This is a genomic window from Kribbella sp. NPDC049227, from assembly GCF_043197265.1.
Taxonomy (GTDB): domain Bacteria; phylum Actinomycetota; class Actinomycetes; order Propionibacteriales; family Kribbellaceae; genus Kribbella.
The window spans coordinates 57,414-112,057 of record NZ_JBICST010000005.1 but is presented as its reverse complement, the minus strand read 5'-3'; the positions used below and the strand labels follow the sequence as shown (position 1 = coordinate 112,057).

Annotated in this window: 60 protein-coding genes (2 of these 60 cut by a window edge); 27 read left to right on the top strand and 33 right to left on the bottom strand. The window is 69.0% G+C overall.

Annotation, left to right across the window (positions count from 1 at the left end; genetic code table 11):
• Positions 1-1,052 carry the 5' portion of an extracellular solute-binding protein gene (locus ACGFH6_RS22685; RefSeq protein WP_393387019.1) on the bottom strand. It extends 352 nt beyond the left edge of the window, so only the first 1,052 of its 1,404 coding nucleotides appear in the window; its start codon is at positions 1,050-1,052; the stop codon falls past the left edge of the window.
• A 274-nt stretch (positions 1,053-1,326) separates the two neighbouring features.
• Here ACGFH6_RS22685 and ACGFH6_RS22680 point away from each other — a divergent pair, with 274 nt between their 5' ends.
• Entirely contained in the window at positions 1,327-2,088 is a 762-nt protein-coding gene (locus tag ACGFH6_RS22680; RefSeq protein WP_393387016.1) for an IclR family transcriptional regulator, read from the top strand.
• A 24-nt stretch (positions 2,089-2,112) separates the two neighbouring features.
• Here ACGFH6_RS22680 and ACGFH6_RS22675 read toward each other — a convergent pair whose 3' ends face one another.
• On the bottom strand, positions 2,113-3,018 hold the full coding sequence (locus ACGFH6_RS22675; RefSeq protein WP_393387013.1) for an aldo/keto reductase: 906 nt from the start codon (positions 3,016-3,018) through the stop codon (positions 2,113-2,115).
• Complete coding sequence (locus tag ACGFH6_RS22670; protein ID WP_393387010.1) at positions 3,015-3,515, bottom strand: hypothetical protein; 501 nt, start codon at positions 3,513-3,515, stop codon at positions 3,015-3,017. Before ACGFH6_RS22670 ends, ACGFH6_RS22675 begins: the two co-directional genes overlap by 4 nt.
• A gap of 73 nt (positions 3,516-3,588) precedes the next feature.
• Here ACGFH6_RS22670 and ACGFH6_RS22665 point away from each other — a divergent pair, with 73 nt between their 5' ends.
• Positions 3,589-4,083 (top strand): hypothetical protein, encoded by a 495-nt coding sequence (locus ACGFH6_RS22665; RefSeq protein ID WP_393387009.1) that lies wholly within the window; start codon positions 3,589-3,591, stop codon positions 4,081-4,083.
• 95 nt (positions 4,084-4,178) lie between these two features.
• On the opposite strand, the gene ACGFH6_RS22660 is transcribed toward ACGFH6_RS22665, so the two are convergent.
• Positions 4,179-4,853 carry a hypothetical protein gene (locus ACGFH6_RS22660; protein WP_393387007.1) on the bottom strand — a complete coding sequence of 225 codons (675 nt, stop codon included), beginning with the start codon at positions 4,851-4,853 and terminating at the stop codon, positions 4,179-4,181.
• Between the two features lie 131 nt (positions 4,854-4,984).
• Complete coding sequence (locus tag ACGFH6_RS22655) at positions 4,985-7,672, bottom strand: LuxR C-terminal-related transcriptional regulator (RefSeq protein WP_393387005.1); 2,688 nt, start codon at positions 7,670-7,672, stop codon at positions 4,985-4,987.
• 189 nt (positions 7,673-7,861) lie between these two features.
• Here ACGFH6_RS22655 and ACGFH6_RS22650 point away from each other — a divergent pair, with 189 nt between their 5' ends.
• The 3 genes from ACGFH6_RS22650 to ACGFH6_RS22640 all read left to right on the top strand — a co-directional run bounded on the left by ACGFH6_RS22650 (position 7,862) and on the right by ACGFH6_RS22640 (position 10,920).
• Positions 7,862-8,335 carry a DUF4383 domain-containing protein gene (locus ACGFH6_RS22650; RefSeq protein ID WP_393387003.1) on the top strand — a complete coding sequence of 158 codons (474 nt, stop codon included), beginning with the start codon at positions 7,862-7,864 and terminating at the stop codon, positions 8,333-8,335.
• 288 nt (positions 8,336-8,623) lie between these two features.
• Positions 8,624-9,427: an NPP1 family protein gene (locus ACGFH6_RS22645; protein ID WP_393387002.1), complete on the top strand. Its 804-nt coding sequence runs from the start codon at positions 8,624-8,626 to the stop codon at positions 9,425-9,427.
• 137 nt (positions 9,428-9,564) lie between these two features.
• Positions 9,565-10,920, top strand: coding sequence for an MFS transporter (locus ACGFH6_RS22640; RefSeq protein ID WP_393387000.1), 1,356 nt, complete (start codon positions 9,565-9,567; stop codon positions 10,918-10,920).
• On the opposite strand, the gene ACGFH6_RS22635 is transcribed toward ACGFH6_RS22640, so the two are convergent.
• Positions 10,892-11,749 carry an AraC family transcriptional regulator gene (locus ACGFH6_RS22635; RefSeq protein ID WP_393386999.1) on the bottom strand — a complete coding sequence of 286 codons (858 nt, stop codon included), beginning with the start codon at positions 11,747-11,749 and terminating at the stop codon, positions 10,892-10,894. The genes ACGFH6_RS22640 and ACGFH6_RS22635 overlap by 29 nt on opposite strands.
• Positions 11,750-11,892: 143 nt before the next feature.
• Here ACGFH6_RS22635 and ACGFH6_RS22630 point away from each other — a divergent pair, with 143 nt between their 5' ends.
• Positions 11,893-12,702, top strand: a complete 810-nt coding sequence (locus ACGFH6_RS22630; protein ID WP_393386996.1) for a phytanoyl-CoA dioxygenase family protein — start codon at positions 11,893-11,895, stop codon at positions 12,700-12,702.
• Between the two features lie 25 nt (positions 12,703-12,727).
• Here ACGFH6_RS22630 and ACGFH6_RS22625 read toward each other — a convergent pair whose 3' ends face one another.
• Both ACGFH6_RS22625 and ACGFH6_RS22620 read right to left on the bottom strand, forming a co-directional pair.
• The gene (locus ACGFH6_RS22625) at positions 12,728-13,177 is read right to left on the bottom strand and encodes a hypothetical protein (RefSeq protein ID WP_393386993.1); all 450 of its coding nucleotides are present in this window, start codon (positions 13,175-13,177) and stop codon (positions 12,728-12,730) included.
• A gap of 59 nt (positions 13,178-13,236) precedes the next feature.
• On the bottom strand, positions 13,237-13,548 hold the full coding sequence (locus ACGFH6_RS22620) for an STAS domain-containing protein (RefSeq protein WP_393386991.1): 312 nt from the start codon (positions 13,546-13,548) through the stop codon (positions 13,237-13,239).
• Between the two features lie 148 nt (positions 13,549-13,696).
• Between ACGFH6_RS22620 and ACGFH6_RS22615 the strand changes: the two genes are divergently transcribed.
• The 5 genes from ACGFH6_RS22615 (at position 13,697) to ACGFH6_RS22595 (ending at position 17,603) form a co-directional block, all read left to right on the top strand.
• A complete protein-coding gene (locus tag ACGFH6_RS22615) occupies positions 13,697-14,392 on the top strand; it encodes a response regulator (protein ID WP_393388742.1) in 696 nt (231 codons plus the stop codon).
• Positions 14,389-15,753, top strand: a complete 1,365-nt coding sequence (locus ACGFH6_RS22610) for an ATP-binding protein (RefSeq protein WP_393386988.1) — start codon at positions 14,389-14,391, stop codon at positions 15,751-15,753. Before ACGFH6_RS22615 ends, ACGFH6_RS22610 begins: the two co-directional genes overlap by 4 nt.
• Positions 15,750-16,331: a GerMN domain-containing protein gene (locus ACGFH6_RS22605; RefSeq protein WP_393386985.1), complete on the top strand. Its 582-nt coding sequence runs from the start codon at positions 15,750-15,752 to the stop codon at positions 16,329-16,331. Before ACGFH6_RS22610 ends, ACGFH6_RS22605 begins: the two co-directional genes overlap by 4 nt.
• A gap of 130 nt (positions 16,332-16,461) precedes the next feature.
• Positions 16,462-16,908 (top strand): hypothetical protein, encoded by a 447-nt coding sequence (locus ACGFH6_RS22600; RefSeq protein WP_393386983.1) that lies wholly within the window; start codon positions 16,462-16,464, stop codon positions 16,906-16,908.
• 188 nt (positions 16,909-17,096) lie between these two features.
• A complete protein-coding gene (locus tag ACGFH6_RS22595) occupies positions 17,097-17,603 on the top strand; it encodes a glycoside hydrolase family 16 protein (protein WP_393386980.1) in 507 nt (168 codons plus the stop codon).
• Here the strand turns inward: ACGFH6_RS22595 and ACGFH6_RS22590 are convergent, their stop codons facing one another.
• Genes ACGFH6_RS22590 through ACGFH6_RS22575 form a run of 4 tightly spaced genes read right to left on the bottom strand, consistent with a single transcriptional unit; the run spans position 17,604 to position 21,097 of the window.
• On the bottom strand, positions 17,604-18,902 hold the full coding sequence (locus ACGFH6_RS22590) for a sensor histidine kinase (protein WP_393386977.1): 1,299 nt from the start codon (positions 18,900-18,902) through the stop codon (positions 17,604-17,606).
• Between the two features lie 2 nt (positions 18,903-18,904).
• Entirely contained in the window at positions 18,905-19,588 is a 684-nt protein-coding gene (locus ACGFH6_RS22585; protein ID WP_393386974.1) for a response regulator transcription factor, read from the bottom strand.
• Between the two features lie 18 nt (positions 19,589-19,606).
• On the bottom strand, positions 19,607-20,227 hold the full coding sequence (locus ACGFH6_RS22580) for a hypothetical protein (protein WP_393386971.1): 621 nt from the start codon (positions 20,225-20,227) through the stop codon (positions 19,607-19,609).
• 48 nt (positions 20,228-20,275) lie between these two features.
• The gene (locus ACGFH6_RS22575) at positions 20,276-21,097 is read right to left on the bottom strand and encodes a tryptophan 2,3-dioxygenase (RefSeq protein ID WP_393386970.1); all 822 of its coding nucleotides are present in this window, start codon (positions 21,095-21,097) and stop codon (positions 20,276-20,278) included.
• 82 nt (positions 21,098-21,179) lie between these two features.
• On the opposite strand from ACGFH6_RS22575, the gene ACGFH6_RS22570 reads away from it, so the two are divergent.
• Both ACGFH6_RS22570 and ACGFH6_RS22565 read left to right on the top strand, forming a co-directional pair.
• Positions 21,180-21,641, top strand: a complete 462-nt coding sequence (locus tag ACGFH6_RS22570) for a hypothetical protein (RefSeq protein ID WP_393386968.1) — start codon at positions 21,180-21,182, stop codon at positions 21,639-21,641.
• Between the two features lie 11 nt (positions 21,642-21,652).
• On the top strand, positions 21,653-22,366 hold the full coding sequence (locus ACGFH6_RS22565; protein WP_393386965.1) for a hypothetical protein: 714 nt from the start codon (positions 21,653-21,655) through the stop codon (positions 22,364-22,366).
• A 13-nt stretch (positions 22,367-22,379) separates the two neighbouring features.
• On the opposite strand, the gene ACGFH6_RS22560 is transcribed toward ACGFH6_RS22565, so the two are convergent.
• Complete coding sequence (locus tag ACGFH6_RS22560) at positions 22,380-23,192, bottom strand: alpha/beta fold hydrolase (RefSeq protein WP_393386962.1); 813 nt, start codon at positions 23,190-23,192, stop codon at positions 22,380-22,382.
• A 78-nt stretch (positions 23,193-23,270) separates the two neighbouring features.
• On the opposite strand from ACGFH6_RS22560, the gene ACGFH6_RS22555 reads away from it, so the two are divergent.
• Positions 23,271-23,768 (top strand): DUF2505 domain-containing protein, encoded by a 498-nt coding sequence (locus tag ACGFH6_RS22555; RefSeq protein WP_393386960.1) that lies wholly within the window; start codon positions 23,271-23,273, stop codon positions 23,766-23,768.
• 163 nt (positions 23,769-23,931) lie between these two features.
• Positions 23,932-24,141, top strand: a complete 210-nt coding sequence (locus ACGFH6_RS22550) for a hypothetical protein (protein WP_393386957.1) — start codon at positions 23,932-23,934, stop codon at positions 24,139-24,141.
• Positions 24,142-24,148: 7 nt separating this feature from the next.
• On the opposite strand, the gene ACGFH6_RS22545 is transcribed toward ACGFH6_RS22550, so the two are convergent.
• A complete protein-coding gene (locus ACGFH6_RS22545; protein WP_393386954.1) occupies positions 24,149-25,015 on the bottom strand; it encodes an esterase/lipase family protein in 867 nt (288 codons plus the stop codon).
• A 140-nt stretch (positions 25,016-25,155) separates the two neighbouring features.
• Between ACGFH6_RS22545 and ACGFH6_RS22540 the strand changes: the two genes are divergently transcribed.
• A complete protein-coding gene (locus ACGFH6_RS22540) occupies positions 25,156-25,800 on the top strand; it encodes a TetR/AcrR family transcriptional regulator (protein WP_393386952.1) in 645 nt (214 codons plus the stop codon).
• A 138-nt stretch (positions 25,801-25,938) separates the two neighbouring features.
• Here the strand turns inward: ACGFH6_RS22540 and pruA are convergent, their stop codons facing one another.
• Positions 25,939-27,567, bottom strand: coding sequence for an L-glutamate gamma-semialdehyde dehydrogenase (pruA, locus tag ACGFH6_RS22535; protein ID WP_393386949.1), 1,629 nt, complete (start codon positions 27,565-27,567; stop codon positions 25,939-25,941).
• A gap of 137 nt (positions 27,568-27,704) precedes the next feature.
• Positions 27,705-28,238: a TetR/AcrR family transcriptional regulator gene (locus tag ACGFH6_RS22530; RefSeq protein ID WP_393386947.1), complete on the bottom strand. Its 534-nt coding sequence runs from the start codon at positions 28,236-28,238 to the stop codon at positions 27,705-27,707.
• 57 nt (positions 28,239-28,295) lie between these two features.
• On the opposite strand from ACGFH6_RS22530, the gene ACGFH6_RS22525 reads away from it, so the two are divergent.
• Positions 28,296-28,685: a nuclear transport factor 2 family protein gene (locus tag ACGFH6_RS22525; RefSeq protein ID WP_393386944.1), complete on the top strand. Its 390-nt coding sequence runs from the start codon at positions 28,296-28,298 to the stop codon at positions 28,683-28,685.
• A gap of 10 nt (positions 28,686-28,695) precedes the next feature.
• A complete protein-coding gene (locus tag ACGFH6_RS22520) occupies positions 28,696-29,565 on the top strand; it encodes an alpha/beta fold hydrolase (protein WP_393386943.1) in 870 nt (289 codons plus the stop codon).
• Here ACGFH6_RS22520 and ACGFH6_RS22515 read toward each other — a convergent pair.
• The 4 genes from ACGFH6_RS22515 to ACGFH6_RS22500 are packed head-to-tail and all read right to left on the bottom strand — an operon-like array spanning position 29,562 to position 32,998.
• Positions 29,562-30,065, bottom strand: coding sequence for a VOC family protein (locus tag ACGFH6_RS22515; RefSeq protein ID WP_393386940.1), 504 nt, complete (start codon positions 30,063-30,065; stop codon positions 29,562-29,564). The two genes, ACGFH6_RS22520 and ACGFH6_RS22515, sit on opposite strands and share 4 nt — an antisense overlap.
• The gene (locus tag ACGFH6_RS22510) at positions 30,062-30,988 is read right to left on the bottom strand and encodes a Ku protein (RefSeq protein ID WP_393388739.1); all 927 of its coding nucleotides are present in this window, start codon (positions 30,986-30,988) and stop codon (positions 30,062-30,064) included. The genes ACGFH6_RS22515 and ACGFH6_RS22510 overlap by 4 nt, the downstream gene beginning before the upstream one ends.
• 16 nt (positions 30,989-31,004) lie before the next feature.
• Positions 31,005-31,535, bottom strand: coding sequence for a DUF6912 family protein (locus ACGFH6_RS22505; RefSeq protein WP_393386939.1), 531 nt, complete (start codon positions 31,533-31,535; stop codon positions 31,005-31,007).
• Positions 31,532-32,998, bottom strand: coding sequence for a wax ester/triacylglycerol synthase family O-acyltransferase (locus tag ACGFH6_RS22500; protein ID WP_393386938.1), 1,467 nt, complete (start codon positions 32,996-32,998; stop codon positions 31,532-31,534). Before ACGFH6_RS22500 ends, ACGFH6_RS22505 begins: the two co-directional genes overlap by 4 nt.
• A gap of 184 nt (positions 32,999-33,182) precedes the next feature.
• Here ACGFH6_RS22500 and ACGFH6_RS22495 point away from each other — a divergent pair, with 184 nt between their 5' ends.
• Both ACGFH6_RS22495 and ACGFH6_RS22490 read left to right on the top strand, forming a co-directional pair.
• The gene (locus ACGFH6_RS22495) at positions 33,183-33,671 is read left to right on the top strand and encodes a cupredoxin domain-containing protein (RefSeq protein WP_393386935.1); all 489 of its coding nucleotides are present in this window, start codon (positions 33,183-33,185) and stop codon (positions 33,669-33,671) included.
• The gene (locus ACGFH6_RS22490) at positions 33,668-35,023 is read left to right on the top strand and encodes a hypothetical protein (protein ID WP_393386933.1); all 1,356 of its coding nucleotides are present in this window, start codon (positions 33,668-33,670) and stop codon (positions 35,021-35,023) included. Before ACGFH6_RS22495 ends, ACGFH6_RS22490 begins: the two co-directional genes overlap by 4 nt.
• On the opposite strand, the gene ACGFH6_RS22485 is transcribed toward ACGFH6_RS22490, so the two are convergent.
• The 5 genes from ACGFH6_RS22485 to ACGFH6_RS22465 all read right to left on the bottom strand — a co-directional run bounded on the left by ACGFH6_RS22485 (position 34,984) and on the right by ACGFH6_RS22465 (position 39,798).
• Entirely contained in the window at positions 34,984-36,219 is a 1,236-nt protein-coding gene (locus ACGFH6_RS22485; protein WP_393386930.1) for a glycosyltransferase 87 family protein, read from the bottom strand. The genes ACGFH6_RS22490 and ACGFH6_RS22485 overlap by 40 nt on opposite strands.
• Positions 36,216-36,887 carry an HAD family hydrolase gene (locus ACGFH6_RS22480; RefSeq protein WP_393386927.1) on the bottom strand — a complete coding sequence of 224 codons (672 nt, stop codon included), beginning with the start codon at positions 36,885-36,887 and terminating at the stop codon, positions 36,216-36,218. The genes ACGFH6_RS22485 and ACGFH6_RS22480 overlap by 4 nt, the downstream gene beginning before the upstream one ends.
• Before the next feature lie 78 nt (positions 36,888-36,965).
• A complete protein-coding gene (locus ACGFH6_RS22475) occupies positions 36,966-37,754 on the bottom strand; it encodes a DUF4097 family beta strand repeat-containing protein (protein WP_393386924.1) in 789 nt (262 codons plus the stop codon).
• An 86-nt stretch (positions 37,755-37,840) separates the two neighbouring features.
• The gene (locus ACGFH6_RS22470) at positions 37,841-39,139 is read right to left on the bottom strand and encodes a CpaE family protein (RefSeq protein WP_393386921.1); all 1,299 of its coding nucleotides are present in this window, start codon (positions 39,137-39,139) and stop codon (positions 37,841-37,843) included.
• Positions 39,139-39,798, bottom strand: coding sequence for an SAF domain-containing protein (locus ACGFH6_RS22465; RefSeq protein ID WP_393386918.1), 660 nt, complete (start codon positions 39,796-39,798; stop codon positions 39,139-39,141). Before ACGFH6_RS22465 ends, ACGFH6_RS22470 begins: the two co-directional genes overlap by 1 nt.
• Positions 39,799-39,980: 182 nt before the next feature.
• Here ACGFH6_RS22465 and ACGFH6_RS22460 point away from each other — a divergent pair, with 182 nt between their 5' ends.
• Complete coding sequence (locus ACGFH6_RS22460) at positions 39,981-40,226, top strand: helix-turn-helix domain-containing protein (RefSeq protein WP_131352629.1); 246 nt, start codon at positions 39,981-39,983, stop codon at positions 40,224-40,226.
• Positions 40,227-40,239: 13 nt separating this feature from the next.
• Here ACGFH6_RS22460 and ACGFH6_RS22455 read toward each other — a convergent pair whose 3' ends face one another.
• Entirely contained in the window at positions 40,240-40,785 is a 546-nt protein-coding gene (locus ACGFH6_RS22455) for a hypothetical protein (protein ID WP_393386914.1), read from the bottom strand.
• A gap of 101 nt (positions 40,786-40,886) precedes the next feature.
• Between ACGFH6_RS22455 and ACGFH6_RS22450 the strand changes: the two genes are divergently transcribed.
• The 6 genes from ACGFH6_RS22450 (at position 40,887) to ACGFH6_RS22425 (ending at position 46,019) form a co-directional block, all read left to right on the top strand.
• Entirely contained in the window at positions 40,887-41,567 is a 681-nt protein-coding gene (locus ACGFH6_RS22450; protein ID WP_393386911.1) for a LysM peptidoglycan-binding domain-containing protein, read from the top strand.
• A 1-nt stretch (position 41,568) separates the two neighbouring features.
• Positions 41,569-42,021, top strand: coding sequence for an Rv3235 family protein (locus ACGFH6_RS22445; protein WP_393386909.1), 453 nt, complete (start codon positions 41,569-41,571; stop codon positions 42,019-42,021).
• Between the two features lie 228 nt (positions 42,022-42,249).
• Complete coding sequence (locus ACGFH6_RS22440) at positions 42,250-43,143, top strand: VanW family protein (RefSeq protein ID WP_393386906.1); 894 nt, start codon at positions 42,250-42,252, stop codon at positions 43,141-43,143.
• A 51-nt stretch (positions 43,144-43,194) separates the two neighbouring features.
• Positions 43,195-44,214: a hypothetical protein gene (locus tag ACGFH6_RS22435; protein ID WP_393386904.1), complete on the top strand. Its 1,020-nt coding sequence runs from the start codon at positions 43,195-43,197 to the stop codon at positions 44,212-44,214.
• A 31-nt stretch (positions 44,215-44,245) separates the two neighbouring features.
• Positions 44,246-44,956: a helix-turn-helix domain-containing protein gene (locus ACGFH6_RS22430; protein ID WP_393386901.1), complete on the top strand. Its 711-nt coding sequence runs from the start codon at positions 44,246-44,248 to the stop codon at positions 44,954-44,956.
• 28 nt (positions 44,957-44,984) lie between these two features.
• Positions 44,985-46,019 carry an aminoglycoside phosphotransferase gene (locus tag ACGFH6_RS22425; protein WP_393386899.1) on the top strand — a complete coding sequence of 345 codons (1,035 nt, stop codon included), beginning with the start codon at positions 44,985-44,987 and terminating at the stop codon, positions 46,017-46,019.
• Here the strand turns inward: ACGFH6_RS22425 and ACGFH6_RS22420 are convergent.
• The 7 genes from ACGFH6_RS22420 to ACGFH6_RS22390 form a co-directional block, all read right to left on the bottom strand.
• Entirely contained in the window at positions 46,000-47,931 is a 1,932-nt protein-coding gene (locus ACGFH6_RS22420) for a hypothetical protein (protein WP_393386897.1), read from the bottom strand. The genes ACGFH6_RS22425 and ACGFH6_RS22420 overlap by 20 nt on opposite strands.
• Complete coding sequence (locus ACGFH6_RS22415; protein WP_393386895.1) at positions 47,928-48,986, bottom strand: glycosidase; 1,059 nt, start codon at positions 48,984-48,986, stop codon at positions 47,928-47,930. Before ACGFH6_RS22415 ends, ACGFH6_RS22420 begins: the two co-directional genes overlap by 4 nt.
• A gap of 17 nt (positions 48,987-49,003) precedes the next feature.
• Positions 49,004-49,819: a carbohydrate ABC transporter permease gene (locus ACGFH6_RS22410; RefSeq protein WP_393386892.1), complete on the bottom strand. Its 816-nt coding sequence runs from the start codon at positions 49,817-49,819 to the stop codon at positions 49,004-49,006.
• Complete coding sequence (locus ACGFH6_RS22405; RefSeq protein ID WP_393386889.1) at positions 49,819-50,712, bottom strand: carbohydrate ABC transporter permease; 894 nt, start codon at positions 50,710-50,712, stop codon at positions 49,819-49,821. The genes ACGFH6_RS22410 and ACGFH6_RS22405 overlap by 1 nt, the downstream gene beginning before the upstream one ends.
• Positions 50,709-51,998 carry an extracellular solute-binding protein gene (locus tag ACGFH6_RS22400; protein WP_393386886.1) on the bottom strand — a complete coding sequence of 430 codons (1,290 nt, stop codon included), beginning with the start codon at positions 51,996-51,998 and terminating at the stop codon, positions 50,709-50,711. The genes ACGFH6_RS22405 and ACGFH6_RS22400 overlap by 4 nt, the downstream gene beginning before the upstream one ends.
• A 13-nt stretch (positions 51,999-52,011) precedes the next feature.
• Positions 52,012-53,058: a LacI family DNA-binding transcriptional regulator gene (locus tag ACGFH6_RS22395; protein WP_393386883.1), complete on the bottom strand. Its 1,047-nt coding sequence runs from the start codon at positions 53,056-53,058 to the stop codon at positions 52,012-52,014.
• A 94-nt stretch (positions 53,059-53,152) separates the two neighbouring features.
• Positions 53,153-54,644: the final stretch of an ATP-binding protein gene (locus ACGFH6_RS22390; RefSeq protein ID WP_393386880.1), read on the bottom strand. 1,568 nt of this gene lie beyond the right edge of the window; the window shows 1,492 of its 3,060 coding nt (coding positions 1,569-3,060); the start codon falls outside the window, past its right edge; its stop codon occupies positions 53,153-53,155.

Genomic DNA, 54,644 nt, shown 5'->3' with positions numbered 1-54,644 from the left:
AACTGTGCCTTGGCCATGACGTCCGAGGCCGCCTTGCCGCACAGCGCCTTCATCGCCAGGAAGGCGGCCTGCGGATCCTTCGCGGTCTTCGGGATGACCCAGGTCCGGGCGTAGTTCTTCGTCATGGCGAACAGCGGCGTCTTGGGCCAGGGCATCACGTCCCAGTCGACGTCCTTGCTGATCTGCGCGCTGATGTCCATGGCCTGCCACGTCATCGCGAGCTTTCCCGCGTTGAACAGCGGCAGGTACTCGACGTCGATGGTGGGGGCGTAACCCTCGCGGATGTAGGAGATCTGCTTGTCGATCGCGTCCAGCGTCTCCGGCTTGCCGTAACCACACTCGGTCTGGTTGTTGTAGAGCGCGGTGTCACCAGCACCGTACGCCGTGGGCTGGATCGTGTTGACCGCGTACTGCAGACCGTAGGTGTCGGTCCGGCTGCCGCTCTTCTTCGTCAGCTTCTTGACGGCCGCGTCGAACTCGTCCCAGCTCCACGCATCGGCCCACGAGGTCGGCGCCGTGAGCCCGGCATCGGCGAACAGCTTCTTGTTGTAGTACAGGGCATTCGCGCTCATGCCGGGCGTGATCGAGAACTGATACCCCTCGACCGCGACCTTGGTGGTGAACGTCGGGCTGTACTTGGTCAGATCGAACCCTGTACTGGCGTCCTGCATCATCTTGTCCAGCTGCAGGATCTTGCCGTTGGTCGCCAGGTCGTATACCCGGTCGTCGTCGATGCGCTGCAGATCGGCCGCCGTACCGGAGGCGAACTGCAGCATGACGCTCGCCCAGTCGTCGCCGGGCGCGGGCTTCCAGACGATCTTGATCTTGTGCTCGTCGAGGCTCTCCTTCTGAGCAGCCGCGATCATGTCCTTGAACATCTTCTGGGTCGTGGGATCGCCGACGGAACTGAAGGTCACCTCTGTCCAGCCTGACGGCGTACCGGACGATCCTGAGCCGCACGCGGTCAGCGAGGTCCCGGCGACGCCGGCGGCAGCCAGACCCAGGCCCCCTTGGAGCAATCGGCGGCGGGTGAGCAACGAGCCGGAAGTCATGAGTGTCTCCCTCGGCAAGGCGGGTTCGCCCGGCACAGGCCCCCGAAGTCTGCGCGACGACAGCTCTCTACACCGATGTACTACGCGGCGCCTGAGAGCTGTGGGCTATTGATCTGGGTGGTCCAAGTGTTCGCTCACTGACGCAGAGCTGTCAACACTATGCGGAAGAGCAGTTCCAATATGCGGAAGCTATCGATCGTGCTCCGACTCGCCCGACGCACCATTTATGCTGGCTCCAGCGAATCCCGGCGTGGGGGTTGAGACAGAGAGCGGGATGGTGGAGAACAGGACGTCGGGGAGTGTCCAATCCGTCGAACGGGCGTTCCACCTGCTCGAGCTGCTGGCCGACAGCGGCGACTCGTCGCTGACCGAGCTCTCGGCCGCGATCGACGTCCCGGCTCCGACCACGCATCGATTCCTCAAGACGCTGGTCTCACTCGGCTACGCACGCCAGTTGCCGAACCGGCACTACGGGCTGGGGCTCAAGCTGACGAGACTGGCGGGCAGGGTCGAGTCGCAGTTCGGCCCGATCGTGTCACCGCACCTGGACACGCTCGCCCGGGAGATCGGCGAGTCGGCGAATCTGGCGGTCCTGGAAGGCGACCTGGTCGTCTACATCGCCCAGTCCCCCTCGCGGCATGCGATGCGGATGTTCACCGAGGTCGGGCACCGCGCGCACGCCCATTCGACGGGGGTCGGGAAGGCGATCCTCGCCGGCCTGTCCGACGAGCAGGTGGAGCGCATCGTCAGCAGGGTCGGCATGCCGGCCGAGACCGCGCACACCATCACCGACCTGGCCAAGCTCCGCACCGAACTCAACCGGATCCGCCGCGCGGGTTATGCGACCGACAAGGGCGAACAGGAGATCGGCGTCGTCTGCTACGCAGTCGCGATCCCCGATGTCCCGATCTCGATGGCTATCTCGGTCTCCGGCCCGACCTTCCGAATGACGCAGGAGCTCGGCAAGACGGCCGTCCCGCTGCTGATCAGCGAGGCCCAAGCGATCGCGAAGGAACTGCTCGGCCTGCTGGGGTGACCCTGTGTGCGTAGCATCACGGCGTCAGGCGATCTTGTCGAGTTCTTCGAGGTCGGTGTCGGTGAGTTGAACTGATCCTGCTCGGAGGTTCTCCTCGAGGTGGGCGACGGATTTGCTGCCGGGGATCAGCAGGATCGCCGGGGATATCGCCAGAAGCCAAGCGAGTGCGACCTGCGAGCGGGTGGCGCCGTACCGGGCGGTGAGCTTGTCGAGGGCAACTTCCGCGTCGTCGCTGAGGCCCATGCCTGGCGGAAGCTGGGACTTGTCGATGCCCGGATTCAGCATTCCGGCAGCCAGCGGGAAGTACGGCACGAACGCGATACCTTCGTTCTCGCAGTGGCGCAGTACGTCCAGCGCGCTGCGGTCAAGAAGATGGAAGCGGTTCTGTACGGCGGCCACCGGGGCGATCGCACGAGCCGCCTCGAGTTGCTCGACGGTGACACCACTCAGACCGAGGTTGCGGATCAGGCCGCGTTCCCGCAGCTGGGCGAGTGCGCCGAACGATTCCTCGAACGGCGTCTCGTCGGGGAAGAGCATGCCGTCGCCACCGACGCGCAGGTACACGAGGTCCAGCCACGGTCGGCCCAACGTGACCAGATTCCGCTCGACCTGATCACGCAGTTGCTCAGGGCCCGCTTCGGCGTTGAACGACTTGTACTCGTCGCGGGCGACACCGACCTTGGTGGCGATCACCAAGCCGTCGGGGTACGGGTGCAGCGCCTCACGGATCAACTCGTTGGCGATATCGGGGCCGTAGGCAACACTGGTGTCGATGTGATCGACGCCCAGATCCACGGCCCTGCGCAGTACGGCCAGCGCGGCGTTCTTGTCGGTGGGTGGGCCCCAGATCATCGGTCCGGGCAGTTGCATGGCGCCGTACCCGAGCCGGTTGACGCTGAGACCCTCGGCCGGCATGTTGCTGTGACTCACGGACGATCTCCTGGTGTTGCGCGCGACGCGGTTTCCGTCGCGTTGGCGGACATGATGCGTTTCTGCACGGAGGCGGTCGTCACGCCCTTGTTCTCATGCCGGTCGAGCTTGCCGCGGACCACCAGGTCGTGGACGCCCTGGCGCGTGATCCCGAGCATCGCACCCGCTACGGCGTACGACACGGACTCCGCGGTCGGATGCCCGACCCTGCGGACCATGACCTGACCCAACGGGGTCTGCCACCAGCCCGGTGGCGGCGTGAACCCCTGGTCACCGGGATACAGCGTGCTGACCAGACGGATCGCGGTGAACCTGGCAGCAACCTCGTCCTCGCCCAGCAGCCGCGACGCCCACGCCGCGGCCATCTCGACCACCCGATCGTGAAGCCCGGGCTGATCGGACTCCAGCAGGATCTCCAGCGGATCGAGCAGCCGGATCTCCACCAGAGCGATCAGCTGTTCGACGAGCTCGCGCTCGGACGGCAACTCCTCGACCATGACCACCCTTCCACTACTTGACACTCATCATCAAGTACTAGACAGGCTCCGTCAAGTACCCCAGGATGTTCGCATGGAGATCCTGACTCCGCCCCACGTCGACGACCGGGCCGAGGTCGCCACGCTCGGCATCACGGTGGTCACGCCGTTCCGCGGGATGTTGAAGGTGCGGGATCAGCTTCTGAACGAGCTGATCGGGTGGTTGGACCAGGCGAACGTCGAACCTCGCGGGCACTTCTTCCTGCGGCTGCTCACGATCGACATGAACGGACCGATGGAACTCGAGGTCGGCGTGACCGACACCGTTCATCCGGGCGACGACCGGGTGCGACCCGGCGTACTGCCCGCCGGTAGGTACGCGTCCCTCATCTATCGCAACCATGCGCTGCGGGCGAACCGCGCTCTGCTGGAGTGGGCCGAAGCCGAGGGACTCGTTCTCGACAAGGACGAAGTACCGGCCGGTGATCAGTTCGGCTGCCGGTACGAGGCGTACCACACGGACCCCCGGCACCAGCCACGCAAGACCCTCTGGGATGTCGAAATGGCCATCCGCCTCCGAGCCGATTGACGGTCATCAGCGCGGCAGGCACTCGCAGGCTCGAACCATCGCGGAACCCGGCCGGCGCTGCGGCGCCGGCCGGGTGTCAGAGGCGAGGTGCTGGGTCATTTCACATCCGCCGTCGCGAGGACCGCGGCCGGCTGAGTGGTGACGGTTCGGGCCGTGCGCCACAGCGAGTAGCCGAGGCCGATCATCGCGATGCCGTTCGGGAAGGCCAGCAGCCGGTAGAACGCGTCCGGCAGCAGGACGAGCACGATGGTGACGACGCCACCGACGGCGAGCAGCGCGGCCGCCCAGCGGGCCAGAACACGGGCCTGGTAGAGCGCGATGCCGAAGACGAGGCCGCCGGCCAGGTAGCCGAAGTTCTGGACCTGTTGGACGATCTGCAGCAGACCGATGTCACCGGTGGCGGAGTGGCCCTTGGACACGGCGATGACGTCGTTCACGTAACCGGGGTTGGTGTCGGCGATCGAGGGCAGGACGAACGCCGCGGCGGCGACGGTGGTCAGGATGCCGAGGTAGCCGGTGCCGAGCACGAGGTAGCCGACGAGTCCGGCGACTCCGTTCTTGCGGACCTGGCTCAGGTACATGCCGGTGATGCCGACCAGCGCCAGTACGGCCATCAGCAACTTCAGCGAGTTCCGCACCATCACTTCGGTCGTGCCGATGGAGGTGGCGTCCAGGTGTGGGTGGTTGATCTGGACGCCGATGAAGATCAGTCCTGCGACGACCGCGGCGGCGCCTGCGGCCCGGGTGAGGGTGGTTGGCGTGATGGTCATGTCCGGCTCCTGTTCCGGTGGTCCGTGGCGGGTGCCGCGGTATGTCCGGAACGTATTTCGGGAGGTGGCGACCGGGCGTCACAACATGTGGTGACTGACGATGTGACATGTCCTCGCGGGACACGTGAGTGCTACAGCAGGCCGAGCTCGCGGCCGCGGCGGACGGCGGCCGAGCGGTTGTTGACGTCCAGCTTGGTGAAGATGCGCTTGGTGTGGGTACGCAGCGTGTTCAGCGAGACGAAGAGCCGGCGGGCCATCTCGGGGCCGGTCAACTCACTGTCGAGGAGGCGCAGGACCTCGAGCTCGCGTTCGCTGAGCGGGTCGGCCAGTGATCCACGGGCAGGTACGTCGGCAGCACCGGTGCCGAGGAGTCGGCGAGCATGCCGGCGCAGTACGTCGTACTCGCCGCCCTCCTGCACGGACGCGGCCTCGTGGAGCAGGGCGAGCATCGGGGCGCCCTCGTCGAGGAACAAGCGCACGTAGCCGTCCGGCTCCGGCGCCCCGGCCAGTGCCGCATCCAGCTCGGCCAGAGCCTCCGGTCGTTGCCCGCGCGCCTGATGGGTGAGGGCTCGCAGCATGCCGATCTCCAACAGACTGCCTGCGCGCGTCCGCTCGGCGTCGGCGTACAGCCGGTCCAGCAGCGCAAGTACGTCGCCCAGTCGCGCGGTGTCACTGGCGAGCAGGAGCCGCACGAGCGTCAGGTGTTCGTACTCGCGCTGGAACGACACGTCATCGGCCACGGTGACGTGGTGGTCGTCCGCCCACTCACGAGCCGCAGCGAGGTCTCCGGCTGCGATGTCCACGCGGGCTCGCATGGCGGCGAGGGGGCTGAGGTCCGGGTAGAAGCCGAGCCGGTACAGCGTTGCCGCGTGGTCGAGCAGCTCCCTGGCGGTGGCGTGGTCGCCGTTCGAGACGCACACCTGGGCGGTGACGACGTACCAGCGGTGCCGGTTCTCTGTGATCGAGCCGCGCTCGCCGAGCACCCTCGCCGTCTCCAGATGGGCCTCTGCACTGACCAGATCACCCAGCTCACGGTCCAGCTCGGCCAGTCCGACGTGCAGGTCGGCGACAGCCCGCGGGTACGGCTCGCCGCCCTCGGTCGCGGTCGCCAGGGCCTGCTCGTACAGCCGCCGCGCCCGATGGGGACGGCCTGCAGTGATCCACATGTCGCAGAGCACCACCGTGGTGTCCAGCTCGTCGATCAGGTTGCCCGCAGCGTGCAGGCTGCGGACCGCGTCCGAGAACGTAGCCAAGGCCTCCTCGACGTCACCGGCCGCCCACGCAGCCAGGCCGAGGTATCCGGACGCGGCTCCCCGCACGAAGTGGTCCTCGGCGCCCGCCAGTTCGAGCGCTCGCCGGGCGCACTGCACAGTGGCCGGTACGTCGTGCCGCGCTTGAGCCAGCGCGGCCCGGTAGACCCACACGGTGGCCGGTGCGGTCCGCAGGTCCTCGTTGTCAGCCCACATTGCCGCAAGCGCCTGGTCTTGTGCGCCGGCCGCCAGCGCCGCGTCGGCATCATCGAGCCGGTGCTCCATCCCGTCCAGGTCACCAGCCGTCATCAGCGACCAAGCGGACACGATGCTCAGGACCGGGCTCCGCCGTACGACGGACTCTGGCAGCGACCGCATCCATCGCAGCATCAGGCTGTCCTGCCGTGCGCGGCGCAGGTCCGGCAACGCCTCCTCCATCAGGTAGGCGGCGCGGTCGTAGTCACCAGCGGCGAGTGCGTGGTGTACCGCGTCCGCGAGCAGGTCGTGCGCGGCGTACCAGGCGCTCGCAGCCTGATGCAGGGCCGGCAGCTGCTCCGGGTGCTCGGCCATCAGGCGAGCGCGCAGGACATCGCAGAAGAGGTGGTGGTACCGGTACCAGGAGCGCTCGGCATCCAGCGGGACCACGAACACGTTGCCGCGGTCCAGCTCCTCCAGCACCTGTCCACCGCCCGTCCCACCGGTGACCGCATCACACAGTTCACCGGTCAGTCGGTCGAGGACCGCGGTGCGGAGCAGGAAGTCCCGGACCACCGCGTCCTGGCGAGCGAGGACCTCGTCCACCAGGTAGTCGATGACGAAGCGATGGCTGCCCGTGAAGGCCCCGATGAACCCGGCAACGTCCCCGCGGTCCGACATACCGCGCAGCGAGAGCGCAGCCAGCTGAAGGCCGGCGATCCAGCCCTCGGTCCGTTCCTCCAGCGCCTGTACGTCGGCCTCGGTGAGCTGCAGGCCCATCATCTCGTTCAGGAACTCCCTGGCCTCCGCCGGTGCGAAGCGCAGATCCGCCGCCCGCACCTCCGTCAGCTGCCCGCGACTCCGCAGCCGCGACAGCGGGAACGGCGGATCCGCGCGCGTCGTCACCAGCAGATGCAGCTGATCCGGCGCGTGGTCGAGGAGGAAGGTCATGGCCTCGTGCACCTCGGGCTCGTGGATGACGTGGTAGTCGTCCAGCACGAGCAGCCAGTGGCTGTCCGGCGCCTGCCGCCCGGCACGCACGAGTTCATTGACCACCGCGAACATCGGCGCGTCGTCCAACGCCGCCGGATCCAGGTCCAGACCGATGCCGGCGAGCGCCGCCCAGAGATGGGCGAAGAAGCGCGGCAGTGCGTTGTCGCCCTCGTCGAGCGACAGCCACCCCACCCGCTCCTGGCCCGCGGCCCAGTCGCTGAGGAGCGTGGTCTTGCCGAATCCGGCCGGCGCCGAGACGAGGGTGAGTCGGTGGCCGCGGTCCAGGGTGCTGTCCAACCGGCCGGCAAGCCGTGGGCGCGCCACCAGTTCCGACCGCCGGGCCGGCGGAAACAACTTGGTGGCGAGCACCGGAGTCGACACGTCCGGATCATAACGGCGCGCCGTCGGCCCGGAGTAGCGCTCAGGACTTGTTGCCTACGGCAATGTCCAGGGGACCTTCGTGGTGAGCCGGTTGGCGAGTGCGTGACGACTCTCCGGAGAGGCGAGCGGAGTGGCGTGCGGGTTCGTAGGATTGTCATTCCGCACGGCCGCCAGGTGTGAGGAGGGCGCATGGAGTACAGATCGGCTCAGCACTCCATTCCGACAGCGACCCAGGGGGTCGCGCTGTGGGTGGCGGGAGCCTTCATTTCGCTGGCATGTTTCGGGGTCGCGCGGATGAGTATCGGTACCGAAGGGCTGTTGTTCGGGGTCTTTCACGTGTCCGTGGTGGGCGCGATCCTGCAGCTGGCTCTCGGTGTCACCGCGCTGGTGATGGCGGGATCCGCGCGGCATTGCCGTGCGTTCCTGGCGGGCGCGGGACTACTGATGGTCGTGCTGCTGACCTACGGACAGTTGGACCCGGCCCCGGTGGTCGCGGATCTGGTGCCGATCGGTCCGGCTGACGTGTGGCTGCACGTCGTACTGGCGCTCACGATGCTGGTGGGGGCCGCGCTGCCGGCCAGAATCAGCTGGCGGACGATCAGCTGGCGCCGGCCTAAGATGCGGCCGGCCGTTACGGGGGAGAACGGCCGGACCGCGAGTTGAACGTAACAACACGGTCCGGCAGCGCTCAAGGTGCCTTCAGCATTCGTCATCCGAGGGACATGCTCAGACTGCGCCGCCCCGATCCTGCCGTCATCAGATCGTCAAGTGGATGCGCTTCCGGTCGTCATGTCCGAACGCCGGTGAACGGGCCCTACCCGCACGGTGAACCGGGGACGAAACCCTGAATCCGTAGACACGTTACGTATAGGCACGCCCGTCTTTGTCCTGTCATTCTCAGGTCCGATGTTTGCGCCCCAGAACATCATCCGCCCCTTTGAAGGAGAGAGAATGACGCCCGATTCTCCCCCACCTCGACGACGCACGCGCACCCGCCGACTGCTCGGTGTCGTGCTCGGCACCGCCACGCTGATGGTCACCACCGCGGTGGCCGCGTACGCCGCTCCGCCACCGCATCTGCCGCAGAACGCCGGTGGATGGGAGCAGTCGTTCTCACCGGCGTACGACTACGACACCGACGGCTGCTACGCCGTACCCGCGATCGGGTCCGACGGCACGCTCAACCCCGGCCTCAACCCGAGCGGCGCGGTCAACGGCAGTTGCCGGGACCAGTCGGACCTCGACAACTCCCAGACGTACGCCCGGTCGAAGTGCAACAACGGGTGGTGCGCGGTCATCTACGCCAGCTACTTCGAGAAGGACCAGGCCGTGCCCGGCAGCAGCCTCGGCGGCCACCGGCACGACTTCGAGCACGTGATCTCCTGGATCAACCAGTCGGCCAACCAGGTCGAGTACGTGACCACCACGCAGCACTCCAGCCAGGTCACCTACGCCAGGTCGCAGGTGCGCTTCGACGGCTCGCACCCGAAGGTCGTCTACCACAAGGACGGCGCGAGCACGCACTTCTTCCGGCTGGCCAACAGCAACGACGAACCGCCGGAGAACCACTACCACAACTGGCGCTACCCGCCGCTGGTCGACTGGAACGGCTGGCCCAGCACCGGCCTGCGGGACACCCTGATGAACGCGGACTTCGGTTCCGCGACCATCAAGATCACCGACAAGGACGACCGCTTCCGCAACCTCCTGAACGCTTCGAAGCCCGCGGGCATCCCGTTCGACCCGTGGGCCTGACCACCTGACGTTCCACAGACCGGGTCTGAGCCGGACGGCTCAGGCCCGGTCTGCCGGTGTCGATGAGGCGTGCGTCTCTCGCTGCCGGTGACGGAATTCATATCGGCGGGCAATGCATCGGGTGTGGAGTGGGCAGCATGAACGATGAGCCCCGGTTCCTGGTTCCCGCTGTGGTGTTCGTTGGCCTGGTCGTCGCGGTGGTCGCGAGCCTCGGCGCACCGCTGATCACCGCGGTCGCCGACCAGTACGGCGTGTCGCTGGCGGCATCCCAATGGACGTTGACGATCCCGCTGCTGTCGGGTGCTGTGGCCACCCCGGTCCTCGGCCGGCTCGGATCCGGACCGCATCGCCGGACCGTCATCCTGACCACTCTGGGCATCGTCGTCCTCGGCAGCGCGCTGACCGTCGTACCGCTGCCGTTCGCCATCCTCCTGATCGGGCGTGCGGCGCAAGGGACCGGGCTCGGTCTGACCGCCTTGATGATGGCCACCGCCACCGATCACCTCAGCGAGCGGCGGGCCGCGAGCACGATCGCTTTGTTGTCGGTGGCATCGACCGCCGGCATCGGCGTCGGCTATCCACTGGCCGGAGCGCTGACCGATGCCGCCGGGATCCGCGCGGCATACGGCCTCGGGCTGGTGGTCACGGCTCTGGCGTTCGTCGCCGCGTCCCTGGTACTTCCGCAGGCGCCGCCGCGGCCAGGTCGCCGAGTCGACGTTCCTGGAGCGGCTCTCCTGACCATCGGCCTGCTGGCCCTCCTGGTCGTCATCAGTCAGACCGGGCTCTGGCGCGACCACGCGACCCTGACAGCGGTGATCCTGGCCGTCGCACTGCTTCTCCTCGTGCTGTGGGCGGTCGTCGAGACCCGCGTCGCGCATCCGCTGGTCGACATCCGTCTCCTCCGGCATCCCGCTGTCGCGGGCGCCAACCTGGTGATGTTCACCGCCGGCATCGGCATGTACCTCCTGCTCGGCCTGATCACCCGCTATGTCCAGACGCCCGCCTCGACCGGCTACGGCTTCGGCCTGAACACCTTCGAGGCCGGGCTGGTTCTCGTCCCCTTCTCGGTGGCCGGCTTCGCCGCCGGGAAGTTCCTGCCGCGACTGCGCTTCAGCCCGCGGACCCGGCTCGCCGCGAGCGCCACGATGGTGCTCGTCGCCTTCGTGCTCTTCGCGCTGGGTCGCTCCCACCTCGCCGGACCCGTGGTCGCGATGACCGTCCTCGGCCTCGGCGTCGGCGCGTTCTCCGCATCCATGCCGGGCGCGATCCTGACCGTGACACCGAAGTCCGAGACCGCCAGCGCGATGAGCGTCAACCAGGTCGTCCGCAGCATCGGCTTCTCGATCGGCAGCGCGCTGACCGGCATCGTCCTCGCCGCACACACCACCGCCCAGTTCCCCGCCGAGCCCGCCTACGGCACCGCGGCCTGGATCGGCGTGGCCATCACCGCCGCCACGATCGTGCTCAGCCTCGGCGTCCTGCGGCGGAGCTGAAGTGGTTGCGGAAGTCGCGGGGGCTCATCGCGTTCTGCGCGCGGAAGCGGCGGTTGAAGTGCGAGAGGTTGGGATAGCCGCAGCCGGTCGCGATCGCGCTGATCGGCGTGTCCGACTCGATCAGCCGGCGGGACGCCTCGGCCAGCCGTACGTCGTTGACGTAGTCGGTGAACGTCCGGCCGGTGTGCCGCCGGAAGAAGCGGCTGAACGCGTCCGGTGACATCGAGACCAGCGCCGCGGCCTCACCGATCGCGAGGCGTTCGGCATAGTCGCGACGTACCAGACCGATCACGCGGTCGATCCGCTCTCGGGCTGCGGCGTCGATGTCGGTGACGAGGGAACGGGTCGCGATGGTCTCGGCCGGCTGACCGGCCAGTGACACCAGGATCTCGAGGACGGCGAGTGTCCCTCTCGCCGCGTCGGTGGTGTTGCTCAGGGCAACCATGGCCTCCGGGACACCGTCGGCGCCGTCGAAGCGCAAACCACAGCCGGATCGGGCCAGCAGGCGCCGTACGCCGTGGAACTCGGGCCGATCGAAGAACCCGGTGCCGAAGGCGTCGTACAGGAACTGCACGGTCACGGCCTCATGCCACCCGGCCGCCTCCGACTCCCAGGTGTGCGGCGTCTCCGCGCCCAGCAGGACCAGATCCCCGGGACCGTAATCGGCGACCCGGTCACCGACGTACCGCCGGCCCGATCCGGCGACGATCAGCGTCAGTTCGTACTCCGGGTGGTAGTGCCAGTCGAACCCGAACCGCGGCTCCGCCCGCAACCCCAGATGCCACGACTGATGCGGCGAGGCAGGGATGTGCTCGTACGTCGGCCGCATGCCAGAACAGTACTCTGCCGACGCCCGACCGCCGTCAACCTGACCGAAGTGGTCAGCAGAGTACCGGTTTTGGCCGCTGCACGCGTGGCACCCCGATCGCCGCTGAGCAGAAACTGGTCACCAATCGCCGATTGGGAGGCCCGATGACCACCACCGCCACCGAACTCGACCAGCCGTACGCCGTCAGTCCGGGCGCCGTCGACCAGTACGCCGCTGACGGCTACGTGAAGCTCCGCGGCGTACTGAGCCCCGGCGTCGTGACGCACTACGAGCCCGAGATCACCGAGCAGGTCCTGCGGATCAACACCCAGCACCTGCCGCTGGCCGAACGCGACACCTACAGCCGCGCGTTCCTCCAGGTCGAGAACCTGTGGCGGCACAGCGACGCGGTCCGCGAGTTCGTCTTCTCCCGCCGCCTCGCCGGGATCGCCGCTCAGCTTCTCGGTGTGCCGTCCGTGCGGCTGTACCACGACCAGGCGCTCTACAAGGAGGCCGGTGGAGGCTTCACGCCGTGGCATGTCGACCAGCACTATTGGCCGCTGTCGACGGACCGCACCGTCACCGCCTGGGTTCCGTTGCAGGACACTCCGACGGAGCTCGGTCCGCTGACGTTCGCGGCCGGCAGCCACCGGTCGGGGTACGGCCGTGAGCTCGAGATCAGCGACGAGTCCGAGGCCAAGCTGGACACCTTCGTGACCGAGTCCGGGTTCCGCGTCGACGATTCGCCGTACGCGATCGGGGACGTCAGCTTCCACTCCGGCTGGACGATCCACCGCGCGCCGGGCAATTCCAGTACGACGCCACGCCGGGTGATGACCGTGATCTACATGGACGCGGCCATCGAGATCGCACCTCCGGCGAATCCCTTCCAGCAGGGCGATCTCGCAGCGTTCCTCGACAGCCGCGCACCGGGCACCGTCGCCGACGGCCCGTTGAATCCCGTCCTCTACTGAACCCCGGTTGCTGCTGGCAACAATTTCAGCAGTGCCGGGACCGGGTGCCGAGGCCGGCGGCGATATCCAGGGCCATCAGCGCTCGGCTGAGCGTCTCCAGGCAGGGCCGGCCCGACGTCGGCGTTCCGTACAGACAGAGCGCCTGGCGGCCGTCGGCGGTCCAGCCGGCCGGCTCGATGCCGCCCTGGTCGTCGAGCAACGGCAGCCAGCCCTCGTCGCGCAGGTAGTCGAAGGCCTCCTGCCGGTCCGCGGAGTTGAGCGAGAGTCCGCCCACACGACCCGGGTCGTGGAGGCTGTCCGACCAGACAGCCTGCACGAGTGGGTCCTCGGGCGCAGCGACATCGGTCTCCGGACGCGGGGTGACCAGGTACCCGGTGCCGCTGCGCGGATCGAGGTAGGCGGTGTGAGCGGCGAACTCGACGATGGTCACATCGACATACCCCGGTACCCACGGGTCGCGGTCGAAGTGGCTCATGAGCGGTCGGCGGTCCTCACAGTGGGCGGATGACGTGGGGAGTCTGCATCGGTTCGCCGTCACGCAGCCTCGACCTCGAAGACCTTGTCGAGGCCGGTACGGCGCAGTACGTCGGTCATCTTCCGGCTGGCGTGCCGGATGACCACCCCACCGCCACGACGGCGGCAGGTGCGGTGCGTGTCGAGCAGTTCGGCCAGCAGGGTCGACGAGATCTGGCCCAGGTCGGACACGTCGACGACCACCAGACACACGCCGTCGGCAACGAGCCCGCGCAGTCGCCAGCGCAGTGCGGTCAGGCCGCCGTTCAGGTCGGTGTCGGACAACGTGACGATGGCCTTCTGGGGAAGTGGACCGTGGGTCGTCTCGGTCATCGACGAGTCCTCCGATGCAGTTGTGGCACTGGTACAACCCTGCGCCCCGGACTTTGAGATCGGTGGTGGTCCTTCTTTACGATCGGATGACATGCGGCGCCCAGCCCGTCACAACGGCGTTCGGAGTTGCGAGGATGTGCCGGTGCCGATGCAGGTGTTGATCGTGGAGGACGACGATCGCATTCGGGCCGTACTGCGGCTCGCCCTCGAGGACGAGGGCTACCAGGTCGCCGAGGCAGCGGATACGCCGACGGCGCTGGAACAGGCACGGGCCGCGATGCCGGACCTGATGATGGTCGACCTGATGCTCGGCGAGATCGACGGCTACACGTGCATCCGGGAGATCCGCCGGATCAGCGACATCCCGATCGTGATCGTCAGCGCGCGCTCCGACACCCACGACATCGTGGCCGGCCTGGAGGCCGGTGCGGACGACTACGTCACCAAGCCGTTCCAGGTGAAGGAGATCACCGCGCGGCTGCGGGCTCTGCGCCGGCGGCTGCGGACCAGCGCGGAGGCGGCCGAGCCCGACATCGTGCTCGACTCCGATCCGGGCCGGCGGCTGATGCTGTCCACGTCGCGCGGCGCGGTCCGGCTGGACGGCCAGGACGTCCCGCTGACCGTCACCGAGTACCGGCTGCTGGTCGAGCTCGCCTCACCACCCGGCCGGGTGCTCAGCCGGTCGGCGCTGCTGGCCTCGGTCTGGGAACACGGGTACTACGGCGACGAACGCATCGTCGACGTCCACATCAGACGACTGCGCACGAAGGTCGAGCGTGACCCCGGACGACCTCAACTCGTGACCACGGTCCGGGGAATGGGCTACCGGCTGGATCCGCGATGAGATTCGGCGTGCACGCCCTGGGGCTGCGGCACCGGATGGTGCTCGCCTTCGCCGTGGTGGCGCTGCTCGTCTCCGCTGTGTTTGCCATCAGCACCTATCTCCTCGCCCGCGGCTACCTGCTCGCCCAGCGGGAGAACGTCGTCCAGCACCAGACGTTCGCGGATGCGGCGTACGTCCAGCGCCGGCTGTCGAGTGCCGGCGCCGATGTCTCCGCGGTCCTGACCGCGGCCGGGACCCCGGCGGGTCACTCGATCATCCTGCGGTGGCGGGACCAGTGGTACGCGTCCGCGCTCGACGAGGGACGCGACGCCGTACCGGGTGGGGTGCTGGACGAGATCGCGAACGGCCGTCCGGCCAGTCAGCGGTTCCGGTCGGACGACGAGGCGTACATGGTGGTCGGGGTGCCGCTGCCGTCGGTCAACGGGCAGTTCTACGAGATCGCTCCACTCAGTGAGCTCGACGGGAACCTGCGGCTGCTCAGCGGGATCCTGATGGGTGGCGCGGCGCTGGCGACCGCCGCTGGTGCCGGCCTGGGGCTCTGGGCGAGCCGATCCGTCGTCACCCCGCTGAACCGGGTCGCCGTCACCGCCGCGTCGATCGCCGGCGGCGAGCTCGACACCCGGCTGCCCGCAACGGAGGACCCGGAGCTCGCCACGATCGTCGGGTCCTTCAACAGCATGGTCGACACGTTGCAGCAGCGGATCAACCGCGACGCCCGGCTGGCCGCCGACGTCAGCCATGAACTCCGCTCCCCCTTGACCACACTCGTCGGCAGCGTCGATCTGCTGAACGCCCGACGCGACGAGTTGCCGGAGCGATCGCAGCGCGCCCTCGACCTCGTCACCGCCGACCTGCAACGGTTCCGGCGGCTGCTCGACGACCTGCTCGAGCTGGCCCGGTCCGACGGCGGTCTCGACCAGCGGCCCAGCACGACCGTCGATCTGGGCGAACTGCTACGTCAGGTCCTCGGCGAGGTCGGCCGCGAACCCGCGCTGCTGCGCGGCGGGACGGACATCGTCGTGAAGGCCGACAAACCTCGCCTAGGCCGGCTGTTCCGCAACCTGTTCGAGAACGCCGAGACGCATGGTGGTGGGCTGACCGCCGTCGAGGTGGCCCGGGTCGACGAGGTCGTCCTGGTGCTGGTCGACGACGCCGGCCCGGGCATCCCACCGCAAGATCGGGAGCGCGTGTTCGAGCGATTCGCCACCGGTGCGACCAAGCGCGGATCCTCGTCGGGGACAGGTCTCGGCCTGGCACTCGTTGCGGAGACCGCTGCGATCCACGGTGGTGCGGTCTGGTGTACGGCGTCTCCGACCAGCGGCGCGCGGTTCGTCGTACGGCTGCCGGAGGTGCGGCCGTGAAGGGGCTCGCCGTGGCCGTCGTGGCGGCGCTGCTGCTGGTCGGCTGTGGGGTTCCGGTCCAGGAGGATCCGGCGCCGATCGACCCCGGGTCGCTCCCGTCCCGGCTGCGCAGCCCCAGCAGGCCGACGACAGGGCCGACCCCGGCGACGTCCGGACAGGCGACGGTTCAGGTGAACTTCGTCCGCCGGGACCGGCTGGTCGCACTGAACCGGGAGGCGCCGAGCACGACGGCGACCGAGTTGATGAACGCCGTACTCCGGGGTCTGCAGGACGGACCGACCGCGACCGAGCAGGCCGCGGGCCTCACGTCCGCCCTGCAGCCGGGACTGACGCTGAGCGTGATCCACGTCCAGGCGAAGAGCGTCGTACTCGAACTGTCCGGGGAGACCGGCGGCCGGTCCGCGACCGAGAACGTCCTGGCCGTCGGGCAGATCGTCTTGTCCGTGACCGCGTTGCCGGCCGTCGACGAGGTGACGTTCTCGCACAACGGGGTACCGGTGGAGGCGCTGCTGGCGGACGGCGCGCTGACGACGAAGCCGCTCACCGCCAAGGACTACGAGGCGTTGCGGTCGCAGTGAGCGGGCCCGGGTTTGACGAGCATGCTGAGGAAACTTTGAGATCGTGTGTCGTTCGTCCTCCGAACCCCCGCTACGCCCCGTGAGCGGGATACACAGGACCGTGAGCGGTGCCCGAGGAGGAGAGAACGTCGTGGCTGAGCGTCCGTCCGCGCCCAGACCCGCACCGATGGTGACCTGGTCGGTCGCGATCGGTGTGGTCGCGGTGGCCGGAATCGCGCTGGCCCTGGTCGAGGCGTCGCTCGCGGTCGCGCTCATCGTGTTCGGGTCCGTCGCGATCGCGGCCGGGATCCTGGCGATCGGCCTGGTCAGTTCGCGCCGGCGGACCACGACGCCCTCGGAGCAGCAGATCATCGACGCCGACCTGGCCGAGTGGTCGGACGCCGAGTTGTACGCCGTCTGGGTCGCGACCGATGCCGAAGTGCTCCGCGAAAGCCGGTCCGACTACACCGAGACCGCCGCCCGGGCCCGTGACCTGCTGCTGTCCGAGATCGCGCGCCGGCGCCCGGCGGAGACCGCCGCCTGGCTCAGCTCCAACAACGCCCTGAAGGGCGAGCCACCCCGCTTCTTGTTGTCCTGAAGGTGTCAGCGGCTCACCATCCCTCGCTCGGGCCCGGAAGCTGAGTTCGGCAACCGCCCCGACACAGAGATGGAACCAGCCATGAAGACCTTCCGCCTGAGCCACCTGGCACCAGCCGTCGCGCATCTACGGCGGCGTCGACGGATGCTGGCCGGACACGCGGGCAACGCTGCGGCTACACGAACACGGTGCAGGACGGGTACCTCCGCCAGACCGGCTACGCCAACGGCGACACGGCCGGTCTCGCGTCCAACCTCGGCCAGAAGTACGGGCGCTGGGAGGTGCGGGCACGGGTGATTGCCGATGGCAACAGTGGGCATGCGTACCACCCGGTGCTGATCACCTGGCCCGGCTCCGACGAGTGGCCGCAGGGTGGCGAGTACGACTACTTCGAGGTCAACGTCGGCGACACCTCCGCGACCGCTTTCCTGCATCACCCGACGGACTCCGAGGTGGTCCAGGACGAGTACCACTCGGGATCACTGGACCTCGCCCAGTGGCACAACTACGGCTTCGAATGGGCTCCGGACGGGCTCACCGGGTACATCGACGGGCAGGTGTGGTTCCACGACACCGACCCCGACGTCCAGGCGCCCGGCCCGATGCACCAGACGATCCAGCTCGACAACTTCTGCGGCTGCACGATGCAGAAGGCGTACTTCGACGTCGACTGGGCGCGCGTCTACCCGCTCTGATCACGGGACGGCGAGGGTCAGGACGACCTCGTTGGCGTGAATGGTGAGGTGGCCGCCGGTGGCTTCGGCGTACCGCCGGGCGATGTCGAGCCCGAGCCCGGTGGAACCCCGGTCGCTGCGGCCACGCTCACCGGCTCCGAGCGGGATGCCCGATCCTTTGTCCGCGACGGCGATCCGTACGACGGTCTGCTCCCGGGTCAGCGTGATCCTGGCCGGCGTACCGTCCGGGGTGTGGGCGACGACGTTCTCCACCAACGCGTCGAGCGCGGCGCCGAGGTCCTCGGCCGATGAGCGCACCATCGCGGGTGGCTCCGGAAGGTCGAGTGCGAGTTCCCGGCCCTGGTCCTCGAACAGTGGTTCCCAGAACGCGGCCCGGTTGCGGGTCACCTCGACCGCGTCGCAGTGCGGGACCCGGCCTTCGCGTTGCGGACGCCGGGCGGCGCTGATCACGGCCGTCAGCGTCCGTTCCAGGCTGGTCACCTGGGTGTTCAGTTCCTCGGCACGCTCGCGGTCCGGCAGGGCCTCGACATGGAGCCGGAGCGCGGTCAACGGCGTACGCAGCCGGTGGGACAGGTCGGCGACGGCCTCGCGTTCGACCGCGATCACCTCGTCGATGCGGTCGGCCAGGCCATTGAGCGCGGCACCTACCTTGGCGACCTCGGCTGGGCCCGTGGTCGGAGCGCGGGCGTCGATGTCGCCCTTCGCCAGGCGTTCCGCCGTACTGGCCGTCTCCTCGAGTGGACGGGCGAGCCGGCGGGAGACGAGTTCGGCGCCGACGATGCTGAGCAGGAGTACGGCCAGGCTGCCGCCGATCAGGATCAGCAGGCGCGGGGTGAGACCGTCGTACAACTCGTCGACGGTCAGGAACAGGCAGACCGAGGCCGGGCCTTGCGGGGTACCGACGGCGACCTCGACCGCCATCCCGCCGTCGATCGGGCGATAGTCCACGTCACCGAGCTGCGGCGGACCCTTCCGGTCGTCGTCGCCGTAGTCGGCGGGCAGCGGCTTCGGGGCCGACACCCCACCCGGCGGCGGGTCGCCCAGCGTCGTACCGTCGGGAAGGCGGACCGAGATCGTGCCCGGCTCGTCCTTGCTGAGTCCTTGGATGTACGCCGTGATGTCGTCGGCGCTGTTGTCCCTGTCGCCGACGTAGTACGCGACCGCCTCGGCCCGGTACCGCGCCCGTTCCTTCGACTCGTTGGCCGTCGTGCTCCGCATGAGCAACACCAGCGGTACGGCGAACGCCAGCACGACCAGTGTGGTCATGCCGACCGAGAGGAACAGGATCCGGCGGCGCATGGTCAATTCCCCGACGCCAGCTTGATCCCGACGCCGCGGACGCTGTGCAGGAACCGCGGCTGCGCGGCCGTCTCACCGAGCTTGCGCCGCAACCAGGACAGGTGAACATCGACCGTCCGGTCGCCGCCGCCCCATGGCAGACCCCAGACCTCGGCCAGGAGTTCGCGCTTGCTCACCACGGCACCTGGTCTGCGGGACAGCGCCAGCAACAGGTCGAACTCCTTGCGCGTCAGGTCGACCGGCGAACCGTCCACCGTGACCTCGCGGCTGCGCGGATCGATCCGCAACGCGCCCAGCTCGACCGTCGACTCGCCTTGCTCGCCCTGGCCGAGGCGCCGCAGTACTGCCCGGATCCGCGCGTCGATCTGCGCCGAACTGAACGGCTTGATCACGTAGTCGTCCGCACCCGCGTCGAGCAGCCTGACCACGCTCGCGTCGTCGTCCCGGGCCGTGGCCACGATCACCGGTACGTCGCTCACCGCCCGAACCATGGCCAGCACGTCCCGGCCGTCCAGGTCCGGCAGACCAAGATCCAGCAGCAGTACGTCGGGCCGATCGCGGGCGACCGCGGCGACGCCGTCGGCGCCGGCGGCAACGGCCGTGACGACATGACCGGCCGCCGTCAGGGACTTGCCCAGCGACGTCCGGATCGCGTCATCGTCCTCGACCAGCAACACCCGCGCCATGCGTTGAGCGTAGCTTCGTCACTCCACCTGGAGCTGTGCCGGCGCTCGGAGCCCGGTGCTGCGGAGTTCGAGGGTGGCGAGTCGGGTGATCACCGTGGTGTCGCCGTCGCGCCACGCCGCGACCGGATCGTCGGAGATCTTCGCGAGCTTGTGCATCGGCTGGTTGGCCATCGCCCGCAGCGCGAACAACTGCAGGTCCGCATCGCTGTCGATGAACTTCTGCGCCGCGGTCGCCCGCCGGGAGAACCGGATCCGCGGCGGCAGCCAGATCAGCAGCGCCAGCAGCACCGGCATCCCGATCGTCACGCCGGCCAGGACGTACGCCAACTGCTCCACGGCGTGCGCCTGGTCCCGGCCGGCCTCGGCCAACTTGCCCGCGGCCGCCGCGGCACCGTCCACCGGCGACCGCAACTGGTCGCCGACCACCGGTACTTTGCCCATCGGCTCCGACAACCGGCGCAGGTCCCCCGCGAGCCCGTCGCCCGCCTCGGCCGCCTTCCGTCCGGGCGCCCCGAGAGCGTTCGTGATCCGGAACACCAGCAGACCGGCCTCGACCCACAACCAGATCCAGCCCACCAGCAGCAGATCGCCCAGCACCTGCCGGAACCGCTGCGTCCCCACGTCGGAGTAGAGCTTCACCGCGCCATCCCTTCATCGGGCCGTTCATCGGCTCTGTGCGCGGTGAGACTAGAGGGTCGTACGCAGATCCCAAAGCAACGGATAGTAACGAAGATCCAACCGGCTGCGCAGGTACCCGGCGCCGGAGGAGCCGCCGGTGCCTGGTTTGGTGCCGATCATGCGCTCGACCATGACCACGTGCCGGGCACGCCAGGCGGCCGCCAGCTCGTCGTGCTGGAGCAGGACCTCGGCAAGCTCCCAGACCGCGGCGTAGTGGCTGCGGTCACCGGCGACCTTGCGCAGCGCGTCCCGGACGGAGTCCTCGGTGTCGGTGCCGAAGCCGGCCTTCTCGAGGACGACGAGGAACGCGTCCCACAGGGTCGGCTCCTCCAGCCGCCGGCCGAGGCGCTCCTTCTCCGCCTCGGTCAGGCCGCGGAACCGGCGGACGAAGGACGGATCCTTCGCCCCGGACAGGAACTCGATCTCGCGGAACTGCACCGACTGGAACCCGCTGGCCGGCGACAACCGGTGCCGGAACTCACCGAAGTCCTGCGGGGTCATCGTCTCCAGGATGTCGACCTGCTGGGTGAGCGTGCGCTCGATCGTGTGCACGCGGCGGAGCAGGTGCTCGGCCAGCCACAGTTCGCCGGACAGCATCGCGTCCCGGGAGGCGGTCAGCTCGTGCAGGACCTGCTTGAACCACAGCTCGTAGACCTGGTGGATCGTGATGAACAGCAACTCGTCGTGCGCCGGTGGATCCGACTCGAGCCGCTGCTGGTCGAGCAGCTCGGCCAGCCGCAGATAGCTCCCGTACGTGAGCCGTCCGCCCGCCTCGCCGAAATGCACGTCAACGCCGTCCCACCGCCCCGCCACCCCGTCAGAACTGCTCATGCGCCCGAGGGTAGCCGACAGGGTCCGTGACCGGTCAGCCATTCGCTCGTTGGAGGTGGGGTACGCCGAAACGAGGAGTTGCATGTCCGCCACGGTCGAGACGCCGCTGATCCCCGGACCGATCCAGGGACCGACCCGGGAAGAACCGCAGATCGAGGCGCTGCTGCTCGGGGACTACGCGTCCCTGGTCCACCTGGCCTATCTGATCCTCCCGCCTTCGATCAGCAGGTCACGGCGGATCGCCGCCGCCCACGCTGTCGTGCAGCGCGCCCTGCCGCCCGGGCTGCACCTCCCGAGCGGCGACCCACGGGAGTTCCTCCGGCGTCGCGTCGTCCACGAGGCCGGCCGGCAGGCGGCGGCTCAGTCGATGCTCGATCGGCTCGGCGGTCTCTTCGCACCGGCCGACTCGCTGGGCTTCGAGCCCTGCGCGACGACGATCGACCGCACCACGATCCGCCGGCGCAACCGTCGCGGCCGCCGGCTGGCCATCGCCGTCACGCTGCCCCTCACCCTCGGCATCCTCGCGTCCCTGCTGCTGTCCTGACGCCCCTCGGGTTGTCCCGGGCAACGAAATCCGCTCGCCCGGGTGCAGGTTCGGTCCAGGGTGCGTCCACCGGGGGTCCAAGGCGGGTCCAGACGGTCCTGATTCCGGTCCGGACCGGCTTCCCGAGGTGGAAAGGTGGCCTGCGGGAGCTCCTCTCGGATCCGGCCCGGGGCCTCGGCATCGAGCTGGACACCCGGCTCGATCCGTCGACAGTGGTCGCGCGCGGCGCGGCCGTGTTCGCCAGCACGGTCCGGCACCCGGCACCGGCGTCTGCCGCACCCGCGGCGGGCGGGTTCGCGGTCCAGCTCAGCTACGAGCCGAGCGTCACGACCACCACCCCGACCGTGGCCGGACGGCTGCGGGCCGGCCGGGACCTCGACTGGACCGGGTACTCCGTCGTCCTGCTCTTCGCCGAAGGTCTGTTCTCCGCCGGCACCGAGTTCGGCCCGGACCGGCAGGACGCACTGGTTGCCCTGGGCAAGCGACTGCCGGGTCTCGATGCCGCGATCACGGTGACCGGCTACTCGGTCGTCGTGCCCGGGAGCAGCACCTCGGGCGGATCGCGTACGGCGCTCCTTCGCGCGCGCACCGCCACACAGGAGCTCAGTGCGGCATCCGGGCTCCCGTTGACCGTGTTCGCCATGCAGTCCGGTGACCAGGGCCGGCCACCCTTCCGGAACGCGGCTCAGAACCATACGGTCACCCTCACCCTGACGCCGCGCTAGCGACTTGCCTCGCTCAGAGGCTGTGGCGAGCGAGGAAGTCGCGAAGGGCGGTGTTGAACCGCTCGGGGTGCTCCATGTTGGGAACGTGCGCGGAGTCGGGGAAGTCCACGCGCTCGACATCGGCGACTCCGGCCGTGAGCAAGTCGGCGGAAGCTTGCGTACCGGTGGTGTCGAGCGCACCGATGACGACGAGTACCGGGCAGGCGATGTCCTGGAGCCTATCGGCGGCGGGACGAGACAGCGGCAGGACCTGTGGCTCTTCTTCGCTCCTCGTCTCGATGGCATGGATCATCCGTCGGACGTGTTCGCGGACCGGCTGCGGCGCGCGCCCTTCGGGCTGCAACGGGCCGTCAGTCCAGACGTGAGTCTCCAGGTCGACCAGGGCGTCCCAGTCCTTCGCCTTCCACAGCGCCTCGATGCGGTCGAAGACCGCGGTCTGCGCCGGCGGCGCTTCGTGCGACGAGCCGCTGACACCGCCGCACACCCAGACCAGGCCGGCGACTCGATCCGGCTCCTCCACCGTGAAGTCGAGGCTGTGCTGACCGCCGCGCGAGCAGCCGACAACGACCGCCTGCCCGATCTCCAGGTGGTCGAGCACAGCGCGCAGGTCGTCGACCGGGGAGAACTCGACCGCCTCGGTCCTCGATCGCCCGAAACCCCGGCTGTCGAAACAGACCACGGTATGGTCCTTCGCGAACTCGGCGACCTGCTGTTCCCACATGGTCAGGTCCGCGATTCCCGCGTGCACGAAGACGATCGGCGATCCGTGGCCGGTGCGTTCGAAATAGAGGTCCCCGCCGGGTACAGGTAGATAACCGCTGTCCATCGGGCGAGCGTAACGATCCTCGGTGACCGCGGTGGCGGAGGGGTTCCGTGACCGATGGGTGGTGCCATGATGTGCGGCATGGAGCTCAAGCTGTCGGCGTCGTACGACGCCACCCCCGAGGAAGTGTTCGCGATCGTCACGGACGCCACCTTCCGCGAGCAGGCCTGCGAGAAGACCAAGGCGCTGTCGTACAACGTCGAGGTGACCAAGTCCGGGAGCGACACGGTCGTCAAGGTCCGCCGGGAGATGCCGTCGGACGGCGTCCCGGACTTCGCCAAGAAGTTCGTCGGTGAGACGCTGACCCTGGTCCAGACCGAGACCTGGCACGCGGCCAAGCCGGACGGGTCCCGCGACGCCGACGTCTCCGGCGAGATCGTCAACACCCCGGTCACGCTGAAGGGCACCGCGAGCATCACCGGCGCCGGTGGTCAGGCCGTGCAGGCGATCGACCTGGACGTGAAGGTCGCCGTTCCGCTGATCGGCAAGAAGATGGAGCCGTTCGTGGTGGACGCGATCAAGGCCGGTCTGCAGAAGGAGCACGAACTCGGTCGCGAGTGGCACAACGGCACCAACTAACCGCCAGACCGCGGGACTTCCGGGGGCTGGGGACAGCACAGAACCTGTCCGCAGCCCCCGGTTCCTGTCCCCGGACTCGCTCGGGTGTGTGTCGCTACCCGGGGTGGGTCATGCGCGGTGGCAGTCTGAGGAGCGCGGGGTGCTCTTCGGAGGTGAGCCAGTCATGCGGAAGCCAGTCTTTCGTCAGAAGGGTCAGCGCACGGAGCCGGGCGAGGACTCGCAGTTCTGCGTCTTCTGCGCCACGGTGATGCCGTTCGAGCGGATCGAGGCACCCGATCACCTGGTCGAGGAGCCCGACGAGTGGATCTGCGTGAAGTGCGGATCCGCGCTGCTCGTCGATCCACCGTTGCAGGAGTATCACCGCAGCGCCTGACCCTTGCCTACAGCGGCGGGCCGAACGCGCAGACCACTCGGGACGCGTGGGCGGGATCCAGCGCGTTCGCGACCAGTTGCGCCACCGTCGGGTCGAAGGCCAGACCGACATGCCCGACCGGGTCGAGCGGGCAGGTGTCCTGGACGAACTTGTTCGTCACTCCGGGCTCGCGGATGAACGACGTCTCGTGCGGGGTCACCAGCGCGTCGAACCGCGACGCGATCACCGTGTACTTCACACCGGGCTGGGCGATCGGGCCCGCGGTGAGCTTCGCGACCGCCGTACCGCCGACGATCAGTTCGTCGCAGGCCGGGCAGCCGAACTGCTGCAGCACCTGGTCGACGAGCGGCCTGAGGCCCAGGTAGTCGCCCACGCTGACCAGACCGCCGAACGTCGTACCGTGTGTCGGCGGAGCCAGCGCGACCACCTTGCCCACCTGCCCGGCGTACCCGCGGACCTTGGGGCCGTAGATGCTCTGGAAGCCGCCCTCGGAATGCCCGACGATGTCGACCTTCGCAGCGCCTGTCGCCTGGCGGACCTGCTGCACGAAGGCCTGGATCTCGGCCGACGACTGCGCGATCGAGACCGTGCCACCGACCGGGATCGCGGGCGTGGCCTGACCATAGGTGAGCGTGAACGCGCAGTACCCCTTCGCGGCCAGGAACGGACCGAGGAACGAGTAGTTGCCGGGGCCGTTGCCACCGAGGCCATGCAGGAGGACGAGGGGGTTCGGATGAGCGGCGGACGGCTTGCAGGACCAGTTGTCGACACCGGATGAGGGCGCGGCGTTCGCGGTCGTGGCGGCGGTGGCGGACGCGGTGAGCAGGACGGCGGCGATCAGGACGGCGGCGGCGCGACGCAGACGATTTGGCATGGTGCTTTCCCCGTGGTTGTATCGTTCCGTAGTTGCTGGATCACGGGCAGTAGAGCACGGTCCTTGGTTGCAAACAAGTCCTCGTGTTCGGAACATGTTCCCTCGGTTACGAATCCAGTACGAGGGGTAACGTCCAGCGCATGAGTCGCACCATACGGGGACTGGACGCCGAGCAACGGCGGGCCGAACGACGTGAGCAGCTGCTGGATGCGGCGCTCAATCTGTTCGCCGCCAACGGCTATCTCGGCACATCCATCGAGCAGATCTGCAGTACGGCGTACATCGGGACGAAGAGCTTCTACGAGCTGTTCTCCAGCCGGGAGGAGTGCTACGTCGCCTTACTGCGGCGGACCTCGGAACGGCTCGAGGAGCGGATGGTCGGCGTCGCCGCACAGGCAGCCGGCAACGAGCGGCAGGAGGCGCCGCGGCTGCTCGCCACCTTCGTGCACGAGCTCGTCGACGACCCGCGCGTCACCAAGGTCACCTTCGGGATGGCGTCCGGGATCTCCGAGCTGGTCGAGCGGCAGCGGCGGGCGAACCGGCGCTGGGCGGCCGGCTTCCTCGAGCAGCTCTGGGACCGCTACGACGGACCGCCCACCGGCCGGGATGCCTCCGACCAGCGGGCGGTTCGTCACAGCGTTGCGATCGGCCTCGTCGGCGGCCTGTTCGACCTGATCTCGGACTGGATGCTGGACGCGAACCTCAGCAACCAGCGCCAGATCGAGACCCTGATCGACGACCTGACCACCTTCTACATCACCGTCCGCCGAGGCCTGATCACCTAACCCCGCCACACATCCCAGTAGCCGGCAGGCCTGTGCTTTCTTCCCTCAGCCTTGGCGCGGCCCCACCACTACCGTCTTTGCTTTTCTTCCCTCAGCCTTGGTGCGGCCCCACCACTACTGTTTTTTGCTTTCCTTCCCTCAGCCTTGGTGGGGGTACCTGTAGTCCGTGGGCGGGGCGAAGGTCTCCTTCATCGACCGCGGGCTGGCCCAGCGGATCAGGTTCCACATCGAGCCGGCCTTGTCGTTCGTCCCGGACGCGCGCGCACCACCGAACGGCTGCTGCCCGACCACCGCACCGGTCGGCTTGTCGTTCACGTAGAAGTTGCCGGCCGCGAACCGCAGGTACTCGGCAGCCTCGGCGACCGCGTGCCGATCCTGCGCGATCACGGCACCGGTCAGCCCGTACGGCGCGGAGTGCTCCATCCCCCGCATCACGCTGTCGTAGTCGGCGTCGTCGTACACGTGCACGCCGAGGATCGGGCCGAAGTACTCGGTGGTGAAGATCTCGTCGGTCGGGTCGTCCGACACCAGCAGTGTCGGCCGGACGAAGTACCCCTCGCTGTCGTCATAGGTGCCACCGGCAACGACCTCGATCGCATCGGTCGCCGCGGCCCGGTCCAGCGCAGTCTTGTGCTTGGCGAAGGCCCGGTCGTCGATCACCGCGCCGATGAAGTTCGAGAGGTCGGTGACGTCACCCATGGTCAGCGACTCGGTCTCGGCGACGAGGTCGTCGCGGATCCGGTCCCACACCGAGCGGGCGACGTACGCGCGACTGGCGGCGGAGCACTTCTGGCCCTGGTACTCGAACGCGCCGCGCACCATCGCCGTCTTCAGCACCGCCGGGTCCGCCGACGGGTGCGCCAGGATGAAGTCCTTGCCACCGGTCTCGCCGACCAGCCGCGGATAGGTCTTGTACGTCGCGATGTTCGCGCCGACCGTGCCCCACAGCGACTGGAACGTCTTGGTCGAGCCGGTGAAGTGGATGCCGGCCAGATCCGGGTGGGTCAGCGCGGCCTTGCTCACCTCGAGGCCGTCACCGGTGACCAGGTTGATCACCCCGGCCGGCAGCCCCGCGGCCTCCAGCAGCCGCATCGTCCAGTGCGCCGCGAACTGCTGCGTCGGCGACGGCTTCCAGACGACGGTGTTGCCCATCAGCGCGGGCGCGGTCGGCAGATTGCCGGCGATCGCGGTGAAGTTGAACGGCGTGATCGCGTAGACGAAGCCCTCCAGCGGCCGGTAGTCGACCCGGTTCCACACCCCCGGCGACGAGATCGGCTGGTCGCTGACGATCTGCCGCGCGAACGCGACGTTGAAGCGGAGGAAGTCGATCAGCTCACAGGCGGCGTCGATCTCGGCCTGCTGCACCGTCTTCGACTGGCCGAGCATGGTGGCCGCGTTCAGTGTGTCGCGCCAGGGGCCGGACAGCAGGTCGGCCGCCTTCAGGAAGATCGCGGCGCGGTCGTCGAAGGACAGCGACCGCCACGACGGGGCAGCCGCGAGCGCCGCCACCACGGCCGATCGGCCATCGGCCTCGGTCGCGTTGCCGAGAGTGCCGAGCACATGCGCGTGCCTGTGCGGCTGGACCACCTGGATCGACGCGCCGCCACCGAGCCGCTGCTCACCGCCGATGGTGCAGGTCAGGTCGATCGCCCCCGCCGAGGTGAACTCCTTGAGCTTCGCCTCCAGGCTCGAGCGCTCGGCCGATCCGGGGGCATACCCCTTCACTGTCTCGTTGGCGGGCGTCGGAACGACGGTGACGGCATCCATACTGCGGGCTCCTCGATCTGGTGGTGTGGATCGTGCGGGTACGCCGTGCGGGTGGGCGGCGCGCTCGCTGGTGATACGAGCATGGTGCCACGACCGACCACCTGAAACGAACCTGACCACAGACCCGACCAGGAGCTCTACTGGTCAGGTGAGGAAGCACCCGCCCCGCGCCTCAACATTTGTAGCATACGTTTCACTCGAGCAGGCTCCGCGGTGGCCATTCCGGCCGCCATGACCAGCAGGTCGACCGGGTCCACATCGGCCCGCAGTCGACCCTCTCGCTGGGCTTGCCCGACCAGTCGCCCAACCGTCTCGACCATGGCCGCGTGCCACTCCTCGTGGAGCTCCGACCGTCGCGCCGACGGCTCCAGGCTGCGCGCCAGATCCCCCTTCTCGGCCACGTGCCGGACGAACCGCTCCAGCCAGTCGAACAGGTCGACGCCGTCGTCGACCGCACACAGCTCGGCGACCTCCCCGGCGTACACGGCGACGATCAGATCGTCGCGGGTCGGGAAGTGGCGGTACAGCGTGGCGTTGCCGATCCGGGCCCGCCGAGCGATCTCGTCGAGCGGTGCCTGGGTGCCGAGCTCGACGAAGACGGCCTGCGCGACCGCGACGAGCTGGTCGCGGTTCCGCTGGGCATCGGCACGCAGTGGCTTAAGTGGGGACATCCCTGGTTAGACTAGCCGACGGATCGAACCGGGGACCTCCCCAGTTAGGAGCACCGCATGGATCTCGACGACCGGATCGCGATCACCGACCTGATCTCGATGCATGGCCACCTGGTCGACGCGGGTGAGCCGCCGGATCGGCTGTTCACCCCGGACGTCAGGTACGACGTCTCGGACCTCGGCGGCGGCGTGATCGTCGGGACCGCGGCACTCTGGGAGGCCGGACTCGCTCTCGGCGACGGCAACCCGGTCGGCCACCATGTCACCAACGTCGTACTGACCGACGTGGGCCCGGATGAAGTGGAGGGCCTCTCGAAGGCCATCGGGATCATGGCCGACGGCAGCTGCGCCAGCCTCACGTACAAGGACGTCGTCGTCCGCACCCCGGCCGGCTGGCGCATCAGCCATCGGCAGGTGATTCCCCGCCGCCGTCCGCTGGGACGGTAGGTTCGCGGATGTGACTGGTGTCGGGCATTTCGTGAGTGCCGAGGCTCAGGAGACCTACCTGCGCCTGTACGACGTGACGGTCATGGGGATTCCCGGACTGCGCGAGTCTCTCGACGTCAGTACGACGTACGGCCGGGTGCGGGTCTATCGGTACGGCGCTGACGACGGGGAGCCGATCGTGTTGCTGCACGGGCGGGCCGGGACGACGGTGATGTGGGAGCAGAACATCCCGGAGCTGGCCTCGACCCATCCGGTGTACGCGATCGACGTACTCGGGGAGCCGGGCCGGAGTGCGCAGACCGTGCCGATCAGGTCATCCGCGGAGCAGGCGGTGTGGCTGAACGAGACGCTCGCCGGGCTCGGGCTGGAGAAGGCCCACGTCGCAGGGGTCTCCGGTGGTGCCTGGCTCGCGTTCAACCTGGCGTTGCATGCACCCGAGCGGATCTCCTCACTCGCACTGGTCGAGCCCGCGAACGTGTTCGCGCGGTTCGCCTGGCGGTTCCTGCTCGGCGGGTTCGCGCTGGTGCCCGGTCTGCCGGACGGTGTTGGGACGCGGTACCTGCAGTGGGTCGCGGGCGGGGTGCCGATCGAGCAACCGGCCGGGCGGCTGGTGATGGCTGGGTTGCGCGACTACCGGATGAAGTTGCCGATGCCGACGTACGGGAACGATGACGCGTTGCGCAGCATCCGGTTGCCGGTGCTGGCGCTGCTGGGCGGGCGCAGCGTCGTCCACAATCCGCTCGAGGCGGCGCGGCGGGCGCAGACCTTGCTGCCCGACAACCAGACCGAGCTCTGGCCGGAAGCCGGGCACGGTCTGCCGGCCGAGTTCCCGGAGGAGTTCAACGCACGGCTGCTGAAGTTCGTCGCCGAACGGGGTTAGGGCCGCCAGGGCATGTGTTGGAGGGTCCAGGTGTTGCCGTCGGGATCCTGGAACCAGGCGTAGAAGACGCCGCCGAGATCTTCGGTCTCGCCGACGTCGACGCCGCGGCCGATCAGTTCCTGGCGAGCGGCCTCGATGTCCTTCACGACCAGGTGGAGACCTCGCAGGCTGCCCGGCTCCATGTCCATCATCGGCAGCCCCTGCAACAGGGCGATCGAGCAGAACGACCCCGACGGAGTCAACTGCACGACGCGTACGCCGTCCGCGGGTGTCACGTCGACGTCGACGTGGAACCCGGCCTGCTCGGAGTAGAACCGCTTCGCCCGGTCGATGTCGGTCACCGGCACCGGGATGAGTTCGAGCAGGAACGCGCCTGGCTTCACCAGCGCCGCGTTGGGATCGTCCGGGATCTCCGAGGCGTCCTTCGGGATCTCGGTCTGCGTTGGCGGCGGCGCCGGGACCCCGGCCTGCGGGTCCGGGATCCCGGGCTGCTCCGTCATGCGGACTTCTTCGCGGTCTTCTTGGCGGCCTTCTTCGCCGGCGCCTTCTTGGCTGCTGCCGCCTTCTTGGCCGGTGCCTTCTTCGCGGCCGCCTTCTTCGCCGGAGCCTTCGTGGCCGGCTCGGCGTCCCCGGATCCGCCCGCGCGGCGAGCCTTGGCGGCCTCGACCGAGGCCCGGAGCGCGGCGACCAGGTCGACGACCTCGGCGCCCTCGGTCTCCTCTTCCTCGGTCTCCGGCAGCGGGACGCCCGCCGCCTTCGCCTCGACTACCTTCTCCAGCGCCGACCGGTACTCGTCGTGGTACTGGTCCGGATCGAACTCGCCCCGCAGCGTGTCGATGTACGACGACGCCATCGCCTTCTCCTGGGAGCGGATCTCCACGTCCTCCGGCGGAGCCGCGAAGGACGCGTCGCGGACCTCGTCCGGCCACAGCATCACCTGCAGCACCATGATGTCGTCGACCGTCCGCAGCAGGCCCAGGCTCTCCCGCGACCGCAGCGCCACCTTGACCAGCGCGTACAGCTCGGAGCCCTCGAGCGCGTCCCGGAGCAGCACGTACGGCTTGGCGCCCGGCCCGCCGTCGGCCTGCAGGTAGTAGGACTTGCCCAGGTACAGCGGGTCGACCTGGTCCGAGGGCACGAACTCGAGGACGTCGATGACCTTCTTGCTGGACAGCGGCAGGTCGGCGAAGTCGTCCGGCTCCAGCACCACCATCCGGCCGTCGGCCATCTCGTAGCCCTTGCCGATGTCGGAGTACGGCACTTCCTCGCCGTCGATCGAACAGACCCGCTTGTACTTGATCCGGCCCCCGTCGGCGACGTGCACCTGGCGGAACGAGATGTCCTTCTCCTCGGTCGCGGAGAACACCTTGATGGGGATCGTCACCATCCCGAACGAGATGGCACCCTTCCAGATCGCCTGCATCGCCATCAGCTCCCTGTCAGCTCGGGCCCGTCACGCCGCCGCGGGATCTCTCCGCGGCGAGCAGATCGGGGACCTCCTGTGTCGCATACCACAGCAGATCTTCACCCTCGCACGAATCGAGGGCGAAAAGTGCGTCGTCGTCACCGTTCTGGGCGGCATCCCACAGGTCGGCGGCCTTCCCGACCACCGCGCTCGCACCCGCGGCGTCCAGGTGCACGGCCGCGACCGACGTCCACGGGATCACGACGTGCAGCTCCAGCACGGCGTCCCCCAGCTCGACCGAACCATCGGCCGGCGGTACGGCGCTCACCTCGGCGGCCACCACGACGCGGCGCCGGGCCGTGACCGGGTCGGCCGCGAGCAGTCCGACCGAGGCCCGAGCAGCCTGCGCCATCGCGGCGTACTCGAGCTCCTCGTCGTCGCCCTCGGCGTACCACTCCCGCAGGGCCGGGGTGACGGCGTACGCGGTCAGCGGCGCCGGGCCGATCTCACCGGCAGTGCACGCGACGCTCAGCAACCGCAGTGTGGATGGGATGTAGACCCTCATGTACCCGCCTTCTTGGTCGTGCCGCGGGGTTTCTTCCGGCCCCGGGAGGCCCGGTTGTGGCTGCCCTTGGTCGTGTCGAGCAGCTCGTCCAGCGCATCCGTCACACATTGGCCGAACACAGCGAGGTCGGGCATCGCGGTGCGGTCCGCGTTCAGCCCGAAGGAGACCTTCCCGTCGTACGACGTGACGCCGACGGACAGCCCCTGACCGGGCATCAACGGCACCACCGGGTACGACGCGAGCATCGGCGCACCCTTGGCGTACAGCGGGAACTGCGGCCCGGGCACGTTGGTGATCACCACGTCGTCGATCGGCCGGACCGTGGTGGTGGCGACCCGGGCGGCCAGCGCGTGCAGAGTGGTCGGCGCGAACCCGGCGATGCCGACCAGGGACCGGGCGCTGACCGCGCGGCCGGTGTCCTTGTGCACCTTGGTCTGGTACGAGATCTGGTGCAGCCGCATGACCGGAGAGTTCTCGCCGACCGGGAGGTTCACCGTCGAGGCGATCACCCGGGAACCGAGCGAGGTCGGCTCGTCGTCCTCGTCGTCGCGGATGCTCACCGGGACCACCGCCCGTACGCTGCGGGTCGGGCCGACGCCCTCACCCCGTGTCATCATCCAGGCCCGGAACGCACCCGCGACGACCGCGAGGACCACGTCGTTGACCGTGCCGCCGTGCATCGCCCGGACGGTCCGGTAGTCCTCGAGGTCGGTCTGCACGGTGGTGAACCGGCGCTGACCTGACGTCTTCACGTGCAGTGAGCTCTCCTGCGCGTGGCGCTGCGCTGCCAGTGAGCCGACCACGTCGCCGAGCACCTCGCGGACCGAGGTGGAGCCGGTCAGGCTGGCCATCTCGGCCCGGGCCAACTCCAGCACAGCGGTCGGGTGGCGGGTGGCGTCGGCGAACACGCCGGCCAGCAGCTCCAGCGCCGACGGCGGGTGATCCGGCTGCCAGGTGTCGGTCGGCGTCTCCCGCGGATGTGCGGTCGAGTCCAGCACGACCTGGCCGATGTCGACCGTACTGTTGCCGTCGACAAGGGCCTGGTGGGACTTGGCGATGATCGCGAACCGGTCGCCCTGCAGGCCCTCGACCAGGTACATCTCCCAGAGCGGGCGGGCCCGGTCCAGCCGCCGGGACATGATCCGGGCGACCAGCTCGAGCAGCTGCGCGTGCGTCCCCGGCCGGGGCAGAGCGGAGCGCCGTACATGGAAGGTGATGTCGAACTCTTCGTCGTCCACCCAGACCGGGCCGGCGAACCGGCCGGGCACCTGCTGCACGCGCTGCCGGTATCGCGGCACGAACGCGATCCGGTCCCGGATCAGCGCGACCAGGCTCTCGTAGTCGAACCCGTCACCGGAGTGCACCGGCGGCTCGAAGATGTCGACCGTCCCGACGTGCATCGGGGTGGCCGGCGACTCGGCCTTGAGGAAGGTGAGGTCCAGCGACGTCAGCCGATCCGGCATCCGATCACCTTCCTCTCGCAGTCGAAGCTTGTCTCGTCACCCTAGCGGCCGGATCCGACAGTGGGCTGCGACACTGGCCGTAGAGAGCTCTCTGGGAACACTGAGCTATCTGTGTTCGTCAGGCAAGAGGGCGTGTCCCGCGTCCTGAGAAACCGAAGAGACCCCTTGAAAGGCCCCTCGACCCATGCGTTCGACGCTCACTCGCGGTACCGCCGCCGCCCTTCTCCCCACCCTCGGTCTGCTGGTCCTGGCCGGCTGCGGCGGCGGTGACTCCGACAGCGGCGCGAGCCCGAGCACCCCGCCGAGCACCCCGGCCAGTACGCCGAGCGACCTGCCGACCATGACCGCGACGCCGGGCAAGCCGAACTCCTCCAGCCCGTCGAACACCGCGGACCCGTCCGGCGAGCAGGCCGACGTGACCATCAACGTCACCGTTGCCAACGGCAAGGTGAACCCGAGCGGCGCGAGCGTCAAGGCGAAGGCCGGCCAGACCGTGCTGGTGACCGCGGTCAGCGACACCGACGAAGAGCTGCACATCCACGGCTACGACAAGGAGCTGGAGCTGACGCCCGGCAAGCCCGCCTCGGTCAAGTTCACCGCGAACATGAAGGGCACCTTCGAGATCGAGACGCACAAGAGCGGCAAGCTGGTCGCCAAACTCGTCGTCTCGTGACACTACTTCTGGCCGGGTCTCCGGCACTCGCACTCGTCCTGCCGCTGCACGGGATCGGCGGCCGGCAGGACCTCCCGATCCCGTTCGGCCTCGCGGTCGGCGGGGCCGCGGTCGCGATCGCCGTCTCGTTCGTCGTCCTCGCACTGGCCTGGCGGAGCCCGAAGTACCGCGGCAACGCCTCCGGCAAGCCGTTGCCTGCCGCAATCACCCGGACCGTCGACGCCAGTTGGTTCCGCTGGGTGGTCCGGGTGGTCGGGCTGGTGACCTTCCTCTACGCGATGACGTCGCTGGTGTTCGGCGTGGACCGGCTGACCAACCCGATCTTCGGGTTCGTCTACATCCTGGTCTGGGTCGGGCTGGTGCCGATCTCGATCGTGTTCGGCCCGGTCTGGCGGACGCTGAACCCGCTGCGAACCCTGCACCTCCTGCTCTGCAAGGCGTTGCGGCAGCCGCCCTCGAAGGGCCTGCTGGAGCTTTCGCCGCGGCTCGGGCTCTGGCCGGCCGCGCTGGGGATCTTCGCGTTCACCTGGCTCGAACTGGTCGCACCGGACCGGGCCACCATCCCGGTCCTGCAGGCGTGGATGGCGCTGTACGTCGTGATCACGATGTTCGGCGCGATCCTGTTCGGCGACCGGTGGTTCTCGACCGCCGACCCGTTCGAGGTCTACGCGACCCTGATGTCCCGGCTGTCACCGTGGGGACGTCGTACCGACGGAGCGCTGGTGGTCCGCCGGCCGCTGGAGAACCTGGACGGCCTCAAGCCGCTACCTGGCCTCGTCGGCATGGTCTCCGCTCTGCTCGGCTCCACGGCCTACGACGGGTTCTCGAACTCGTCGGCGTGGATCGGCTGGGCGCAGAACCAGGACGTGTCGATGACCGTGCTCGGCACCTGTGCGCTGATCGTGTTCATCCTGTTCGTGCTGGTGACGTACTCCGGCGCCACTCTGCTGGCCGGGCGCCTGTCGGATAGCTCCCGGACGTCACTGCCGCGTCTGTTCGCGCACTCCGTCATACCGATCGCCCTCGGGTACGTCGTCGCGCACTACCTGACGCTGTTCATCCTCGAGGGGCAGCGGACGCTCATCTACCTGAGTGACCCGCTCAGCAACGGCGCCAACATCTTCGGCACCGGGCTGCTGGCCGTGAACACCGGCATCACCAACCACAGCACGGCGATCGCCGTGCTCCAGGTGCTCGCGGTGGTGGGCGGCCACCTACTGGGTGTCATCTCGGCCCACGACCGCGCCGTCGCGCTGTTCCCCCGGCAGAAGGCTCTGGCCGGTCAGATCCCGTTGCTGGTCGTGATGGTCGGCTACACCGTGGGTGGCTTGCTGCTCTTGTTCTCGTCCTGACGCGTGAGGGAGCGGCTGGTGACGGCGAGCAGGATGAAGGCGAGCAGGCCGAGGATCAGGTGCGAGTTGCCCGGGATCGACTGCCAGAAGGTCCAGTTGAGTTCGCGGTCGTCACGGTAGGGGACCCACCAGATCGAACGCAGTACGAACAGGCCGTACCAGAGCACGCCGGCGACCACCGCCGGGTTGAGACCCCAGACCCGGTTCACGGCGCGGATCAGGCTCACGCCGAGCGGGATGATCCACACCCAGTGGTGACTCCACGAGACCGGTGACGCGTACAGCACGGCCAGCGCCATCACGGAGATCGCGGTGACCCGCTCGTCGGCCAGCCAGTAGCGCCGGGACAGCCAGAGCACCAGCAGACCGAACACTGCCGAGAGCACGAACCACGTCGGCTGCACCCAGCTCGCGTCGTTGCCGAGCCGGTGCAGGAAGCCGTTGAACGACTGGTTACCGGTGTAGGCCAGACCGCCGACCCGGTTCGCGTCCAGGATGACGTCGGTCCAGTACCGCCAGGACTGGTGCGGCACGATCGCGAACCCGATCGCCATGGTGGCCAGCAGGCCGAACACGGCGTTGCGGAGCGCCCGCCACTGCTTGGTGACGATCAACAGCGCGAGGAACGGCAGCGGCGTCAGTTTCACGCCGATCGCCACGCCGAGCCAGAAGCCGCGCAGCCGGGCGCCGGCCGGCCGGACCAGGTCCAGCAGGATCATTGCCGTGAGCAACAGGTTGATCTGACCGAACTGCAGTGTCTGCCAGACCGGCTCGAGCAGCAGCGACAGGACCGTGAGCGCGGCCAGCACGGCGGTCCGTTTGCGCTGGGTCACGAACGACCAGAACGTCTTGGTCAGGCTGGTCCGCCACAGCAAGGTGATGCACAGCACCGAGATGGTGGTCCAGACGACCAGTGCGACACCCCACGGCACGGCGGCCAGCGGGACCATCGCGATCGCGGCGAACGGCGGGTAGGTGAACGGCAGCCCGGATCCGGGCAGCTGCGCGTCGTACAGCGCGTCGCCGTGCAGCAGCACCGAACCGCCCATCCGGTACACCCGGAGGTCGATCATGCCGTCGAACAGACCGGCGATCCATGCGCCGAGCGCGACCAGGGCCGCGCAGACCGCGATCACGATCAGGATCCGGCGCAGAGCCAGCGGGCGGGGTGAGGAGGTGGTGGTCGTCACGGTCACGTCAGGTCGGCTCCGAACAGGGATTCCAGGGCGCGGCGGGTCTCGTCGTACGAGGTGTGCAGGAGGCCGGTCATGCCGAGCGCGCGGGCGCCCTCGACGTTCAGCTCCAGGTCGTCCACGAACACGCACTCCTCCGGCTTCAGGTCGAGCCGGCGGGCGGCCAGCAGGAAGATCTCCGGGTCCGGTTTGCGCATCCCCACCTCACCGGAGATGACGATGTCGTCGAACATCCCGTCCCAGGTGTCCCGCGGGTAGGTGTTGCCCCAGGAGTTCGACAGCAGCGCCGTGCGGATCCCGAGCGACCGGGCCCGGCGGACCAGCGCGGACATCGCCGGCTGATGCTCGAAGTGCGCGAACATCCGCTCGATCAGCCCCTCCGCGGGCACCGGCGTACCGTCGCGGCGGAGCAGGATCGAGGCCAGCTTGCGCTCGAAGTCCGGTACGGCGATCTGTCCGCGCTCGAGCGCGTGGACCGGGTTCAGCTCGGCCTCCGCCGTGGCGTCGGCCGGGTTCTCGGCCGGCAGCCAGGCCAGCACCGCCTGGAGGTAGGAATCGAAGTCGAAGCCGTCGAGCTCGGCCCACCGGCGCAGCGCCTCCTCCAGCCCGGAGGTCAGCACCCCACCCCAGTCCACCAGGAGCCCGCGCAGCTCGACCTTCCCGTCCGACATGCGCGCAAGCCTACTCAGCACATGAGCGGCTTCACGCTGCCGGTCCTGCCGGTCACTCGCCGTATATGCATGATCAGGTCAGTGGGTGTACTCGACGGTGACGTCGCCGGAGGAGGTCTTGGCGTCGATGGTGCGGGTGGCAGCCGGGTCGGCCGTGACGGTGGCGGACTCGTCGCCTGACGAGGTCTCGGTGTCCACCTTGTACGCCACGGTGTCGTTGGGGACCCGGATCGTCACGTCACCCGAGCTCGCCTCCGAGTCCACCGACTGCGGCGCCTTGGCGAACTCGAGCTCGGCGCTGCCCGAGCTGCTCTTCGTCGACACCGACGTCGCGGTCAGGCCGCTCGCCTCCAGGTCGCCGGAGCTGGACTCGAGCCAGAGCGAGCCGCCGACGTCCTGCACCTCGATGTCGCCGGAGCTGGTCTTCAGGTTCGCCCCGTCGAGCAGCCCGGAGGCCTTGAGGTCGCCGCTCGAGCTCTCCAGCGTCACCTTGAGGTCCTTCGGCACAGTGAGGATGTAGTGCGTCTCGCAGCCGAACGACAGGAACCCGCAACCGGTGTCGCGCAGTTCCAGCTTGCCGTCGTCGTACTTCTCCTTCGGGTCGGAGCCGAACAGGTTCCGCTCGAACTTCCGCTCGACCTGCACGTCGGAGACGTCACCGACGCGAACCTCGACGTTCGCCGACTCGGCCTCGACGATCAGTGAGTCGCCCTGCACGGGGTAGCCGGCCTGGCTCGTCTTGGTGTCCTCGGTGAGCCCGGTCAGAGCCCAGTAGACCCCGCCCAGGATCAGCGCGACGGAGATGGCGATCCCGTACCGCCGCTCGGGACTCATCGTGCTCGTCGGCCGGCCTTGGACCTGGGACATGCTTCCCCCTCAGGGTGTGACACCTACCTGTTCACCCTGACACATCCCCGCACCGGTGTCGGTGGGGTTTTCCCCCGGATCGCCACCTACCCGACCCTGAGTCTCGGGTCTTGGTGGGCCCGGCCCGGGAACCCCTCGGCGACCACGGCGGCGAGCTGCTGGAGTGCCTTGCGGATCTTGCTGGACCGGGCCGCCTCGGCCAGGGTGCGGCCCGCGGCCATCGCCGCATCGACGGCGTTTTGGTCGTTCGGGAGCAGGGCGGTGACTGGGACCCCGGCGTACCGATCGAGGGCCTCGGTGACCGCGTCGGCAGGCGAACTGCCGAGCGAACCGGAGCGGAGGCGGTTGACCACGACCCTGACGTCTGCCGACGGCACCACCGCCCGGAGCTCGTGGATCGCGCGGATCAGCCGGGTCAGCCCGACCGGGTCGGCCGCACCGACGACGATCACCTCGTCGGCCTCCTCGAGCGTGGCCAGAGTCGCGCCGTTGCGCCGCGGCGCCAGCGAGTCGAACGAGATCTCCTCGTCGCTCTCGATGCAGAACCCGACGTCGACCACGGTGCACGGCGCGAGCATCCGCGCGGTCGACCAGATCGACTCGACCGCCGCCGGCCGCAGCTCCGTCCACCGGTCCGCTCGGCTGAGCCCGGTCAGCACCAGCAACCGTGGCTCCACCTGCCGCGCGTGCTTCGCCAGCATCGGCATGTCCAGGGCGCCGCTCGCCGCCGATCGTGCTGCAGCCGCCAGTCCGGACGTCTCGTCGAGCATTCCGAGCTGCTGCGCCACGGTCCCGCCGTACACATCGGCGTCGGCCAGCAGCGTTGGTACACCCCTTGCTGCGAGCTCGCTGGCCAGTCCGACTGCGACCGTCGTTCGTCCGGGAGCGCCGGTCGGGCCCCAGACCGCGATCATCCGGCCGCTGCCGTTGCTGTACTCGGGTGGCGGGTTGCCGGCCGTCTCCGGCGTCACCGGCACGAACCCGCCGGAGAAGTGCGAAGCCGTGATGGGCGGTCCGGCGTCCACTGCGTCGGTGACTGCGCGGCCGAGGTCCTCCGGGCTGACGTCGGCCGGCAGGATCCGCTCGATGCCCATCCGGCTGAGCCGGTCCTCGGTGCCGAACGGTTCGCCGTTCTCAGACGGATCAACCAGCGCGACGACGGCGATCCGACGAGCATGCAGCGCCGCCACCGCATCGGACGTGAGCCGTGGCAGGTCGTCCGCTAGCAGCACCGCCCGCGCCTGCCCGCTCGCGGCTGCCGCCATCACATCCGCGATGTCCACGCAGCGCCGTACGACCCGGATGCCTGGTGCACGCTCGGCCCGGCGTACGACGTCTGCCTCCCACGGTGCTCCGGTCACCGCGAGCAGCACTGGGACCGACATCAGCTGCCCCGCCTGACCAGCACCGGCTCACCCGAGCTCATCGCGGTCAGCGCCGCCGGGAGTCGTCGCAGATCGTCCTGATCGAGGCCGACCAGGACCTGCCGGCGGGCCGAGCCACCCGCGACACCCTTCACCGCATCGACCTGCAGCACGCGGACGTCGCTCCACATCAGCTTGGCCGCCTGGTCCTGAGCCTTCGGGACGACCCAGATGTCGACCTGGTCACCGCCCGCCGCATCCGACGGCAGCCGCCCGGTCGCCACTGACAGCGGCAGCTCGGTGCGGTTGCTCTCAGCCTCTGGTACGGCGGCTTCGCGTGGAACGAACTCCCCAGCGTCGACGGGCCGCGCGACGACCAGACCTTTGAGGTCAGCATCGGCGGCGACGTACTTGTTCGCGTCGTCGCTGCTGGTGAAGCGCACCCGCACAGTGGTGAGGTCGTCGCCGGTCAGCTTGGTGCCGGCTGGGAGGTCATGCCTGGCGGCCCAGATCGTGGTGGTGTCGTCGGCGGACGAGAGCAGCTTCGCGCCGGCCAGACCGGTGACGGCCACGAGCAGGACGCCCAGGAGCAGTCGGCCGTCCTTCCACCGGGCCCGCCGGTTGCGCTGGGCGGGCGCGGACGGCGCTCCGAACCCACTCCGCACTACTGTGTCGACCACGTCGGGCTCCCCAGTCACTCGATCCAGTCACTCGATCCGTCTGCGCGGACATTCTGCCGTGTCCGGCGGCGCACCGTGCACGGTCATCCACAGGCAGTCACAGGCTGGGGACAAACCCGGTCATCCGGGCGCCAACCATGGCAAACTGACGGAACCAGCCACGATGTGAAGGAGTAGGACGGATGCCGGGTCCGCGTTTCCTCCAACTCGCCGACGTCGCCGAGGTGCTCAACATCTCCGCGAATCAGGTCTACGCGCTGGTGCGTCGCGGCGACATCCCGGCGGTCAAGATCGGCGGCCGCGGCCAGTGGCGGGTCGAGGCGACCGAGCTGGAGAAGTACATCGAGCGGCTGTACACCGAGACCCGCGAGTTCATCGACGCCCACCCGTTCGGCGAGGAAGCCGAGCAGGCCGAGGACCTGCACTGAGTCAGCCGCGACGTCAGCGGCGACGCAGCGCGCGCAGGGCCGCGGTCGGGACCAGCCTGACGTTGTAGACCTCGCTCCGCCGCCGCGGCGCGTCGAGCGGATGCTCGGCGATCTCCACGAAGTCCGCCCCGACCCGATCGATCGTCCCGGTGACCGGGACTCCCCCGCAGAACAGCGTGACCGGTGAGCGGTCCCGAGCGATCCCGCGCAGCAGGTGGGCCAGGCCCAGCTTCCCCGCCACCGCCCCGACCGCCGGCTCCGCCCACGGACCGAGCCGATGCACGGCGACCAGCGCGCCGACCGGGATCAGCCACTCCTCGGCCCGCTCCGCCTCGATCAGCAGGCAGTCCTTCCCCACTCGCGTGAGCAGCCCCTGCACGGGCTCGGCGTCGGCCACCTCGACTCGTACGACGGTGTCGACGGCGCCGCGGAGGCGGTCGAGCACGGTGATCTTGCCGACCTCGGTCCGGATCCGGTCCGCGACCTCGCCGTACAGGTCTCCCTCCTGCATGGCCTCGAACTGCGACTCCAGGTCCTGGAACAACGCGTCCCATCGCATCCCCCGAACCTACCGCAGCACTTGCCAACTGCCCTGATCCGGGATCTATAGTGATCTAACCAAAGCAAACGCAAGCAAACCCATAGATCACGAGGGAAGCGATGACACGGGGAGTGAAGGGCGCGCTCACGCTGACGGTGCTGGCCGGAGTAGGCCTGGGTCTGCGCTGGGCGACCGCGGGCTCGATCGGCGCGGCGAGCAGCCACGATCTCGACTCGATGGCGGTCCTCGCGGTCGGCACGGTCGCGTGGGTCGCGTACGGCTGGCTCGTCCTCGCGATGCTCGCCACAGTTCTCGAGCAGCTTCCTGGCGTCGCCGGGGCCGCCGCATCCGCGATCGCCGGCCGGATCACCTCGAACACCGGCCGTACTCTCCTGCGGTCCGCCCTCGGCGTGGCCGCGGTCACTCCACTCACGCTCACCACTGCCCACGCCGATCCCGTCGAGGGCACGGCGCGCCCCTGGAGCCAGGTGGAGCCGCGGTCCACCGTCCAGCCCGAGGCCGAGTCGCCCGCTCGCGTCGGCGTACCGGATCGGCCTACCGCTGGAGCGCCGACGCGCTACACGACGGTCCGCTCAGGTCGGCCGGTGCGAGTCGTCCGGCCTGGGGAATCGCTCTGGCGCATCACCGCGGACGAGCTCGGACCCCACGCGACGGACGCGGAGATCGCAGAGCGCTGGCCGGACTGGTACGGCGCGAACCGCCGGCTGATCGGCTCCGACCCCGACCTCATCCACCCCGGCCAGGTCCTTCACACGCCGCCCACCTCCCAGGAGAACTGACATGAACAACCTGTCAACGGTCAGCCGGCCGGACTCCATCGCCGAACCTCGGTCGAACGTGCGGCTGCTGCGGTCCGTACCGAACCCTGAGCACCAGCGGCCCACGGTCCGGCCCGGGATGCCGGACGCGGTGGCGTGGGCGTCCCGGTTGGTGCAGGCGGTGTCGGAGGTGATCGCCGGCGATCGGCCGATCTCGCAGCTGGTGCGGTTCGCGGACGAGGAGGTGTTCGCGGAGTTGAACCGGCGAGTGCGGCTGCTGGGGTTGACGACGACGGCCACTGGACGCGGTGCGCACGAGCGCAGTGTGATCCGCTCGATCCGGGTGTGTACGCCGGCTCACCGGGTGGCGGAGGTCGCGGCACACGTCCGGCACGGCGATCGCTCGCGCGCCATCGCATTGCGGATGGAGGTCCGCCGCAACCGCTGGGTCTGTACGGCGCTCGAGCTCGGCTGACTGAGCGATCAGGCGAACTCTCGTGGAAGTACGGACGTCTCACGGAGCGCAATCGGATCGTGCTGCTGCCGTCACGTGGCTGCCGCAGGCGCGGCGTACGTTCACCGGATCGGTCGATCGATCGGTCCTCGTCGTTCGGGGGAACGAATGTCTGACACGACTCTCAGCAGGACGCTGAATTCCCAGGCCCACTTGGCAGACCCGGAGTCCACTGGGGTGACTCCGGGCGTGCCATGGCGGATCGGGTTGGCGGAGCTCAGCAAGGCCGAGCGGGCGCGGGTGCTGCCCGCGATGCGGCGGCAACGATGGGCCGAGCGGCTCCCGATGCTGTACCCGGTGGCGGTGCGCTACCACCGGGTGCTGCGGCGGATCGAGTGGCTGCGCTCCAGTACGCCGTACGCCCAGACGCGACAGGTGGACGACCTGCCGGTGCGGGTGAAGCGGCACAAGTCGCTGCTGTTACGGGAGCTCGGCGAGACCGAGATGTGGATGCAGCACAACAAGGTGACGAATCTGAAGCTCGCCTGTGCTCAGGTGGACGGGCTGCTGATCCGGCCCGGTGAGACGTTCTCGTTCAACAAGCTGGTGGGGAACGCGACGCGTCGCAAGGGATACGTGAAAGGCATGCGGTTGTCGAACGGGCAGGCGCGGCCCGGCATCGGCGGCGGGATCTGCCAGCTCGCGAACCTGCTGCACTGGATGGTGCTGCACTCGCCGCTGACGGTCACGCAGCGGTCGACGCACAGCTTCGACCCGTTCCCGGACAACGGCCGGGTGCTGCCGTGGGGCGTGGGTTGCAGCATCGTCTACAACTACGTGGATCTGCAGTTCCGCAACGACACCGACCGGACGTTCCAGCTGCGCGTCGGCGTCGGCGAGCGCTACCTCGAGGGCGACATCCTGGCCGACGCACCGACCGATGCGTCGTACCGGGTGTTCGCCCGCGGCGAGCGTTTCCTGCGGGTCGGCGCGGACTACTTCCGACGCAACGAGATCTGGCGCACGGTGATCGATCGCCGCACCGGCACGACCCTCCGCGAGGAGTGTCTTCGCGAGAACGTTGCCCTGGTCAAATATGTCCCGACGGGCGGGCAGGTCCTGGACGTCGTACCGCCGGGGTGACACCCGGGCGGGCTAGGTTCGGGATCCCCTCGCCCCACGGGAAGGATCCGCATGTCCGGTACGACGCGCCCACGCAGAACAGGGCTGCTGATCGCCGCGGTGATCGTCGTGGTCGTGGTTGTCGCGGCGGCCGCCGTCATGATCGTGCGCACCGACGACGATCCCACGCCGGCAGAACGACCGACGCCAGGTGGCGTCATGACCGGGCAAGCCGATCAGCTCGCCGATGCCCTGACCGCACAGCGGATGGAGTGCTCGGTCCGATACACGTTCACCCAGGCGGCGGTGGCAGGCTGCTTCGGCCAGGCGGACAACGGCGACCGGTCGACCGCGGTCCGCTTCCAGTACACATCGGATGGCGCAGTGATCGCCGTCGACGCCACGTCGTCGAGCGAGCAGCCGACAGCGCTCGCGACCCTGGTGAAGGCGACCGCCTCCGTGGTGTTCCCCGACGACGCCGACGCGGCGGACGCTGCGCTCGCGTCCGCCGGATCGGTGCAGCCGATGGCGCGCGACGGCCGCTGGGGCAAGTACAAGGCGGAGAACTCCGTCGGCGGTACGACGTTCAGCGCGGCCAGGACGGATGCGCGACCGGTGACCATCCCGAGCCAGGAGATGACGACGACCGCCGCGCAACTGCAAGACGCCCTGCAGGCGAAGGGATTCACCTGCGGCGCCGTGAAAGCGGCCGCGGATGCGAGCTGTGGCAGCACCTACCGTGATGGCAAGGGCCGGGTCCGGATCCGCAGCTACAGCCTCGGGCCGAAGCTGAACGCCGGAGGCGTCACCATCCTCGAGGTGTCCGCCGAGGACGCCTCGAAGGATCGGACGGCCGCGGCCACCGAGCAGGCGTTCACCGACGTCACCGCCACGGCGCTCGGCGCCATCGAGACCGAGGCGCGCGACGACCTCGCACGATGGGCCGAACAGCATCGCGACGGGCAGTTCCATTCGGCGTACGTCGGCGGGTGGCGGGTCACGCTCAGCAGCGTCAAGCCCGCGGACACGTCCGTCCCGCTCGCCCACCGGCTACGGGTAGTTGCGGACACCAACTGGAACACGCCGGACTGAAACTGTCGGTGGGGCGTTGCAGACTGGTGGGGTGAGTCAGGTTGGTGAGCCGTACCGGGAGCGTCCTGCGCTGCTGCCCGGGGCTGCCTTGTGGACCCGGACGGCCGAGGGTGGCGAGTACCGGATTCTGCCCGACGGCTGCATGGACCTGCTGTTCATGAATGACGACCTGGTCGTGTCCGGGCCGGACAGCCGCGCCTACACCGGTGTCGCGGACGCCGGGACGAGGTACGCCGGGATCCGGTTCTCGCCCGGAGCCGCGCCGGACTTCTTCGGCGTACCCGCACGGGAGCTGCTGAACGAGCGGGTCCCGCTCCGCGAGCTGTGGTCGCCCGCGCGAAGCCGGCGCATGCTGGACCAGGTGCGGTCGGCGCCTGTGCCCGCACTCGCGCTGGACCAAGCTGTGGCCAGTCTGGCGGAGGAGCCGCCGGACCGGCTGATCACGCACGTACTGCGGAGCATCCGCGCAGGAATGCTGCGCGGTGGAGCCGGCGTCATCAGCCTCGCGAGCAGCGTCGGGCTGAGCGAGCGCCAGCTGCACCGGCGCTGCCTGAACGCGTTCGGCTACGGGCCGAAGATGCTCGACCGGGTCCTGCGCATGAACGTCGCCCTCGACCACGCCCGCACCGGCGCCGCCCTCGCCGACGTCGCCGCCCTGCACGGGTACGCCGACCAGGCTCACCTCAGCCGCGACGTGAAGGCACTGACCGGGCTCCCGCCCGGAACTCTCCTGCTGCGCTGAGCCGGATGGCGTGTCAGCATTGCTGTTCATGACCGCTGACGCCGATGTCAGAACGACGACATTGCGGCACAACCCCTTGAACGCGGTGACGGCGACGGTCGAGCGCCTCACCTATCCCGACGGCAGCACCGCGATCCGCAAGCACCTGCGGAAACCAGTCCAGTCGACCGGCCCCTGGGCCGCGTCCACCGATCCGCGGCACTGGAACTACTGGCGCCGCGAACTCGAGGTGTACGCCGACGACGAACTCCGCAAGCAGGTCGCCGATGCCGGCCTGGTGCTGCCGGCCGCGCAGATCGCCGAGCACGACGACCACGCCGTACTGATGCTCGAGGACATCGGCGGCACGCCGGGGACGGAGTTCAGCCTGGCCGAGCACGCCGCGCTGGCACGAGCTTGCGGCCGGTGGCAGGCGCGACCCGCTGCCCGACGACCGTGGACCTCGACCGGTTTTCTGCGCGACTACTCGACGAGTCGCGACGTGCCGTGGCATCTGGCCGACGATGACGCGGCCTGGGAGCAGCCGTTGATCGCCGAGACCTGGCCGCCGGGACTCCGGTCGGCGTGGCTGCACCTGCTCGCCCACCGCGACGACCTGCTCGACCTGGTCGCGAGCCTGCCGCGGGCGCGCTGTCACCTCGACCTGTGGGTGTGCAACGTGATTCAGCGGCCGACCGGCGAGATCGCCTTGCTGGACTGGGCGTTCACCGGTGACGGCGCCCTCGGCGAGGACATCGGCAACCACATCCCGGACGCGGTCTTCGACCTGTTCTGGCCGGCCGAGCGGATGCGCGAACTGGCCGAGACCTGCATCGGCAACTACCTCGACGGCTTGCACGAAGCCGACTGGCGAGGGGACCCCGACCAGGTCCGCCTCGCCGTGATGGCCTCAGGCGTCAAGTACGCCTGGTTCCTCCCGGGCCTGCTGGGTCGCGCTTCCGCCGCATCCCACAACGCCTACCACCAGCAGGCCGACAGCCGGCACCTCTACCACCAGCGCGGTCAGGCCCTCGCCTTCGTCGCCGCCTGGTGTGCCGAGGCTCTTACCCGAGGACGACGGTGAAGCCGCCGGGCTGCACCGAGACGTGGGATGGCTTGCCCTGCGAGTGCAGCTTGCCCGTCGACGTGTACGAGTAGGCGATCCTGCCTGTCGCGCTGACCTTGCGGGGGTGCGAGTCGACGCTGGTCAGCAACGTGGCGGTCCCCAGCCGGAGCGTGCTGATGCTGGGGATGAGGAGGAGTGCGTCCACCTGGGCCGGTCCGGTGGCCGAGGCGGCGAGCTGGGTCGCGTTCGGCGGGATCGGCGTGGCCAACGTGACCGGCAGCAGAGCGCCCGGGGCGGCGGAGATGCCTTGTGGGCCACCCGCCCCGTGGTCGATGGTGCCGAGCCGCCGGGACCCACTGGTCCACGTGGTGTGACCCGCGTCCGGGGTGTCGACGAGGTTCACGATCGGGAGCACCAGGCGTGCCTGAGGCGACGACGGCAGGGTCCACTGCGCCGACGTACCGGCAGCCAACGAGAGGTAGGAGCCGTTGCTCCATTGGGATTCGCCGGTCCAGGCGGATGGCGGGGTGACCACCTCTCCACCGGTGGCGGCCTCTGCTTCGACAACCGTCAGTCCGTCGTACGTCGGGGTTGCGCTGCCCAACTGCTGTGCGAGCTGCGCGACGGCCGGTGATGCGTCCAGGGCGAGCATCGAGAGCTGGCCGTGGATGGTGGACTCGGCTCCCGAGTTGCGGTTGACCACGCCGTCGCCGGCCAGACCGTCGTACGTGCGGCCGGTGGTCGCGTCGTACATCGGGGTGCCGGCGCGGTTGGCACCGAAGTACCAAGCGGCGACGAAGGAGGCGACCTGCCGGAGGCCGGGGAGTCCGACCGCCAGCAGGCCTTGCAGCCGGGCGTCGACGCCGTACGCGATCTGCGTACGGTCGATTGGCGCGGGCAGCCAGCCGTTGTCGGGACCGCCGGCCGTGACGAGCAGCGGTGTGAAGCCGGCGGTGTCGCCGATGGCCGGGTCGAGCAGGCGGCGGGACCCGAGCGCTGACGAGGCAGCGGCGAGCGCGGACGGCATCTGGGCACCCCACGCATGCCAGTCCGAGATCGACTCGCCCCACGGCATCAGTGCACGGAACGGCCACTGCCTTGTCGATCCGGCGCTCATCGCAGCAACACCCTCGGCGAACTGCGTCAGCGCACGACGTGCCCGCGCCGACCCGCCGGCCCGGACGTACGCCGACAACCCGAGAACCGCCTCGGACGTCGCGTCGGCGCCGTTCACGATCAGCCAAGCGGGCAGACGACGACCGTCGACGATGTTCCACTGGCCGTAGCTCACCAGCACCTGCCGCTCCAGCGCGGCGACCGCCAACTCGAGCCGGTCCTTCAGGAAGTCGGCGAAGCCACGGTCCAGTCGCCGGAAGACGGCGTACCCCTCCCCCAGCGCCCACACGGTCCGAGCCAGCCAGTACGACGGGCCGGAGTCGGAGGGGTCGGGGAGCTCGACCGGGTCGGCGCTGGGGTTCAGCGTCCCGTCGGGCTGCATCCACAGAACGACGTTCCCGTTCGTGGACTGGAGATAGGTGAGACCTCGGAGGAGGTCGCGGGCGGCGTTCCGGGAGGCGGCGTCACCGAACTGCTGGTAGTGCCGTAGGTAGACAACTGTGGCCCTGGCAATGTCGTCCGTGTTGTACGCGCCCTGTCCGTAGGTGTTGGTGGCGGCGTCGTACGTGCCGCCACCGATGCGCTTGTACGAGCCGTCGGACTGACGGTCCGCATAGGTCCACAGCACGCCGACCGGGCCGGAGCCGAAGGTGCTGTGGCCGGCGGCAGCAGGCGGTGTCACCGACGTACGGAGGAAGTCGAGATGAGCGAGGTTGCTCAGCTTGTTGCTGGAAGCAACAGCCGGCAGCGTGACAGTGGAAGCGGCGGTCAGAGCGAGCGCTCCGCCGAGGACGGTTCGGCGGGTCGGGTTCATGGCAGGCGATCCAGCCGGGCGACCCCGATGGCCGCGTCGGCCATCCCGTAGAAGACGTACCGCACTCCGTCCACCTCCTCGATGGCGGTCGGGAACACCACGTTCCCGACCGTTCCGACCTTCTCCTCCTCGGTCTCCGGCACGAGGATCGGTTCCTCGGTCCGGGCGATCACCTTGGTCACGTCGTTCGGGTCGAGCAGCAGCGCACCGGCCGCGTAGCAGACCTTCTGCGTCGTCGGGTCGAAGCCCTCCGGCTGCTCACCGGTGACGCCGTGGTGGATCACCAGCCAGCCCTCGGGCACCCTCATCGGCGCCGGTCCGGCGCCGATCTTCAGCTCCTCGAACGGGTACTCCGACATCGCCAGCAGCCGGTGCTGACGCAGGTGGACGAGGTTCCGGACGTCCTCCTGCACCGCCGACACCGGCACGAAGGACACCCAGATCCCCGGCCGGTCGTCGGTCACCCCGGCGGGCAGATGCACGCCCTCGCCCTCGCGGAACCAGCCCAGGTCCCACATCGGCCGATGCAACATCGCGTACGACGGTTCGCCGTCCGGGCCGGCCACGGGTTCGGGGAAGAACACCGTGTCCTTGTTCGGGAACAGGTTCAGGTCGGTGTCCAGGTCGGGCTGGTACTCGAAGTGCAGCGGACCGAGCCGCCGCCACTCACGCAGATCCGACGACACCGCCAGCGCCGGCTTCGGGCCGAGCGGACCATAGGCGACGTACGTCATGACGTGCAGGCCGAGCGACGGGACGAAGGTCACCCGCGGGTCCTCGACGCCGGCGTTGTTCAGCCCGCGCTCCCAGCCCTCGTCCGGCGCGAGGACGACACCTTCGCGCTCGACACCGACGGGCACTCCGTCCTTGACCTCGACCCTGGCCAGGCCGACCCGGGATACGTTGCCCGTAGCAACCAGCCGCGGCAGCAGGTACAGCTGCCCGTCCGGTGTGTGGCCGGTGGCGGGATTCAGGACGCCCTCGGCCTCCAGCTCGTTGCCCGGATCGGCCGTCATCAGTACGCCGACCCGAGTGAGCGTGTAAGGAACAGTCACCACAAAACCTTTCAGGATTAGCCTTTGACCCCGGACGAGATGTTCGCCGAGATGAAGCGGCGCTGGAAGATCAGGAACAGGGCCACCGCGGGCGCGGCCAGCACACACGCCCCCGCGAGCACGGCGCCGAACGGGTTTGCCGCCCGCGCCGACACAGTGGTCAGGTAGTTCGACAGTGAGACCGCCAGCGGTTGCAGGTCCTGCTGCTTGGTGATCAGGAACGGCCAGAGGAACTCGTTCCACGGGCCGATGAACGTCAGCAGGACGCCGGTCAGCAGGGCGGGCTTCACCAGCGGTACGGCGATCCGCCACAGGATGCTGAGCTCGGACGCACCGTCGATCCGGGCCGCGTCGAAGAGTTCGGCCGGCAACTGCAGGAAGTACTGCCGGAACACGAACACCGCGGTCGAGTTGATCAGGAACGGCAGGATCATGCCGCCGTAGGAGTCCGCCAGCCCGTAGCTGCGCACGATCAGCACGTACAGCGGGATCGTCAGCAACTGGAACGGCACGACCTGGATCAGCAGCATCAGGTTGAAGACCAGCCCCCGGCCGCGGAACTGCAACCGGGCCAGGGCGTAGCCCGCCAGCACACCGAAGACCAGCGTCCCCAGGATCACGCCGCCGGTGAAGATACCGGAGTTGATCAACGACTGCCCGAGGTTGATCGCCTTGTTGATCTCGCTGTAGTTGTGCAGGGTCACGTTCCCGGTCGGGATCGATCCGGAGACGGACGGATCCGGCTCGGCCTGCAGGCTGCCGATCAGCATGTAGTAGAAGGGGAACAGGAACACGAAGGCGCCGAGCAGCAGCGCGACGAACCGGAACCTCATCACTCTTCCCTCCCGACGAAGCGCCGTTCGAGCAGCGCGATGATGAGTACGCCGATCACCAGCAGCACGCCGATCGCGGAACCGACGTCCGGATTGCCTTGCTCGATCCCGCGCTGGTACATGATCAGCACCGGCGAGGCGGACGCGCCGTCCGGTCCGCCACCGCCGGTCAGCAGATAGGGCTCGGTGAACAGGTTGGCCCCGGTCACCGTCGCAACCAGTACGACGAGAGTCGTGGCGGGCCGCACGCCGGGGACGGTGACGTTCAGGAACGACTTCCAGCGCCCGGCACCGTCCATCGACGCCGCCTCGTAGAGATCCTTCGAGACGTTCTGCAAGGCGGCCAGATACAGCAGGATGAAGAACCCGAGCTGTTTCCAGGTCACGTAGACCGCGATCGTCGGCATCGCCAGCTTCGAGTTCACCAGCCAGGACGGGTCCGGCGCGAGCGGACCGAGGATGGAGTTGACCAACCCGTTCGAGTTGAACAGGAACAGCCACACCCCGACCACGGCGACGCTCGCGGTCACGTACGGCACGTAGTAGCTGACCCGGAAGAACGTCCGCCACCGGATCGCCGAGTTCAACGCGGTCGACAGCCCCAGCGACAGCACGACGGTCAGCGGCACGTTGATCACGAGGAAGATCAGCACGTTCAGGAACGACCGCTGGACGGCGGGATCTGTCAGCACCGTGACGTAGTTGGCGAACCCGACGAACGGCCGGTCCACGATCGCGCCCGGCGCCGTGAAGAAGTAGTCGTGGAACGACATGTACACCGCGAAGCCGAGTGGGTACGCGAACACCGCGGCCAGGAACACCACGTACGGCGTGACGAACACCGTACCGACCGGATGCTCACCCAGAACCCGGGTGACCGGACCCCGTCTCATGACTGTTTGGCCAGCTCATCGACCTTCTGGGCTGCGCCGTCGAGGGCCTCGTTCGGGTCCTGCTGGCCGAAGATGACCGACTTGGAGTAGGCGTCGCGGAAGGTCTGCCAGATGGTGATCGAGTTCGGCACGTTCGGCACCTCGACCGTGCGGGCGGCCTGGTCGGCGAACACCTTGTAGTCAGGGTTCTTCGCGAAGTAGTCCGGGTACGCGGCCGTGACGTCCTTGCGCAGCGGCATCTGCCCGGTCGCGGTCAGGAACTTGCCGTCCTGCTCCTGGCTGGTGGCGAACTTCAGCACGTCCCACGCCGTACCGCGGTTCTTGCAGGCCGAGTACATCGCGACGTTCTTCGCGTCGCTGAAGGTGTGGATCTCGTTGGCCGGCTTACCACTCGAGGTCGGCACCGGGACGACACCCCAGTCGACCTTGCCCTTGTACGTCGCGATCGCCCACGGACCGACCACAGCCATCGCGGCGGTACCGTCGACGAACGCGTCACCGGTGTACTTCTCCTGCGAGGCCAGCTTGTCGGCGTACATGGTCCGCCAGAACGCGGCCACCTTCTTGCCCTCGTCGGAGTTGAACTGCGCCTTGCCGTCCTCCACCAACTGCTTGCCACCGGTCTCGGCCGCGAACAGCGGGTAGAAGTCGAACCAGGACTGGTAGAACTCGTTGCTCGGCGCCGGGTAGATGGCGAACTTCGCCGCCTTCGCCGCGACCACCTTGCGGGCGGTGGCGAGGAACTCGTCGTACGTCGCCAACGGCGGCTTGGCGGTGTCGATACCGGCCTTCGCGAACGCCTTCTTGTTGTAGAAGATCATCACCGGGTTCGACTTCCACGGCAGCTGGTAGTACTTGCCGTCCGACGACTTGTACTGCTGCGCGACGTCACCGGAGCGGTCCTCGATGTAGGACTTACCGTCGGGGAAGGTGTCCAGCGGCACCAGCCCGCCCTGCTTCTGGAACTGCGACACCGAGGCCGGCGAGGTGTTGAAGATCAGGCAGGGCGCGTTGCCCGCGGTGATCGCGGCGCCGATGACCTCCTCGGAGCTCTTCCCGGTCGGGATCTCCTGCCCGGTGATCTTCTGGTCCGCGTGGCCTGCGTTCCAGGCCGTGACCATCTGCTTGGCCCAGGCCACCTCCTCGGCGTTGTTCGAGTACCAGATGCTGATCGGACCGCGGGCCGAGGCAGCGGCGTCGGCGTCACCAGAGCCGCCGCCACTGTCGCCGCATGCGGCGAGCGAGCCGGCCAGTACCAGGGCCAGCAATCCAGCTTGTAACTTCATGATGTTCCTCCAGCTAGGCAGGGGAAGGGGACCCCAGTGATGGTGGCGCGCCGGTGGAGCGCCGTACGACGAGCTGCGCCGGTGGCAACTCGGCGTCGGGGACGTCGGTGGCGCCGTCGACGACCAGGTTGAGGGTGTGGGCCGCGGCCTCTCCGAAGGCGAACGGATCGGCGCGGACCGTGGTCAGGCCGGGGTGGACGTACTCGGCCAGTTCGCTGTCGTCGAAGCCGGCGATGCTCAGGTCGTCGGGCACGGTGAGCCCGGCGGCCTGGGCGGCACCCAGGCCGGCGATCGCCATCCGGTCGTTGGCGTAGACGATCGCGGTCGGCGGCTGCGACAGAGCGAGCAGCCGCCGGGTAGCTTCGATCCCACCAGCGGCGGTGAAGTCGCTGGTTTCCACCGCGACCGGCTCCAGGCCGGCAGCGGCGAGCGTTGAGAGCAGTGCGGTGGACCGGGCGGTCGCGTGCACGAACGCGGGCGGACCGGCGACATGCGCGATCCGGGTGTGGCCGAGCTCGACCAGGTGCTCGACGACCGCGGCGGTTCCGGGCCGGTCGTCCAGGATGACGGCGGGGAACGGCGACGTCCCATCGGGCCGGTTCAGCGTGACGGCAGGCAGGCCCAACTCCGTCAGCAGGGCGATCCGCGGATCGTCGTGGCGGAGGTCGGACAGGAACACCCCGTCCACCCGGGCGTCCTGCGCCAGCCGCCGGTAGCCGGCTTCCTCTTCCTCGCCGGCCGTGACGACCTGCAGCACCAGCGCCTGCCCTCGTGAGGACAGGACGCTCTCGACGCCGGCGATGAAGGCCGGGAAGAACGGGTCCGAGGACAGCACGGCCGGATCCCGGGTGATCACCAGGCCGAGGGCGAACGCCTTCGAGACCGACAGCGATCGGCCGCGGTTGCTCGGTCGCCAGCCGAGCTCGTCGGCCGCGGCGAGGATCTTGTCGACGGTCGCCCGCGCCAGCCCCGGCCGCCCGTTCAGCGCGAACGAAACCGCGCCCTTGGACACGCCGGCCCGATGCGCGACATCCGCGATCGTCGGCCGCTGCTTGCTCATCGACACCTCGTCTGACGGGATTTAAACCGGTTTAAGCCCTATCTAAACCGGTTTAAACGGCGCTCGTCAAGACCACACCGTCAAGTGGTATGTCTCAGACCGCGAGCGCCGTACCGGCCGCTCCGAGGTCGCGCAGCAGGACCTGGCCCTGCGCCCGTGCCCGGCGGTCCGGAGCCGTTGCCAGCACGACCGCCTGCTCGTAACGATCACCCAAGGCGGCCCAAGCGGTCGCCGCCTCCTCCCAGCGTCCGGCGAGAGTGGCGGCCCAGGGGCCGGGCGCTCCGGCCGGAGCAGCGACGTCGATGCCAGCTCGGCCCAGGTAGGCAGACAGCTCGGCCTGCATCGTGCGGTGTTCCGATTCCTTGACGAGGGTCAGCGCCAGCCGAGCGTCGTCGGTGAAGGCGCCCAGGGAGCCGTCCAGCCACCCGAGCTCGATCCGCGCGACCGCCAGCATGCCCTCGACGTAGGTGTCGTCCGCGATCGGGCGGGCGGCCAGTGCTGCCGCCAGCACCTCACCCGCCTCGCCGTCTCCGCGCCGCGCGAGGAGCCGAGCCAGCAGATTGCCGGCGAGCGCTGCCATCACACCCGGCTCGCCCGGACTGTCCAGCAGGGCACGGAGTTCGGCGATGGCGCGGTCCCACTGTCCTCTGCTCGCCTGCGCCGCGGCCGCGGTGAGCCGCAGGCGGTACTGGCCGGCGAAGAACTCCCCGTCCGCCGCGGCCCGCAGGCCTCCGGCGACGTACTTCTCCGCGTCGTCGAACCGGCCGCTGCGGTAGGCGCCGCCGGCGGCGTTCACGTAGCACCTCACCACTGTCTCCACGCGACTGTCCGCCCCGGCCAGGGAGATCGCGCGGCGCAGATCCTCGTCGCCGCGCAGGTCACCCCGGGCCAGCCGGGCGTCACCGAGGTAGCACCCGGCCTGTGCCTCCAGATCGCTCCGGCCCAGGCTCTGCCCGATGGCGAACGCCCGCGCGGCGTACGCCTCAGCCCGCTCGCCAGGCTCGGCGACGATCCCGATCGTCGCCAGATTGCTGTGAGCGCGGGCCTGCTCGATCAGCGCGGCCGCGAGCCGCGCGTCGTCACCAGTCGGCTCCAGCAGGTCCGCAGCTTGCTCGGCCGCACGCCGCGAGCGCAGCGGTCCGCTCGCGAACAGGGCCACCCGTGCGAGCACCATCAACGCCTCTGCCTGCAGGATCGCGTCGCCGGCTGCCTCGGCGGCACCGACACCGCACTCGGCGGACTCCAGTGCGGCCTCGAATCGGTTGACGACGTACAGCGAGTAGGCCCGTCGGGTGAACAGGTCGGCTGCCTGGTGACTGCCGAGCAGCTCGCGATGCCGCAGTACGACGTCCAGTACGCCGGCCGCCTGGCGGTGGGCACCGAGCCGGGCGGCTTCGAGCGCGGCGGACGGACCGTGCTCGAGGATGACGTCGACCCGCCCGCAGCGCTCCGCGTGGTGCACCAGCCGAGCGGGCTCCAGCACAGGACGCCCGAGGAGTACGTCGACCACGACGCGGTTGGCCTGGACCCGCTCGCCCGCAGTGAGCGTGGCCTCGATCACCCGCCTGGCCAGCTCGTGGCGGAAC

Bases quoted from the DNA above. Each gene is read 5' to 3' on its own strand.
- ACGFH6_RS22680 (WP_393387016.1), top strand. From the start codon at position 1,327: ATGGTGGAGAACAGGACGTCGGGGAGTGTCCAATCCGTCGAACGGGCG.
- ACGFH6_RS22670 (WP_393387010.1), bottom strand. From the start codon at position 3,515: ATGGTCGAGGAGTTGCCGTCCGAGCGCGAGCTCGTCGAACAGCTGATC.
- ACGFH6_RS22665 (WP_393387009.1), top strand. From the start codon at position 3,589: ATGGAGATCCTGACTCCGCCCCACGTCGACGACCGGGCCGAGGTCGCC.
- ACGFH6_RS22660 (WP_393387007.1), bottom strand. From the start codon at position 4,853: ATGACCATCACGCCAACCACCCTCACCCGGGCCGCAGGCGCCGCCGCG.
- ACGFH6_RS22650 (WP_393387003.1), top strand. From the start codon at position 7,862: ATGGAGTACAGATCGGCTCAGCACTCCATTCCGACAGCGACCCAGGGG.
- ACGFH6_RS22645 (WP_393387002.1), top strand. From the start codon at position 8,624: ATGACGCCCGATTCTCCCCCACCTCGACGACGCACGCGCACCCGCCGA.
- ACGFH6_RS22640 (WP_393387000.1), top strand. From the start codon at position 9,565: ATGAACGATGAGCCCCGGTTCCTGGTTCCCGCTGTGGTGTTCGTTGGC.
- ACGFH6_RS22635 (WP_393386999.1), bottom strand. From the start codon at position 11,749: ATGCGGCCGACGTACGAGCACATCCCTGCCTCGCCGCATCAGTCGTGG.
- ACGFH6_RS22630 (WP_393386996.1), top strand. From the start codon at position 11,893: ATGACCACCACCGCCACCGAACTCGACCAGCCGTACGCCGTCAGTCCG.
- ACGFH6_RS22625 (WP_393386993.1), bottom strand. From the start codon at position 13,177: ATGAGCCACTTCGACCGCGACCCGTGGGTACCGGGGTATGTCGATGTG.
- ACGFH6_RS22620 (WP_393386991.1), bottom strand. From the start codon at position 13,548: ATGACCGAGACGACCCACGGTCCACTTCCCCAGAAGGCCATCGTCACG.
- ACGFH6_RS22615 (WP_393388742.1), top strand. From the start codon at position 13,697: ATGCAGGTGTTGATCGTGGAGGACGACGATCGCATTCGGGCCGTACTG.
- ACGFH6_RS22610 (WP_393386988.1), top strand. From the start codon at position 14,389: ATGAGATTCGGCGTGCACGCCCTGGGGCTGCGGCACCGGATGGTGCTC.
- ACGFH6_RS22590 (WP_393386977.1), bottom strand. From the start codon at position 18,902: ATGCGCCGCCGGATCCTGTTCCTCTCGGTCGGCATGACCACACTGGTC.
- ACGFH6_RS22585 (WP_393386974.1), bottom strand. From the start codon at position 19,588: ATGGCGCGGGTGTTGCTGGTCGAGGACGATGACGCGATCCGGACGTCG.
- ACGFH6_RS22575 (WP_393386970.1), bottom strand. From the start codon at position 21,097: ATGAGCAGTTCTGACGGGGTGGCGGGGCGGTGGGACGGCGTTGACGTG.
- ACGFH6_RS22570 (WP_393386968.1), top strand. From the start codon at position 21,180: ATGTCCGCCACGGTCGAGACGCCGCTGATCCCCGGACCGATCCAGGGA.
- ACGFH6_RS22560 (WP_393386962.1), bottom strand. From the start codon at position 23,192: ATGGACAGCGGTTATCTACCTGTACCCGGCGGGGACCTCTATTTCGAA.
- ACGFH6_RS22555 (WP_393386960.1), top strand. From the start codon at position 23,271: ATGGAGCTCAAGCTGTCGGCGTCGTACGACGCCACCCCCGAGGAAGTG.
- ACGFH6_RS22550 (WP_393386957.1), top strand. From the start codon at position 23,932: ATGCGGAAGCCAGTCTTTCGTCAGAAGGGTCAGCGCACGGAGCCGGGC.
- ACGFH6_RS22545 (WP_393386954.1), bottom strand. From the start codon at position 25,015: ATGCCAAATCGTCTGCGTCGCGCCGCCGCCGTCCTGATCGCCGCCGTC.
- ACGFH6_RS22540 (WP_393386952.1), top strand. From the start codon at position 25,156: ATGAGTCGCACCATACGGGGACTGGACGCCGAGCAACGGCGGGCCGAA.
- pruA (WP_393386949.1), bottom strand. From the start codon at position 27,567: ATGGATGCCGTCACCGTCGTTCCGACGCCCGCCAACGAGACAGTGAAG.
- ACGFH6_RS22530 (WP_393386947.1), bottom strand. From the start codon at position 28,238: ATGTCCCCACTTAAGCCACTGCGTGCCGATGCCCAGCGGAACCGCGAC.
- ACGFH6_RS22525 (WP_393386944.1), top strand. From the start codon at position 28,296: ATGGATCTCGACGACCGGATCGCGATCACCGACCTGATCTCGATGCAT.
- ACGFH6_RS22515 (WP_393386940.1), bottom strand. From the start codon at position 30,065: ATGACGGAGCAGCCCGGGATCCCGGACCCGCAGGCCGGGGTCCCGGCG.
- ACGFH6_RS22510 (WP_393388739.1), bottom strand. From the start codon at position 30,988: ATGCAGGCGATCTGGAAGGGTGCCATCTCGTTCGGGATGGTGACGATC.
- ACGFH6_RS22505 (WP_393386939.1), bottom strand. From the start codon at position 31,535: ATGAGGGTCTACATCCCATCCACACTGCGGTTGCTGAGCGTCGCGTGC.
- ACGFH6_RS22500 (WP_393386938.1), bottom strand. From the start codon at position 32,998: ATGCCGGATCGGCTGACGTCGCTGGACCTCACCTTCCTCAAGGCCGAG.
- ACGFH6_RS22495 (WP_393386935.1), top strand. From the start codon at position 33,183: ATGCGTTCGACGCTCACTCGCGGTACCGCCGCCGCCCTTCTCCCCACC.
- ACGFH6_RS22480 (WP_393386927.1), bottom strand. From the start codon at position 36,887: ATGTCGGACGGGAAGGTCGAGCTGCGCGGGCTCCTGGTGGACTGGGGT.
- ACGFH6_RS22475 (WP_393386924.1), bottom strand. From the start codon at position 37,754: ATGTCCCAGGTCCAAGGCCGGCCGACGAGCACGATGAGTCCCGAGCGG.
- ACGFH6_RS22470 (WP_393386921.1), bottom strand. From the start codon at position 39,139: ATGTCGGTCCCAGTGCTGCTCGCGGTGACCGGAGCACCGTGGGAGGCA.
- ACGFH6_RS22460 (WP_131352629.1), top strand. From the start codon at position 39,981: ATGCCGGGTCCGCGTTTCCTCCAACTCGCCGACGTCGCCGAGGTGCTC.
- ACGFH6_RS22455 (WP_393386914.1), bottom strand. From the start codon at position 40,785: ATGCGATGGGACGCGTTGTTCCAGGACCTGGAGTCGCAGTTCGAGGCC.
- ACGFH6_RS22450 (WP_393386911.1), top strand. From the start codon at position 40,887: ATGACACGGGGAGTGAAGGGCGCGCTCACGCTGACGGTGCTGGCCGGA.
- ACGFH6_RS22445 (WP_393386909.1), top strand. From the start codon at position 41,569: ATGAACAACCTGTCAACGGTCAGCCGGCCGGACTCCATCGCCGAACCT.
- ACGFH6_RS22435 (WP_393386904.1), top strand. From the start codon at position 43,195: ATGTCCGGTACGACGCGCCCACGCAGAACAGGGCTGCTGATCGCCGCG.
- ACGFH6_RS22425 (WP_393386899.1), top strand. From the start codon at position 44,985: ATGACCGCTGACGCCGATGTCAGAACGACGACATTGCGGCACAACCCC.
- ACGFH6_RS22420 (WP_393386897.1), bottom strand. From the start codon at position 47,931: ATGAACCCGACCCGCCGAACCGTCCTCGGCGGAGCGCTCGCTCTGACC.
- ACGFH6_RS22410 (WP_393386892.1), bottom strand. From the start codon at position 49,819: ATGAGGTTCCGGTTCGTCGCGCTGCTGCTCGGCGCCTTCGTGTTCCTG.
- ACGFH6_RS22405 (WP_393386889.1), bottom strand. From the start codon at position 50,712: ATGAGACGGGGTCCGGTCACCCGGGTTCTGGGTGAGCATCCGGTCGGT.
- ACGFH6_RS22400 (WP_393386886.1), bottom strand. From the start codon at position 51,998: ATGAAGTTACAAGCTGGATTGCTGGCCCTGGTACTGGCCGGCTCGCTC.
- ACGFH6_RS22395 (WP_393386883.1), bottom strand. From the start codon at position 53,058: ATGAGCAAGCAGCGGCCGACGATCGCGGATGTCGCGCATCGGGCCGGC.